This window comes from Fervidibacillus halotolerans (genome assembly GCF_026547205.1).
GTDB classification, from domain to species: domain Bacteria; phylum Bacillota; class Bacilli; order Bacillales; family Caldibacillaceae; genus Fervidibacillus; species Fervidibacillus halotolerans.
On the sequence record NZ_CP106877.1, the window covers coordinates 738,356 to 796,026 of the forward strand.

The 57,671-nt window shown below is 37.7% G+C and carries 52 protein-coding genes and 1 pseudogene (2 of these 53 running past the window's edge); 40 read left to right on the top strand and 13 right to left on the bottom strand.

The features are described from left to right. From OE105_RS03485 to OE105_RS03505, 5 genes are all read left to right on the top strand, one after another. Window positions 1-1,051 carry the 3' portion of an AMP-binding protein gene (locus OE105_RS03485; protein ID WP_275421351.1) on the top strand. 950 nt of this gene lie to the left of the window's left edge, so the window shows 1,051 of its 2,001 coding nt (coding positions 951-2,001); the start codon falls outside the window, past its left edge; it ends in the stop codon at window positions 1,049-1,051. A gap of 233 nt (window positions 1,052-1,284) precedes the next feature. Beyond that, complete coding sequence (locus OE105_RS03490; protein ID WP_275421352.1) at window positions 1,285-2,850, top strand: peptide chain release factor 3; 1,566 nt, start codon at window positions 1,285-1,287, stop codon at window positions 2,848-2,850. A 382-nt stretch (window positions 2,851-3,232) separates the two neighbouring features. Continuing rightward, window positions 3,233-6,505, top strand: a complete 3,273-nt coding sequence (locus OE105_RS03495) for an efflux RND transporter permease subunit (protein WP_275422080.1) — start codon at window positions 3,233-3,235, stop codon at window positions 6,503-6,505. Window positions 6,506-6,645: 140 nt separating this feature from the next. After that, complete coding sequence (locus OE105_RS03500) at window positions 6,646-7,527, top strand: TetR/AcrR family transcriptional regulator (RefSeq protein WP_275421353.1); 882 nt, start codon at window positions 6,646-6,648, stop codon at window positions 7,525-7,527. Window positions 7,528-7,830: 303 nt separating this feature from the next. Beyond that, a complete protein-coding gene (locus OE105_RS03505) occupies window positions 7,831-8,628 on the top strand; it encodes a TerC family protein (RefSeq protein ID WP_275421354.1) in 798 nt (265 codons plus the stop codon). Window positions 8,629-8,709: 81 nt separating this feature from the next. On the opposite strand, the gene OE105_RS03510 is transcribed toward OE105_RS03505, so the two are convergent. After that, window positions 8,710-8,904 (bottom strand): alpha/beta-type small acid-soluble spore protein, encoded by a 195-nt coding sequence (locus OE105_RS03510; protein WP_275421356.1) that lies wholly within the window; start codon window positions 8,902-8,904, stop codon window positions 8,710-8,712. Between the two features lie 178 nt (window positions 8,905-9,082). Here OE105_RS03510 and OE105_RS03515 point away from each other — a divergent pair, with 178 nt between their 5' ends. Further along, entirely contained in the window at window positions 9,083-10,438 is a 1,356-nt protein-coding gene (locus OE105_RS03515; protein WP_275422081.1) for a TrkH family potassium uptake protein, read from the top strand. Window positions 10,439-10,735: 297 nt separating this feature from the next. On the opposite strand, the gene OE105_RS03520 is transcribed toward OE105_RS03515, so the two are convergent. Then, window positions 10,736-12,469, bottom strand: a complete 1,734-nt coding sequence (locus OE105_RS03520) for a B12-binding domain-containing radical SAM protein (RefSeq protein ID WP_275421357.1) — start codon at window positions 12,467-12,469, stop codon at window positions 10,736-10,738. 172 nt (window positions 12,470-12,641) lie between these two features. Between OE105_RS03520 and OE105_RS03525 the strand changes: the two genes are divergently transcribed. The 3 genes from OE105_RS03525 to OE105_RS03535 all read left to right on the top strand — a co-directional run bounded on the left by OE105_RS03525 (window position 12,642) and on the right by OE105_RS03535 (window position 15,512). After that, entirely contained in the window at window positions 12,642-14,513 is a 1,872-nt protein-coding gene (locus OE105_RS03525; RefSeq protein ID WP_275421358.1) for an ATP-binding protein, read from the top strand. 67 nt (window positions 14,514-14,580) lie between these two features. Next, window positions 14,581-15,084 (top strand): methylated-DNA--[protein]-cysteine S-methyltransferase, encoded by a 504-nt coding sequence (locus OE105_RS03530; RefSeq protein WP_275421359.1) that lies wholly within the window; start codon window positions 14,581-14,583, stop codon window positions 15,082-15,084. 236 nt (window positions 15,085-15,320) lie between these two features. Further along, window positions 15,321-15,512: an aspartyl-phosphate phosphatase Spo0E family protein gene (locus OE105_RS03535; protein WP_275422082.1), complete on the top strand. Its 192-nt coding sequence runs from the start codon at window positions 15,321-15,323 to the stop codon at window positions 15,510-15,512. 199 nt (window positions 15,513-15,711) lie between these two features. Here the strand turns inward: OE105_RS03535 and OE105_RS03540 are convergent, their stop codons facing one another. After that, on the bottom strand, window positions 15,712-17,853 hold the full coding sequence (locus OE105_RS03540; RefSeq protein WP_275421360.1) for an ATP-dependent Clp protease ATP-binding subunit: 2,142 nt from the start codon (window positions 17,851-17,853) through the stop codon (window positions 15,712-15,714). 392 nt (window positions 17,854-18,245) lie between these two features. On the opposite strand from OE105_RS03540, the gene OE105_RS03545 reads away from it, so the two are divergent. Beyond that, the gene (locus OE105_RS03545; RefSeq protein ID WP_275421361.1) at window positions 18,246-19,259 is read left to right on the top strand and encodes a YkvI family membrane protein; all 1,014 of its coding nucleotides are present in this window, start codon (window positions 18,246-18,248) and stop codon (window positions 19,257-19,259) included. 89 nt (window positions 19,260-19,348) lie between these two features. Here OE105_RS03545 and OE105_RS03550 read toward each other — a convergent pair whose 3' ends face one another. Continuing rightward, window positions 19,349-19,963: a CPBP family intramembrane glutamic endopeptidase gene (locus tag OE105_RS03550; RefSeq protein WP_275421362.1), complete on the bottom strand. Its 615-nt coding sequence runs from the start codon at window positions 19,961-19,963 to the stop codon at window positions 19,349-19,351. A gap of 238 nt (window positions 19,964-20,201) precedes the next feature. Further along, window positions 20,202-20,387, bottom strand: a complete 186-nt coding sequence (locus tag OE105_RS03555; RefSeq protein ID WP_275421363.1) for a YkvS family protein — start codon at window positions 20,385-20,387, stop codon at window positions 20,202-20,204. Between the two features lie 137 nt (window positions 20,388-20,524). Between OE105_RS03555 and OE105_RS03560 the strand changes: the two genes are divergently transcribed. From OE105_RS03560 to OE105_RS03600, 9 genes and pseudogenes are all read left to right on the top strand, one after another. After that, window positions 20,525-20,719: a hypothetical protein gene (locus OE105_RS03560; protein ID WP_275421364.1), complete on the top strand. Its 195-nt coding sequence runs from the start codon at window positions 20,525-20,527 to the stop codon at window positions 20,717-20,719. A gap of 115 nt (window positions 20,720-20,834) precedes the next feature. Further along, entirely contained in the window at window positions 20,835-21,416 is a 582-nt protein-coding gene (locus OE105_RS03565) for a cell wall hydrolase (RefSeq protein WP_420842566.1), read from the top strand. A 165-nt stretch (window positions 21,417-21,581) separates the two neighbouring features. After that, a complete protein-coding gene (locus OE105_RS03570; protein WP_275421365.1) occupies window positions 21,582-22,319 on the top strand; it encodes an SDR family NAD(P)-dependent oxidoreductase in 738 nt (245 codons plus the stop codon). Between the two features lie 297 nt (window positions 22,320-22,616). Further along, window positions 22,617-22,883: a phosphocarrier protein HPr gene (locus OE105_RS03575; RefSeq protein ID WP_275421366.1), complete on the top strand. Its 267-nt coding sequence runs from the start codon at window positions 22,617-22,619 to the stop codon at window positions 22,881-22,883. Continuing rightward, window positions 22,883-24,598 carry a phosphoenolpyruvate--protein phosphotransferase gene (ptsP, locus tag OE105_RS03580; protein ID WP_275421367.1) on the top strand — a complete coding sequence of 572 codons (1,716 nt, stop codon included), beginning with the start codon at window positions 22,883-22,885 and terminating at the stop codon, window positions 24,596-24,598. Before OE105_RS03575 ends, ptsP begins: the two co-directional genes overlap by 1 nt. Window positions 24,599-24,832: 234 nt before the next feature. Next, window positions 24,833-25,618, top strand: coding sequence for an SDR family oxidoreductase (locus tag OE105_RS03585; protein ID WP_275421368.1), 786 nt, complete (start codon window positions 24,833-24,835; stop codon window positions 25,616-25,618). A 251-nt stretch (window positions 25,619-25,869) separates the two neighbouring features. Further along, window positions 25,870-26,763 (top strand): NAD(P)-dependent oxidoreductase, encoded by an 894-nt coding sequence (locus OE105_RS03590; RefSeq protein WP_275421369.1) that lies wholly within the window; start codon window positions 25,870-25,872, stop codon window positions 26,761-26,763. A 51-nt stretch (window positions 26,764-26,814) separates the two neighbouring features. After that, window positions 26,815-27,963 carry an MFS transporter gene (locus OE105_RS03595; RefSeq protein ID WP_275421370.1) on the top strand — a complete coding sequence of 383 codons (1,149 nt, stop codon included), beginning with the start codon at window positions 26,815-26,817 and terminating at the stop codon, window positions 27,961-27,963. Window positions 27,964-28,086: 123 nt separating this feature from the next. Further along, window positions 28,087-29,034 (top strand): annotated as a pseudogene (locus OE105_RS03600) (aldo/keto reductase family protein). Between the two features lie 82 nt (window positions 29,035-29,116). Here the strand turns inward: OE105_RS03600 and OE105_RS03605 are convergent. Beyond that, on the bottom strand, window positions 29,117-30,274 hold the full coding sequence (locus OE105_RS03605; RefSeq protein WP_275421371.1) for an aminotransferase A: 1,158 nt from the start codon (window positions 30,272-30,274) through the stop codon (window positions 29,117-29,119). Window positions 30,275-30,477: 203 nt separating this feature from the next. Here OE105_RS03605 and OE105_RS03610 point away from each other — a divergent pair, with 203 nt between their 5' ends. Next, the gene (locus OE105_RS03610; protein WP_275421372.1) at window positions 30,478-30,930 is read left to right on the top strand and encodes a chemotaxis protein CheW; all 453 of its coding nucleotides are present in this window, start codon (window positions 30,478-30,480) and stop codon (window positions 30,928-30,930) included. A gap of 25 nt (window positions 30,931-30,955) precedes the next feature. On the opposite strand, the gene OE105_RS03615 is transcribed toward OE105_RS03610, so the two are convergent. Beyond that, window positions 30,956-31,405: a YkyB family protein gene (locus OE105_RS03615; protein WP_275421374.1), complete on the bottom strand. Its 450-nt coding sequence runs from the start codon at window positions 31,403-31,405 to the stop codon at window positions 30,956-30,958. 1 nt (window position 31,406) lies between these two features. Beyond that, window positions 31,407-32,258 (bottom strand): metallophosphoesterase, encoded by an 852-nt coding sequence (locus OE105_RS03620; protein ID WP_275421375.1) that lies wholly within the window; start codon window positions 32,256-32,258, stop codon window positions 31,407-31,409. 232 nt (window positions 32,259-32,490) lie between these two features. Between OE105_RS03620 and OE105_RS03625 the strand changes: the two genes are divergently transcribed. The 9 genes from OE105_RS03625 (at window position 32,491) to OE105_RS03665 (ending at window position 41,827) form a co-directional block, all read left to right on the top strand. Then, window positions 32,491-32,694: a hypothetical protein gene (locus tag OE105_RS03625; RefSeq protein WP_275421376.1), complete on the top strand. Its 204-nt coding sequence runs from the start codon at window positions 32,491-32,493 to the stop codon at window positions 32,692-32,694. Window positions 32,695-33,025: 331 nt separating this feature from the next. Continuing rightward, window positions 33,026-33,259, top strand: a complete 234-nt coding sequence (locus OE105_RS03630) for a DUF1797 family protein (RefSeq protein WP_275421377.1) — start codon at window positions 33,026-33,028, stop codon at window positions 33,257-33,259. A 108-nt stretch (window positions 33,260-33,367) separates the two neighbouring features. Continuing rightward, a complete protein-coding gene (gene cbpB / locus OE105_RS03635; protein WP_275421378.1) occupies window positions 33,368-33,823 on the top strand; it encodes a cyclic-di-AMP-binding protein CbpB in 456 nt (151 codons plus the stop codon). A 287-nt stretch (window positions 33,824-34,110) separates the two neighbouring features. Continuing rightward, window positions 34,111-35,004 (top strand): transcriptional regulator CcpC, encoded by an 894-nt coding sequence (locus tag OE105_RS03640; RefSeq protein ID WP_275421379.1) that lies wholly within the window; start codon window positions 34,111-34,113, stop codon window positions 35,002-35,004. A gap of 21 nt (window positions 35,005-35,025) precedes the next feature. Then, window positions 35,026-35,736, top strand: coding sequence for a 2,3,4,5-tetrahydropyridine-2,6-dicarboxylate N-acetyltransferase (dapD, locus tag OE105_RS03645; RefSeq protein WP_275421380.1), 711 nt, complete (start codon window positions 35,026-35,028; stop codon window positions 35,734-35,736). 102 nt (window positions 35,737-35,838) lie between these two features. Next, a complete protein-coding gene (locus tag OE105_RS03650) occupies window positions 35,839-36,963 on the top strand; it encodes an N-acetyldiaminopimelate deacetylase (RefSeq protein ID WP_420842567.1) in 1,125 nt (374 codons plus the stop codon). 462 nt (window positions 36,964-37,425) lie between these two features. Then, on the top strand, window positions 37,426-39,171 hold the full coding sequence (locus OE105_RS03655; protein WP_275421381.1) for an ABC transporter ATP-binding protein: 1,746 nt from the start codon (window positions 37,426-37,428) through the stop codon (window positions 39,169-39,171). 16 nt (window positions 39,172-39,187) lie between these two features. Next, window positions 39,188-41,026: an ABC transporter ATP-binding protein gene (locus OE105_RS03660; RefSeq protein ID WP_275421382.1), complete on the top strand. Its 1,839-nt coding sequence runs from the start codon at window positions 39,188-39,190 to the stop codon at window positions 41,024-41,026. 138 nt (window positions 41,027-41,164) lie between these two features. Then, window positions 41,165-41,827 (top strand): potassium channel family protein, encoded by a 663-nt coding sequence (locus OE105_RS03665; protein ID WP_275421383.1) that lies wholly within the window; start codon window positions 41,165-41,167, stop codon window positions 41,825-41,827. Window positions 41,828-41,964: 137 nt separating this feature from the next. On the opposite strand, the gene rnjA is transcribed toward OE105_RS03665, so the two are convergent. Then, window positions 41,965-43,632 (bottom strand): ribonuclease J1, encoded by a 1,668-nt coding sequence (gene rnjA / locus OE105_RS03670; RefSeq protein ID WP_275421384.1) that lies wholly within the window; start codon window positions 43,630-43,632, stop codon window positions 41,965-41,967. Window position 43,633: 1 nt separating this feature from the next. Further along, complete coding sequence (locus tag OE105_RS03675) at window positions 43,634-43,843, bottom strand: DNA-dependent RNA polymerase subunit epsilon (RefSeq protein WP_275421385.1); 210 nt, start codon at window positions 43,841-43,843, stop codon at window positions 43,634-43,636. A gap of 784 nt (window positions 43,844-44,627) precedes the next feature. On the opposite strand from OE105_RS03675, the gene OE105_RS03680 reads away from it, so the two are divergent. Then, window positions 44,628-45,398, top strand: coding sequence for a Cof-type HAD-IIB family hydrolase (locus OE105_RS03680; protein WP_275421386.1), 771 nt, complete (start codon window positions 44,628-44,630; stop codon window positions 45,396-45,398). Between the two features lie 142 nt (window positions 45,399-45,540). On the opposite strand, the gene def is transcribed toward OE105_RS03680, so the two are convergent. Next, window positions 45,541-46,095, bottom strand: a complete 555-nt coding sequence (gene def / locus OE105_RS03685) for a peptide deformylase (protein ID WP_275421387.1) — start codon at window positions 46,093-46,095, stop codon at window positions 45,541-45,543. A gap of 242 nt (window positions 46,096-46,337) precedes the next feature. On the opposite strand from def, the gene OE105_RS03690 reads away from it, so the two are divergent. From OE105_RS03690 to OE105_RS03725, 8 genes are all read left to right on the top strand, one after another. Further along, a complete protein-coding gene (locus OE105_RS03690) occupies window positions 46,338-46,994 on the top strand; it encodes a YkyA family protein (protein ID WP_275422085.1) in 657 nt (218 codons plus the stop codon). A 530-nt stretch (window positions 46,995-47,524) separates the two neighbouring features. After that, on the top strand, window positions 47,525-48,637 hold the full coding sequence (pdhA, locus tag OE105_RS03695) for a pyruvate dehydrogenase (acetyl-transferring) E1 component subunit alpha (protein ID WP_275421388.1): 1,113 nt from the start codon (window positions 47,525-47,527) through the stop codon (window positions 48,635-48,637). A gap of 3 nt (window positions 48,638-48,640) precedes the next feature. Continuing rightward, entirely contained in the window at window positions 48,641-49,618 is a 978-nt protein-coding gene (locus OE105_RS03700; protein WP_275421389.1) for an alpha-ketoacid dehydrogenase subunit beta, read from the top strand. Between the two features lie 91 nt (window positions 49,619-49,709). Then, entirely contained in the window at window positions 49,710-51,332 is a 1,623-nt protein-coding gene (locus tag OE105_RS03705) for a dihydrolipoyllysine-residue acetyltransferase (protein ID WP_275421390.1), read from the top strand. A gap of 4 nt (window positions 51,333-51,336) precedes the next feature. Next, window positions 51,337-52,746, top strand: a complete 1,410-nt coding sequence (gene lpdA / locus OE105_RS03710; RefSeq protein ID WP_275421391.1) for a dihydrolipoyl dehydrogenase — start codon at window positions 51,337-51,339, stop codon at window positions 52,744-52,746. Between the two features lie 257 nt (window positions 52,747-53,003). After that, on the top strand, window positions 53,004-53,123 hold the full coding sequence (locus tag OE105_RS03715; protein WP_275421392.1) for a GapA-binding peptide SR1P: 120 nt from the start codon (window positions 53,004-53,006) through the stop codon (window positions 53,121-53,123). Window positions 53,124-53,314: 191 nt separating this feature from the next. Then, entirely contained in the window at window positions 53,315-54,274 is a 960-nt protein-coding gene (locus OE105_RS03720) for an NAD(P)H-dependent flavin oxidoreductase (protein WP_275421393.1), read from the top strand. Window positions 54,275-54,283: 9 nt separating this feature from the next. Continuing rightward, window positions 54,284-54,571, top strand: a complete 288-nt coding sequence (locus OE105_RS03725) for a UPF0223 family protein (RefSeq protein ID WP_275421394.1) — start codon at window positions 54,284-54,286, stop codon at window positions 54,569-54,571. A gap of 106 nt (window positions 54,572-54,677) precedes the next feature. On the opposite strand, the gene OE105_RS03730 is transcribed toward OE105_RS03725, so the two are convergent. Further along, window positions 54,678-55,307 (bottom strand): YktB family protein, encoded by a 630-nt coding sequence (locus OE105_RS03730; protein WP_275421395.1) that lies wholly within the window; start codon window positions 55,305-55,307, stop codon window positions 54,678-54,680. A gap of 130 nt (window positions 55,308-55,437) precedes the next feature. Between OE105_RS03730 and OE105_RS03735 the strand changes: the two genes are divergently transcribed. Beyond that, entirely contained in the window at window positions 55,438-56,241 is an 804-nt protein-coding gene (locus tag OE105_RS03735) for an inositol monophosphatase family protein (protein WP_275421396.1), read from the top strand. An 87-nt stretch (window positions 56,242-56,328) separates the two neighbouring features. On the opposite strand, the gene OE105_RS03740 is transcribed toward OE105_RS03735, so the two are convergent. Beyond that, window positions 56,329-56,514, bottom strand: coding sequence for a YlaF family protein (locus OE105_RS03740; protein WP_275421397.1), 186 nt, complete (start codon window positions 56,512-56,514; stop codon window positions 56,329-56,331). A gap of 135 nt (window positions 56,515-56,649) precedes the next feature. Between OE105_RS03740 and typA the strand changes: the two genes are divergently transcribed. After that, a protein-coding gene (gene typA / locus OE105_RS03745; protein ID WP_275421398.1) for a translational GTPase TypA crosses the window boundary here: on the top strand, window positions 56,650-57,671 show its 5' portion. Its footprint extends 826 nt past the window's final position; 1,022 of the gene's 1,848 nt are visible here — the first part of the coding sequence; the start codon lies at window positions 56,650-56,652; its stop codon lies beyond the right edge, outside the window.

A 57,671-nucleotide genomic window follows, 5' to 3' on the forward strand; every position in this document is an offset into this window, starting at 1 on the left:
AAAACAAAAGGATCGAATCTTCTGGTTAACGGATATCGGGTGGATGATGGGACCGTGGCTTATTTATGGGACGGCGATTTTAGGGGCAACGGCGGTGATTTATGAAGGAAGCCCGGATTATCCGAATGAAAATCGACTGTGGGAACTCGTGGAAAAACATAAAATTACAATTTTTGGTATTGCTCCGACTGTAATTCGCTCCTTGATGAAATTCGGTGGCAACGTGCGGGAAAAATATGATTTATCAACCTTACGAATATTAGGCTCGACGGGAGAAGCGTGGAATCCGAAACCGTGGCTTTGGTATTTTGAAAACGTAGGGGGTGGGAAATGCCCGATTATTAATTACTCTGGAGGGACCGAAATTTCCGGAGGGATTTTAGGTTGTGTACCAATTAAACCGCAGAAACCTTGTTCTTTTAACGGTCCTTTACCAGGTATGGCTGTTGCAATTGTGGATCCGTCGGGAACACCGGTTAAAGGGGAGGAAGTAGGTGACCTTGTAATTACCCAACCTTTCCTCGGCATGACCTATTCCTTTTGGAAAGATCATGAGCGCTATTTAAACAGTTATTGGCGGCGTTGGAACGGTTTATGGTATCACGGGGATTTTGCCCAAAAGGATGAGGACGGTTTCTGGTTTATTCTCGGTCGTTCGGATGATACGATGAACATCGCAGGAAAAAGAATCGGTCCAGCAGATTTAGAATCGGTCGTCACCGCTCATCCGAAAGTAAGGGAATCGGCAGCAATCCCGATTCCTGATGAAGTGAAAGGGGAAGTTCCGGTTATTTTCATCGTACCTTATGAAAAAATCGAAGGGAAAGAAACGTTGGAAAAAGAAATAAAGGAGTTAATTGCTGATAAGCTTGGGAAAGCCTTTTTACCAAAGGGAGTGTATCTTGTCGATCAATTACCTCGAACTCAAAGTGGGAAAATCGCCCGGCGCATTCTCCGTTCAGCCTATCTCGGACAGTCGTTAGGGGATACGTCCACATTACAAAATCCGGATATGATTAAACAAATATCTTTACAGAAACATTCCAATTAAGTTCTTTTAAACCTGTATAAAATTACGACTGTTTATTTTATTCAACGGAATCTTTGATGAAAATTTAAAGGTTCGACCGATGATTATATAAAAAATGATTTGTTCGAATTTGATGTTTTCCATAGAAAATCGTTGCATTCTCTCCCGATGACGAGTAATATTTTTCATGTGTGTAAAAGGAATATAGGTTTAGAACGATGTTTAGGAAGATTACAGGTTAGGATGGTTCATTTATGAAAACATATACAGAAGAAGTAAAATCTCGTCGGACCTTTGCGATTATTTCCCACCCGGATGCGGGAAAAACGACTTTGACGGAACAACTGTTACTATTTGGTGGAGCAATTCGGGCAGCGGGTACGGTGAAAGGGAAAAAGTCGGGGAAGTTTGCAACGAGCGATTGGATGGAGATTGAAAAGCAACGGGGAATTTCGGTCACATCCAGTGTGATGCAATTTGACTACAACGGTTATCGGGTGAATATTTTAGATACCCCTGGTCACGAAGATTTTAGCGAAGATACGTACCGAACATTGACCGCTGTCGATAGCGCGGTCATGGTGATCGATTCAGCAAAAGGAATCGAGCCTCAAACAATTAAATTATTTAAAGTTTGTCGTATGCGTGGGATTCCGATTTTTACATTTATGAATAAATTGGATCGGGTAGGGAAAGCACCCCTTGAATTGATTGCAGAATTGGAAGAAGTTCTCGGAATCGAAGCGTATCCGATGAATTGGCCAATTGGTATGGGAAAAGAATTTCTCGGTATTTACGATCGTTTTTATCATCGAATTGAAACTTTCCGTGCTGAAGAAGGAGACCGATTTTTGCCATTGGATGATCGGGGAGAATTAGCCGTTAATCACCCGATGAAAGAATCCGCTTTATATACTCAAGTTTTAGAAGAAGTGGAACTACTAAATGAGGCAGGGAATGAATTTTCCGAAGAAAAAATTCGCAATGGATTACTTACCCCAGTATTTTTTGGTAGTGCATTAACGAACTTCGGTGTACAAACATTTTTAGAAACGTTTTTACAATTTGCCCCCGAACCTCAACCGAGACATTCCGATCAAGGAGACATTGACCCATTGGATGAACAATTCTCTGGATTCATATTTAAAATTCAAGCGAATATGAATCCGAAACATCGGGATCGGATTGCATTCGTTCGCGTATGTTCGGGTAAATTTGAACGGGGAATGTCGGTTACGCTCGCACGAACGGGAAAGACGAGTAAGTTAAGCCAATCGACCCAATTTCTCGCCGATGATCGAAGTACTGTTGAAGAAGCGGTAAGTGGAGATATTATCGGATTGTACGATACGGGTACGTACCAAATTGGTGATACGATTGTCGATGGAAAAAAAGTGTTCCAATACGATCCATTGCCTGTTTTTACACCGGAATTATTCGCACGGGTTACTGCGAAAAACGTTATGAAGCAAAAACAATTTCACAAAGGCATTCATCAACTTGTTCAAGAAGGGGCAGTCCAATTATTTAAAACAAAATATGAAGATTACATCCTTGGGGCTGTCGGTCAACTCCAATTTGACGTTTTTGTAAACCGGATGAAAAATGAATACAATGTGGATGTCGTAATGGAACATATCGGTTCAAAAATTGCCCGATGGATTGAAGATGATAGTGTGGATGAAAGGTTGAATAGTTCACGAAATATGCTCGTACGGGATCGTAACGATCGGAATGTCTTTTTATTTGAAAATAATTTCGCCCTACGTTGGTTTCAAGAAAAACATCCAAATATTAAGCTGTACAACCCGATGGATTAACAGATAGGACGATAATTTTCGAAAAATCGATGGGACTTCCTATGTAACAAAAGGGATGGTTAGGAAGTCCTTTCATTTTTTTACAGATTCATTGTTAAACTGACGTATTCAATCGACATTGAAATTAGTTTTTGTTGAATCGTTAATAGAACTCTCCGTTTCATTTGGAAATTTTATATTTACATTTATCCACTCGTACAAGAAACGCTCCATTTCCCAATACGTTGGGAAAAAGGTTCGAAATTCGTATTATCATTCGGGACTTTGCATTTTCTATGTAATTTTTTTATAATTAAGTGAAAATATATTGTTTGTACATATGACTGACCAGTCAGTCAAACGGCTTATTGAAATTGAACAACAGAAAAAAGGAGTGAATCAATTGAAAATTAGTAATTTCTCCATAAAGAGACCCGTCTTTACCCTCGTAACGATGTTATTGGTTATTATTTTAGGAGTCGTGTCCTTTACTCGAATTCCATTAAAGCTTATTCCCGAAATCAATCCCCCGGTGGCTGTTGTTGTAACAAGTTATCCTGGGGCAGGGCCTCAAGAAGTTCTCGACAAAGTTTCCAAGCCTTTAGAGCAAAATTTATCTACTGTCCCCGGTTTAAATAATATTACATCCACCTCTCAAGAGGGTGCTAGTTTAATTTTGATGGAATTTTCTTGGGATACAGATGTGGATGAAATTCAAACGGATGTGATGCAACGAATCGACCAAACGTCACTACCTGATGATGCGGGTAATCCCCGATATTTGAAATTTGATCCTTCTCAATTTCCCATCATTCAATTGAGTTTAAGAGGGGAAGAGGATGAAGACGAATTACAAAAATTGGCATCTGATTTGGAAACGGAATTGTCAAGGGTTGAAGGTATTGCTAGTGTGTCCGTTTACGGTTCTCCGATTAAAGATGTGTTCGTCAGCCTCGATCAAGAGAAATTAAAGGAATATCGTCTCACCCAAGATGATATCGTCAATGTTATAGCTGCAAATGATATCTCCTTACCTGGTGAAACGGTGATATCCGGTGAAAAGCAACTGACGACTCGAGTAATCAGTACAATTGATTCAATCGATACGTTAAAAGCACTCGTCATCACGAAAAATCCGATGAGCGGGGAAGATATTACGATTGCCGATGTGGCAGATGTCCAAATCGAAAAACGGGATCAACAAACGATAACGAGAACAAATGAAACTCCTTCTGTCATTTTAAGCATTTTACAAAAATCCGATTCCAATACTGTTCAAGTGTCCAATGCTTTTAAAAATACGTTAGATGATTTGTTAAATCAAGATAAATACAAAAATATAACGGCTGATATTATCCTTGATCAAGGGGAATATATCCAAACGGTAATCGATAATATTCTTCAGTCCCTAGTTCTTGGTGGAATCTTCGCTATGCTCGTTCTGTTCTTTTTCTTAAGAGGATTGCGGAGCCCGATTATTATTGCGGTTGCGATTCCTTATTCCGTAATCGTATCATTCGTCTTGATTTATTTTGCAGATTTTACGTTAAATATTATGACCCTCGGTGGATTAGCCCTTGGAATAGGGATGCTTGTGGATAACTCCATCGTTGTTATCGAAAATATTTATCGACACCTTTCGATGGGCAAAGATCCGAAACAAGCCTCCCGTGATGCAACTAAGGAAGTAGGAAGTGCGATTATTGCATCCACTTTGACGACAATTGCGGTCTTTTTCCCCGTCGTGTTTATCGAAGGGTTGATCGGTGATTTATTTAAGGAATTCTCCTTTACCATCGCCTTTAGTTTGTTGGCATCCTTATTTGTCGCGCTAACGGTTGTACCGATGATGGCAAGTAGAATGTTGAAAACACCGAAGGAAAATATAGAAGAAAAAAGACAACGTTCACGCTTTTTAACGAGTGTTGAACGATTAGTGAAGTGGAGTCTTGCCCACCGATTGGCTGTGTTAACTATTGCATTCCTATTTGTCGTCGGTAGTTTATTCGGATTAACGAAGGTTGGAACCCAATTTCTTCCGAATAGTGACGAAGGCTATTTTACGATACAAGTACAATTAGAAAATGGAACATCCCTTGCCGAGACAGAATCGGTTGTTGAAGCAATTGAAAAGGAGCTGAAAGATGAGGATGCTGTCGATGTATACGTCAGTATGATCGGTTCCACTCAAATGCAAGCTGCACAAGGGACGACGACAGCGAATACGGCCGAAATTTATGTGAAGATGAAGGATTTATCGGAACGGGATGTATCTGTATTCGAGTTTACGGAAGAAAAACAAAAGGATTTTGAACGGGCTGCACAAAAGGAAAATTCGTCTGCTGAATTAACAATGGGTATGCAGTCATCTACCGGTTTGGATCCGAATACGCTATCTTTCACCGTAACTGATTCCAATCCAAGTCGATTAGAAGAATCCGCTGAATTAATTTACGAAGAGTTAAAGGATATGAAACATGTTACAGAAATTACTACGGATTTAACGGAAACAGTGGAAGAAATCCAAATTTCGATCGATCGGGAAAAAGCATTCGAAAACGGATTTGTACCTTCCCAAATCGCCATGATTGTCAACAATGTTACAAGGGGAGTTACGGCAACGAACATGGTGGATGACCAATCAGATATTTTTGAAGTAAAGGTTGAATATGATGAAGAAATTACCCGTGATATCGACCAATTGAAAAATTTACTAATCAGAAAAAATGATGGTACCTTTGTGAAACTTTCGGATTTAGCGGAAATCAAAATTGGGGAAAGTCCGGTCAACATCCAAAGAATGAATCAACAAAGTGTGGTTTCCTTTACGTTAAAATATAGTACAGACGTGAGCCTTGGAAAAATTTCTAAAGAAGTGGATGGAAAAATTGCTGATCTCGATCTGCCGGATGAAACGCAAATATCCTATTCCGGAGAACGGGAATATCTCGATTCCGCTTTAAACGATTTGTTTTTAGCCTTAGCTTTGGCCATTTTATTCGTGTATATCGTTATGGCTGCCCAATTTGAATCCTTCAAATATCCTTTTGTGATTATGTTTACGGTACCGTTAATGGTCGTAGGTGTTGCCATCGCCTTAATCATCACGAATACACCGGTAAGTATTATGGCATTTGTCGGTATAATCGTTTTAGCTGGAATCGTCGTCAACAATGCGATTGTTATTGTCGACTACATTAATAAATTAAAACAACGGGGAATGAAATCGTACGATGCAATCGTCCAAGCAGTAAAAGACCGATTACGACCCGTACTTATGACCGCATTGACCACGATTTTAGGATTAATTCCTTTATCCCTTGGACTTGGAGAAGGTACGGAAATGACCCAACCGCTCGGAATTGCGGTTATCGGAGGTTTATTAAGTAGTACGTTATTAACCCTAGTGGTTATCCCTGTCATTTATAGTCTATTCGATAAAGAAACGAGGCATTTAAATCGTAAATATCGAATGCCTGACGGACAAATTATCCCTGCCTATTTGTTAGAAGATCGGGTCGTTAAAGAAGAGGAAGAGAAACATACAGAATCGAATCTTGCTGTAAAGAAAAATGTACAAAAAGAAGATTTAATTTTCATGTTAGAACACTTAGCGAACTTGTTAAAAGATGAAAATCAAAAAAAGGATGAGGATGGAGAAGAAAATAGACAATAGGTGTTTATGGATCCAAAAAAGTCCGTTTTGTACCCGTACGTGTAATCAAATAGAAAATAAGGATAATCTATGCTTAGAAAAAAAGGTGGGAGGATAAAAGCCAGATCTTTGGCTTTTTCCTTCCAATAGGTGGTGATGATATGCAAGAGAAAAAAGATTTGATTTTACGTACCGCCTTAACGTTATTTGCACAAAAAGGTCATCATTCAACTTCGATGCAGGAAATCGCAGAAGCTTCCGGAGTGGCTAAGGGGACATTGTATACGTATTTTCAATCCAAGGATGATTTGTTGTTTACTATTTTTAAAACATATTACCAATATTTTAGTGATAAAATTCAATCGATTGAAAAACGGTCCGATCTTTCCGAGAAGGAAAAATTTTATAAGCAAATATATACATTATTGTCTGAAATGATGGACCTTCGAGAGTTTATTATCGTCTATTTTCGAGAACAATTTCTCCCGAATGAAAGCAATTTTCAACAGTTTTACATGCAATCCTTTCAAGAAAGTTTTACATGGTTGAGGGAAAAAATGGTTAAAGTATATGGGGAAAAAGTTCGTTCCCATGCGTCGGACTTGGCTATTTTTTTCAAAGCGGTTGTTCAACACTTTTTCTTTTATCCGTTATGCTTATCCCGTTCGGTTACGGTAAAGGATGTATGTGATTTTGCCTTTCATCGATTGGAAGATGCCATCGATGGTTCGATCCTTCAGGAAAAGCCGTTAACAACCGATTCTCTACATTTTCATACGATCGACCATATATTTACGAAATCGGAAAATAAAATATACACCTTGGTTCAAAAATTGAAGGTAAAACTGTTCAAAACGAATGTATCACCTGAAAAAAGAGATGTTCTTTTCCAAACGGTGGATGCGATTTTCCATGAATGGAAAAAAATAGATCCAGATACGATCATTCTTTCTGGATTGTTTCTCTATTTAAAACAACAATGTCCGGATTCGATCAAAAAAGAAGTGGAAGCACTGGAACAATTTGTTCGCTCCAATATGTAAAATAGAAAAAAAAACGTTTTCCTGTTGTCAATATGTAAATAAACATATATAATTAGAATTGTTCAAATAAAATATAAGCGACCTGTAAAGGGGAGTAGCGTCAGGAATCATTCCTGAAGCAAAGTCGTCACTTCGTGGTCGTACCACCGGCTTTGTTGGCATAAACGAATGCTACGCAAGACCTTTGCCTTTTTGGTGAAGGTCTTTTTTATGTGCACTTTTTTGTTCGATGGCTTTAGGGAATGTGTTTTTCCTGTGAAAATTTGCGCATAAAAAGATAAATCTATTTCGGGAGGGGTCATATTGGATTTTTCCATAATGATTGAGTACGCTTGGGTTTTACTCGTTTTAATTGGATTGGAAGGAATTTTAGCTGCAGACAATGCCGTTGTGATGGCAGTGATGGTGAAACATTTGCCAAAGCATCAACAGAAAAGGGCATTGTTTTATGGCTTGCTTGGGGCATTTATCTTTCGATTTGGTACGTTATTTATGATTTCATTTTTAGTCGATGTATGGTATGTTCAAGCGATTGGTGCGGCCTATTTATTATATATAGCCGTTAATCATATATTGAAAAAAAATCATTACTTTGATCATCAAAGAAAAAAAGGAAAAAAACTGGTTGGCTCTTCCTTTTGGATGACGGTGATTAAGGTGGAAATTGCCGATATTGCATTTGCCGTCGACTCCATGTTAGCGGCGGTAGCTTTAGCGGTAACTCTTCCAAAAATGGGTAGTTTTACGATTGGTGGCTTGGATGGGGGACAATTCATCGTAATGTTTTTAGGTGGGTTCATCGGCATTGTTATTATTCGTTTTGCTGCCACCTGGTTTGTTAAATTATTGAACGACTATCCTTCTTTAGAGTCCGCGGCCTTTTTAATCGTTGGTTGGGTAGGGGTCAAGTTGGCCATCTATACATTGTCCCATCCGAGTGTTTCTGTTTTGAATGAACATTTTCCAGAATCGGCTCCTTGGAAAGTAACCTTTTGGCTCGTTTTATTAGGGATCGCCTTTGGTGGGTATTGGAGCTCGAAAAGAGAAAACAAAAGGACCGTCATTGAAAGTAAAGAAAGAAGGGTGGAGAAGCAATCATAACATCGAGTAGCTATATGGGGGATTCTACATGTAGAAGGGTGCACAGGAATGATGTATGTACACCCTAAGTAGTAAACCGTGTCAATTTTTATTTGAAAGTTGCGATTGGGCTTGTCGAATGAGTCGTTTTGTCATTTCTCCTCCGACGGAACCGTTCTCTCTCGATTTTGTATTCCCATTCAAATGTACCCCGAATTCTTGGGCAATTTCATATTTGTATTCATTTAAAAATTTTTCTACACCTGGTACAATTAAAGAATTGGCTCGCTTTGCCACGGTTTCCACCTCCTTTAGTAAGGATTATTCTTTTGATAGTATGGTTAAAAAGGTCCTGTTTCAAGATGGAAAGTTTTTTCATTGAAACCCGTAACAATTTTTGAATGCATCTTTCCAATTGTTATCTTTTCTACTATGATAATTATTGTATACCATTGGGAAAGGATTTATTTTGACGATGTGGGAAAAAATAAAGGAAAAAACGAACAAATTAACTCCAGCCCAAGTAATTGTCGGATATTATTTTATAGCTGTTACCATTTCCGCCATGTTACTTAGCCTGCCTATTTCGAGGAAATCGGACGCGCCTTGGTCGCTGATTGATGCGATTTTTACAGCAGTAAGTGCAGTAAGCGTCACTGGTTTAAGTACAGTGAACATTTCTGAAACATTTACGACATTCGGTATTTTTATCCTTATTCTTGTTTTACAAGTGGGCGGAATCGGTATTATGACGATCGGTACGTTTTTTTGGCTAATATTTCGGAAACGGATCGGGTTTCGCGAACGAAGATTAATTATGATAGACCAAAACCAAATTAATTTTGCTGGGCTCGTCAAGTTACTCAAACAATTAGTCGTTATATTTATTGGTATCGAAATCTTCGGATCTTTAATTCTCGGTACATATTTTTTACATTATTATTCCGATTGGAAGGATGCGTACTTACAAGGTATTTTTGCTGCGGTCAGTGCGATGACGAATGCTGGGTTTGATATCACAGGTGCCTCGATGAAACCTTTTGCCACGGATTATTTTGTTCAATTTATTATAATGATGTTAATCATTTTAGGTGCAATTGGATTTCCCGTTTTAGTCGAGGTGAAAAATTTTCTGTTTCATCGAGGAAGTACAGAACGGCCAAGTTTTTCCTTATTTACGAAAATCACGACGTTTATGTATTTCATTCTTGTTGTCGTAGGCGTGTTCCTTTTTTTACTATTTGAATGGAACGGTATTGTGAAGGAACATGTTTGGCACGAGTCTTTCTTATATTCTTTATTTCAATCGGTATCTGCAAGAAGCGCTGGACTTGTAACGATCGATATTACCGAATTGTCCGAGGCAACCCAATTTTTATTGGCTAGTCTTATGTTTATTGGTGCTTCTCCGTCCTCAGTGGGAGGAGGGATTCGAACAACGACCCTCGCATTAAATATTTTGTTTTTATACAATTTTGCCAAGGGAAATCCATCCATAAAATTATTTCATCGGGAAATATATGAGCAAGACGTTCGAAAAGCATTGCTAGTTTTCGTTTTCGCGACGATGATTTGTTCCACATCGATCCTTTTTCTAACTTTTACAGAGGAGCACTCGTTAATGGCAATTATTTTCGAAGTGATGTCCGCCTTTGGTACTTCGGGGATGTCGATGGGCATTACAGGGGATTTATCCGTTTTTGGGAAAATTGTTATCATGTTGTTAATGTTTATCGGTCGTGTCGGTATTTTATCCTTCGTGTTTATGATCGGAGGAAAGGAGAAAAAAGAAAACTACCATTTTCCAAAGGAAAGAATTATTATTGGATAAAAAACTCGAAAAAAGGGAATTCACCCCAAAGTTTAGATAAAACATCTAACGTTTGGGGTGTTTTTATATAGTGAAGTTTAACTGTATGAAAACGTTTCTGCTTGTGAAGGAAGATTTGAAAAGTCTCTTAGGGAGATGTTTATAGGCACATAGTAAAACATGGATAATTATGTAAAATCAAAAAAATAGTGGAAGTGATTCATTTCAGGAAAGGATGCTTCACGAAGAGGGAGTGGTCAAGGCGTAAAAAAATCAAGATCCGATTGAAATACGTACTTTTTAAAAGGTAAACGGGGGTTAGTGTCCCCCGTTAATTTGTACATATTCGCAGTTTCCTTTTCCATCAAAATAAAACAGGATATAATGATCTTTCCAGATGATGTTTTTCGTTCGTAAATAATAATATAAATCAAATGGTGTCCTGATTGCATACCCTTTTTTCATCCAGTCCCGTTCTGTTAAATTCTTAAACGGTTCTTGTAAATCCCATCGACGGAACTGTTCATAAATCGTAACCCGTTCCTCCTTCGTCGTTCCATCTTCCCACCATATTTTACGGGGTTTTAGTTTTAATCGGGATAAATAATCGAACTTCATTAGGGAAAGGGCAATGGGATGGTGTTCTTTTTTATCCTTTTGTAAAAATTGGGCGAGTCTCGTAAATAAATCTTCTAATTGATGGCCAATTTTCGACCACCCTTTGGATTCCCAAAATGTCCCAAACTGTTGAAAAAAGTCAAAAGGTGTCTCAAATACTTGGGTCACTAAATATTCGATGGTTGCATCCATCCGATGTTGATTCCAATATTTATCCAGCACATCTTCCACTTGTTTAATTCGGATGATTTCGTCAAAGGTCATAACGTTGTTTTGTAAAATTTCATAAGGCGCATCATCTCGATATACATAGTCCCATTTTTTTGCATCATTTCTTAATCCAGTGCCACGGAGCATTTTTAAAAATCCAAGTTGCAGCTCCTCTGGTCGTAAAGCGAATACATCATTGAACGTTTTACGGAAAGATTTATAGTCTTCTTCAGGAAGTCCTGCGATTAAATCGAGATGTTGAACGATTTTTCCACCGGATTTTATTAATGTAACCGTACGAGATAATTTCTCAAAATCCTGTTTCCGCTTGACTAATTCGTTTGTCCATTCATTCGTCGATTGTACGCCAATTTCAAAACGGATGAGACCAGGGGGAGCGTTTTTATTTAAAAAATCGATTACTTCCGGTCGCATAATATCCGCTGTAATCTCAAATTGGAAAACTGTTCCTGGTGTATGTTCATCGATGATAAATTGGAATAGATCCATTGCATATTTTCGACTAATGTTAAATGTCCGGTCGACAAACTTAATATTTTTGGCTCCCTTTGCCATTATGTATCGTAAATCATTTTTAATTTTTTCCCTATCAAAAAACCGGACGCCTACTTCGATTGATGAAAGGCAAAATTGGCACTGAAAGGGACATCCTCGACTCGTTTCAATATAGACGGTTCGATTCGGAAATTGGTCAATATCTTCTTTAAAACGGAAGGGGGAAGGATGATCCTTCAATTTTAAATACGGTCTTGGAGGATTGATTTTTATCGATCCGTCTTTTCGATAGGCGATCCCTTGAATTTGATCAATCGGCTCATGATTATGGAAGGCAAACAGCAAATCTTTAAAAGTTCCTTCCCCTTCACCGCGTACAATGACATCCACTTCTTTTAATCGTTGAAGCCAATAGGTGGATTCATAGGAAACTTCCGGTCCACCGAGAACAATTTTTACGTTGGGCTTTACTTTTTTCAACATTTGAATGACTTTGATCGTTTCTTCTATATTCCAAATGTAACAGCTAAAACCGATGACATCTGGGTTTCGTTGGTAAAGATTGATGACGACGTTTTCAATCGGATCCTTAATCGTAAACTCTACCATCTCTACAGAAAATTCCGGTTCCGCATATGCTTTCAAATAGCGGAGAGCCAAATTCATATGAATATATTTCGCATTTAATGTTGTAACGATAGTTTTCATTGATTGTTTCGGCTCCTTAGTTTAATGGTGTCTTTGACAACATTGTACCTATTAAAGAAGATTTTTCAAGTTTTCCCAGTAATCCTATTTCGAATTAATGAAAACGGATAAAGGAATTTTATGATTTTTGTCGAACTTTTCTTTGAGAGGTTAATGGGGGGGAGAAAAATAATTGAATCAAGATTTAAAAGTTTTACGAAAAAAAATCGCGGATTTGGAAGAAGAGAACAAACGATTAAAAAGCGATTTGAATGTTTTTAAAACCATTTATTTTCGTGCGCCGGAACCGATGATTATGCTAAACAGCCAAAAACGTTTCGTCCATGCGAATCTTGCTGCACGTGAATTTTTCGAAATGGATTTATCAAATTTATATGGAAAAACCTTTGATGATTTTTTATACATGTCTCCCTATCAAGTGCTAGAACAACAAGATGAAAAATATATGAGTGGAGGATTTTTCAAAGAAGAACGATTCATCGAATTAAAAAATGGGAAAATCAAACAGGTAGAGTTATATTTTTTTAAAGACATATTCCCAAATACCAGTATCGTTATTTTGAAAAATGTGACCTCTCATAAACTATTGGAATGCGAACGATCGATGCATTTGGAATTATTTAATAAAATATTCAACCAAATTATTGACGGGTTACTATTATTTGACGAAAAAGGATCCATAGTTAATGCCAATCCGTCCTTCTGCAAACTTATGGGAATTACCCAAGAAAAACTGGTCGGCTTATCCTTTCGTCAATTATTTTCGCAAGAGGACCAGGGAGATTATCGACATTTCTGGAAAAAATTATTCGAGACTGGATCTTTTTTTGGAGAAGTTCATTTGGCATGGAAAAACATTCGTAAATCCTTTGAAATGTCGACGAGTTCCAATGTTTTTAACGGCTTATACATGTCTATTTTACGGGATATTACCGAAAAATCGAATATGGAACGGGAAAAAAAGAAAAGCGATGAAAAGTTTCGAAAAGTGTTCCACGGTACTTTGGATGGGATGTTGCTATGGAAAGAAGAGGAGACAAAAGAGGATGGACAGAAGAAACAAATATCTATCGTGGATATGAATGATACCGGCCTTTCAATATTAAATATAAAAAGTTGTACCGATTTGCAAAATGGAAATGTTCGACTTTACGTGTACGATCAAGACGGAAAGCATGATTTTTTATCGTATATACAAAACCATTTACTTAAATCCGAGGAAGAAACGATCGTTCGAATCGAAATGGATAATCAAATCAAGAATATTGAATTTTATTCGAAAAAAAACATTTTTCAAGATGTCCATTTAACGATTTTTCGGGATGTGACGGAAAGGTTGAAGATGGAAGATCAGTTGCGCAAATCGGATATGTTGAATGTTATCGGAGAACTGGCGGCTGGCATCGCCCATGAGATTCGAAATCCGATGACGTCACTAAAGGGTTTTATCCAACTGTTAAAGGGTAGTATCGATGGATATTCGATGTATTTTAATATCATAATGGCTGAATTAGAACGAATCGAATCGATCGTCAATGAATTTCTCGTTTTATCAAAACCGCAAGTGGTTCATTTTAAAATGTTTAATGTTGTTCAAATTATGAAAGAAACGATTGAATTACTCCATGCTCAAGCAATGATGGATAATATTCAATTCCGAACCAATTACGAAGAAAAAGATATTCCGATATATTGTGAACCGAATCAAATTAAACAAGTATTTATTAATATTATAAAAAATGCCATCGAAGTAATGCCAAAGGGAAAATTTATAACAATTACCATTGCAAAAGATAATTCGCAGTTTGTCAAAGTTTCCATAAAGGATGAGGGAACGGGGATTCCGAAAGAAAAATTGAAAAAACTAGGCCAACCCTTTTATACGACGAAAGAACGGGGAACTGGATTAGGGTTAATGATCAGTTATAAAATTATTAAAGAACATGGTGGGAAAATCGAAGTAGAAAGTGAATTGGGGAAAGGAACGGTATTTCATGTCATTCTTCCGATCGACAAGCGAAAGTCCAACAACATAAATCAATGAATGATTATACAGGCAGATGATAGGATATTTGAATGAAAGGTAGAAATCTTTGCAAAGGAGTACGCATATGTCATATGAATATATTTCATTCCAAACAATGGTTGGGAATTTATTTCTAGTCGCCGAAAAAAATACAGTGAGGCGATTATTTTTCTGTAAAAAACAAATGTTCGACTGGGTTGGAAGAGAGCAAATGAGTGAAAATCCGAATCACCCAATTTTAAGTCTTGGAAAAAAGCAGTTGGAAGAATATATGGACGGGAAACGAAGGGAATTTCAACTTCCCTTTACAATTAACGAGGGGACAAGCTTCCAAGGAACTGTTTGGCGTTCCTTAATGAACATTCCCTATGGCGAAACGGTGAGTTATCAGCAGATTGCCCAATCAATTGGTAATGAAAAGGCAGTTAGAGCCGTTGGACAGGCAAATCGAAAAAACCCTTTACCAATTATTATTCCTTGTCATCGAGTGATTGGAAAGGACGGTTCGTTGACGGGGTATGCAGGAAATCGACTGGAAATAAAGAAAAGATTGCTTTTATTGGAAAAAAGAGTAGTAAAAAATAACTAGTTGAAAACTAAACTGAGAAAACTGTCGAAAAACGATAATTTATCACAATCCCCCTCAATTTTTTAAATATTTTGTCTACTTTTATCGATTCTATTTACAATAGAATCGTTCTTTGTCATAATGACTTGCGTAAGCGGTATAAATCTAGTATTTGATTTCAAAGTAGGGGGATTGAAGTGAAAAGGGAAAAATACCGGAAAAATATGGAAATTAAAATTAAGAAAAAAAGGGAGGAAATGATTGAATGTGCTAGAAATTTTGGGTTCACAGCGGAAGAGACGTTGCGGCAAAGTCGTGAGTTAGATGAATTGATGAACGAATATATACGACTTTTTCTTAGACCCAGGAAAAAAATCAACATTTTAATTCCGATCTTTTTTTTGTTTAAATCTCTGTTTAGTCGCATACTAATTACACATCATACATAGTCCAAAATACATGAATCGATCGATTTCATAACAACGTTAGTATAGCGCGTAGCTAATTGGAATAAGGTGATCGAAGGTGGAATTTTACCCGTTACAAAGATCCGATATGAAAGGTTGCCGCTTGGAAAGAAGGAAAACTAGGCGGCAACCATAAATTAATTTTTATTAAAAGGGAGACTTGCAACTTTTTCAAAAGGGTTTAGGCTGAAATTGAGATTTTATCGTCCACTAATGTTGCCTTCAACTGTTTTGTTTCAGGATGATCGAGAATATAGTCGGCGATTCGATCTTCCAACTGTTCTTGGATCGTTCTACGAAGGGGACGAGCTCCAAAATCCCGATTATATCCGATTTCCACAAGTTTTTCTTTAACATTGTCATCTACAGTAAGTTCGATGTGTTCTTCATTCAAATGCATTTTTACTTCATTTAACATCAAGTCGACAATTTGTAGTAAATGTTCCTTATCTAAATGATGGAAGCGAATGATGTCATCAAAACGATTCAAAAATTCGGGTTTAAAGTATTGGCGTAATTGTTCCATCAACGAGGTTTTATCATGATCCTCTCGTTTATCAAAGCCTACTTGTATTAGTTTTCTTTCAGTACCCGCATTGCTTGTCATAATAATAACCGTGTCCTTAAAGCTAACCGTTCGACCTTGGCTGTCGGTCAATCGTCCGTCATCTAAGATTTGTAAGAACATATGCATAACATCTGGATGAGCCTTTTCGATTTCGTCTAACAAGATTAAACTGTATGGATTTCGGCGAACCTTTTCCGTCAATTGTCCGGCTTCTTCATGACCGACATATCCTGGCGGTGAACCGATTAATTTCGAAACGCTATGTTTTTCCATATATTCGCTCATATCAAGACGAATTAACGAATCACGCGTTCCATACAATTCCTCCGCTAATGTTTTTGCTAATTCGGTTTTTCCCACACCTGTAGGACCGACGAAAAGGAAGGATCCGATCGGTCGGTTTTTCGCTTTTAATCCAGCTCGACCACGACGAATGGCCTTTGCCACGGCGCGAACTGCATCGCTTTGGCCGATTACTTTTTTCGCCAAATTTTGTTCTAAATTTTTTAGTTTTTGTTGTTCATCTGCTTGAATTTTACCGACAGGGATTCCTGTTTTTTCTTCTAAAATATCATGGATGACTTGAATATCCACAACGGGTAAGTCATTTCCTGCATCATTTTTCCTACGGTTTTTCAATTCATTTTCTTCATCCCGTAGTTTTGCAGCCCATTCGTAATTTTCCTCTTGTAACGCCTTTTTCTTTTCTACAGTGATTTGTTGCAAACGTTCTTCCACTTGTTTGCTAGTGAAGTTCGGTGATTTTAAATTTACCTTTGAGCCAGCTTCATCCATCAAATCGATCGCTTTGTCAGGTAAAAACCGATCCTGGATATAACGATGGGATAAGTTGACACAAGCACGGATCGCTTCATCGGTATATTTCACTTGATGGTATTTTTCGTATCGCTCTTTTAACCCCATTAAAATATGGATAGATGCATCGATCGATGGTTCTTGGATGAGAACCGGTTGGAAACGGCGTTCTAACGCAGCGTCTTTTTCAATTTGACGATATTCTTTTATCGTTGTTGCTCCGATTATTTGGATATCTCCACGAGCCAAGGCAGGCTTTAATATATTTCCCGCATCCATCGATCCTTCTGCGGAACCAGCTCCGACAATTAAATGAATTTCGTCGATAAACAAGATCACGTCTTGGCGATTTTGTAATTCATGAATTAATTGTTTCATCCGTTCCTCAAATTGTCCCCGAATCCCTGTATTTGCCACGAGGGATGCGACATCCAAAACATACACTTCTTTGTTCCGAAGTTTCATCGGGACGTTCCCTGATACAATTTTTAATGCTAAGCCTTCTACAACAGCGGTTTTCCCAACCCCAGGTTCCCCGATTAAAACCGGATTATTTTTATTGCGACGATTCAAGATTTCCATTACCTTTTGAATTTCATCATCCCGTCCGATTACTGGATCGATTTTTCCACGTCGAGCCTCATCGGTTACATTTTTTCCAAAATGGTCGAGGAAGCCATTTCGCTTACCTCCAGTTGTTTGTACCTTTTGGGTAACATTCGATCCGAATGGTTCAGAACTAAAAGACCCGTTTGAAAAGTTGTTAAAGAATTGTTCAAAGGGACTTCCGGAAGAAAAGAAAGCTTGAAATTCAGAAGAAAACGATTCTTGTTGTTGACGATAACATTGTTGGCATAAATGGTATGTGGTTTGTTCACCGTTTATTTCATAACGAAGGTGGACCGTTGCTTCATTTTGTTGACATTTTTGACAAAGCATCACAATGAACCTCCTTTTTACAAATCCTTTTAACTAATTTGACTTTAACTTTCTTTGACCAATAAGATGGAATTCATCTTACTTCTATGTTGAAAAATCATTAACAAGATTACTTTGACTTTGACTATCTTTGATTATTTGATCTAGTTTTATTATACTTTGACCTTTTTTGACTTTCAAGGGTTTTGCTTCATCATACCATTTTTAAATTTACATTTTACGACGGTTTTGTCGTTCTTAATCCGAATTTTACTCATAAATATGTCATTGAGGGGACAAGGAGTTGAGGAAAGGTCCGATGAGGTCCGAGTTCAGGGATGCGTGGAATCGTAACAATTTTAGAACCGATAGAATGAGTCGCTGACATCATGGAAAGGTGGTAAAACATTGTCATGGATTGGAAAAGAGCTTTCCAATTAGCTTTTATTTATGTTGGAACAGTCGTTGGAGCCGGATTTGCAACAGGGAGGGAGATTGTCGAATTTTTTTCAAAGTTCGGTAGTTTAGGGATTGTTGGGATTGCTATTTCAGGACTTTGTTTTATATATTTTGGAAGTAAAATGATGTTGTTGACGTTAAAGATTCGGGCAAAAAGTTATTATCAACTGAACCAGTATGTATTTGGACCCGTTTTTGCCCCTTTTGTGAATGTGATTATGTCCATCATGTTAGTCGGTGTAACGGGAGTCATGTTATCTGGAGCGGGGAGTCTGTTTGAAGAACAATTACAATTATCGAAGCTTCTTGGAATTTTTTTGACCATTTTTTTCGGTTTAATTGTCCTTAGAGTTGGAACGAAAGGACTCGTCTTTGTAAATATGCTAGTCGTTCCCATATTAATTATTTGTAGTTTACTATTGTCCATCCATTCCAGTCAGTTTCCAGATTTTGTCGAAAGGATCAAATGGATGGATTCATTCAATTGGCAATTTATTATTTCCGCTTTGGCCTATGCTGGGTTCAATGTAACGATGGTTCAAGCGGTTTTAGTCCCAGCAGCATTAGAAATCGATGATGAAAAAATCGTGAAGCTAGGCGGTGTCATCGGTGGGTTTATTTTAATGCTCGTCTTGTTATCAAGCCATTTTACTCTTGTGCAATTGGATGATATGGTAACGTTCCATATTCCGATGGCGGTAATCGTGAATAAGTTCGCTCCTTCTTTCTTTTTTCTATTTATCGTTATGGTTTACGGAGAAATCTTTAGTTCGATTATCGGAAATATTTTCGGACTCGGGCGTTTTATCGAAAGGTCGATCAACATTCATCCCTTTTGGATTGGTTTTATGATTTTTTTCATTACTTTTTTTATTAGTCAAATCGATTACAGTGTTCTATTAAGTGCATTGTATCCTGCCTTTGGCTATGTAAGCCTCTTTTTTCTTTTATTACTGTTCATCAAGTAATCTCACATAAATTTGTATAAAGAAAAAGCATCCGAACGGTTTTGGATGCTTTGAATAATCAAATCCTTTTCGAATAAAGGGCGATTTGCTTAAATCAGTGGAAGGAATACAAACAATAATAAATCAAAGGTTAAATGGGAAATGATCACAAGGGGAATACTTCTTTTCCAAACATACAGAAGACCCCAGATCAAGCCAGATATGACAGCTGCTAAAACTAATACAAAATAGCCGGAATAAATATATACTGAAGCATATAAGACGCTAGATAACAGAATGCTCGTCCAATTTGCCATATATTTCGAAAGCCGCTTTAAAATAAATCCCCGCCAAAAAATTTCTTCTCCGGGAATGATTACGAGAACTAAAACAATATAGTGCCAGATGGAATCGGGAGAGAATTTTTCGTACAATGATACAACTTGATTTTGTAACGATGACCAATTTAACAAATCGAACAAACTATTGCCAGCCCAAAATAGGCTGTACAAAAACAAACCGGAAATAAATCCGAAAAATAAATAAGAAAGAACGGACAGTTGATCATCAAGGTCTTCATTCATTATCGTATAAGAAATTAAGAATAAAGTGGTTCCTGTAAGTATATACCAAAAAACTTTGGATTGATCAAATGTGAAAAACAAAAGTATATGTGCAATAATAATGCCGATGATTATTTTCCAATCAAGTTGAACTTTTTTCATATAACAAACTCCTTTCAAAACCAGTTACATTGTAGCATACCAAAGAAAGGGAAAAAAGTTAAAAAAACAATCCGAAATTTATGCAATAGACAAATCATTTGTATTCATATATAATATAGGGAAAATTTTGAGGGTTTGGAGAAAGAAATACCTTTATATGGAGAAGGGGAAAAGGGTGTACAAGTGACACCCTATATTTTTGTGTAGATCGATAATTGGAGGAAGTGGAAGGAATTGACTATTCGTTTTCATCGATAATTCGATAATTTTTATGGTTAACGACGGTTTTTTCTTCCAATTCTAATTCTCGATAATTTTCCATATATGTTAAATCAACGATGACGGAGTTTTCATAAACTTTCTCGACAATACCTTTTAATCCATCTTTGAATTCGATTACATTTCCAACTTCTGCCTTTTTCAAACCACATCGCCCCTTTATGACATTTAATTATATTTAGTTTGCAATAAAATGTTCGAATTGTAAAGATTATTTTTAACTTTTTTATAGGTCTTTTTTATTATTTTTCCATCAATTTCCTAATTGACGGAGGGATTTATATGGATGAAAAAACTGCACGTGAATGGATTGAAAAGTTGGCTTCTGGACAATGGAGCGAATGTCGAGTAGAAAAAAACGATTTTCTAGTTTTCCGAAGTGTATTGACGAAAAGGGCGGATTTTAAACATTTCCACGGTTCAGCTCAAAGGGGAGGAGCAGTCATTTTTACGTATTTAAAAGAACCAAGAAATTAGTATTCTATTAATGGAAGAGTTGGAAAAGCTATACTTAGAATCCAACTCTCTACTAATGAAAGAATGTTCATCACCTGATAGCCTAGTAGTGTACTAATTTTGGAGGTGCAGGTGAATGATTTGGAAGAAATTAATAATCGCAGCAATCATGATGTTCTTTGGAACAGGGTTAGCCGTCGATGCAGCAACCATTTATACCGTAAAATCTGGAGATTCACTTTATAAAATTGGAAAAACATACGGAGTTTCTGTTCAAGCCATTCAATCGGCAAACCAGATCTATACTTCATTGATTTATCCAGGACAACAGCTAACGATTCCGACTGCTATTACTACATCAGATAAAGATCTTCTTGCTAGACTCGTCTACGCCGAAGCGAAGGGTGAGCCGTATGCAGGAAAGGTAGCTGTAGCACTTGTTGTATTAAATCGAGTAGACCATCCACAATTTCCAAATACGATTCAAGATGTCATCTATTCGATGGACGGCGGGTATTACGCTTTTACGCCGGTTGCAAATGGTCAGATTAATATACCAGCTGATAGTGAGGCGAAACGGGCTGTTGAAGAGGCTTTGGCCTTTCGAGGACAAGGGTCCGGTTCATTATATTTTTACAATCCGGCTAAAACGACGAGTAAGTGGATATTATCGAGACCGGTTACGATTACGATCGGAAACCATGTTTTTGCAAAATAATGAGAGGTGTTAGGCAGATTGGGAAAAGGATCTGCCTTTTTCAATTTTGTCATTTTTTGAATTTGGTATGGTGAAGGAAATCTTATATAATGGGTTTGAAATAGCAAATTTTGCTTAAAAATGGCATTTCCATTGAAATGGGATTAGGAAACAAGGGGATTGGTCATGTTTACGAATCGAACGATTATCGTCACAGGTGGAGCCAATGGAATCGGGAAAGAAATTGCCATTCAATTTGCCAATCACGGAGGAAATGTGGTAATCGCCGATCGAGATACCATGAATGGAAAAAAACTTGAAGCGGATTTAGCGAACTCTGGGAAAAAATGTTTATTTGTAGAAACAGATGTAAAAAAAGAAAGGGATATCATACGGCTTGTGGAAACCACCCTTCAAGTTTATGGGACCATCGATGTGCTTGTAAATAATGCCGGTATTTCCAAATTCCATTCCTTTTTTGATTTGTCTGTAGCCGAATGGGATGAGGTTATTCAAACGAATTTACGAAGTGTGTTCCTCTGTTCCCGAGAAGCAGCGAAAAGAATGAAATCAAAAGGTGGGTGTATTATTAATATTGCATCTACCCGCGCCTTTATGTCAGAAGCGAATACAGAAGGTTACTCTGCTTCAAAGGGAGGAATTCTTTCCCTTACCCATGCGATGGCCGCAAGTCTCCATCCGTATAGGATTCGGGTAAATTCTGTAAGTCCCGGTTGGATTCATACGGGAAACTCCGAGGAGTTATCGGAACAAGACCATTTACAACATTGGTCGGGTCGCGTCGGTAAACCGGAAGATATCGCCCGAGCATGTCTTTTTTTAGCTGATTCGAAAAATGACTTTATCACCGGCCAAAATATAACGATCGATGGTGGAATGACAAGGAAAATGATTTACGAGTAACTATTTTTCGATGAAATATTGAAAAAAGCTTTTCATTGGCATGCCAATTTTGTAAAAATAAAAAGTCATTTTTAATTCATTTTTTCAAATTACGTGCCAATTTTTCGAATTAAAAAATTAACTTTTTCCTTAAGATAATCATTGTATGTTGCCAGTAAAAATGGTATCTTAAAGATTATGAAGAGATTGTTTCTACTTTAACAAACTTTGATCGAATGACGATTAAATTGCTTTTTTTAACCATGAATAAAGTAGAAACAACAATAGAAAAACAAAGGTAAAAAGGAGAGTTGGAAGATGTTAGAAAAATCATACAAAGTTATCGCAGATACAGGAATTCATGCTCGACCTGCAACCCTTCTCGTTCAAACGGCAGGGAAATTCGATTCGGAAATTCAACTGGAGTATAAAGATAAAAAGGTAAATTTAAAATCGATCATGGGTGTCATGTCCCTCGGAATCGGAAAAGATGCGGAGATTAAAATTATTGCTGAAGGTTCCGATGAAGAAAGTGCAATGAAAGCCATTGCCGATTTAATGGAAAAAGAAGGTTTGGCTGAATAATGGCAACGATGATAAAAGGAATAGCCGCCTCGAGTGGGATATCGATTGCAAAGGCTTATCGGCTGGTGGAACCGGATTTGTCGTTTGAAAAGAAAACGATTGAGAATGAATCCGAAGAGATAAAAAGACTTCATCGTGCGTTGGATGAGGCAAAATCCCAGTTGCAAACGATTCGGGAGCATGCCGAAAAAAATCTCGGCTCGGATAAAGCAGCCATTTTTGACGCCCATTTACTCGTTTTAAATGATCCGGAATTAATTCAGCCAATTGAAGAAAAAATAAAAACGGAGAAAGTGAATGCGGAATTTGCTTTGAAAGAAACGACGGATATGTTTATATCCATTTTCGAGCAAATGGATAATGAATATATGCGGGAAAGGGCTGCAGATATTCGGGATGTGAGAAAGCGCATTTTAGCTGGACTGTTAAATGTAACAATCCCAAATCCGAGTACCATTTCAGAAGAAGTCATCGTCGTTGCTGAAGACTTGACTCCATCGGATACGGCGCAACTAAACCGTACGTTTGTTAAAGGTTTCACGACGGATATTGGTGGAAGAACATCCCATTCTGCAATCATGGCTCGTTCTTTGGAAATCCCTGCTGTCGTTGGGACGAAAACCGCAACGAAAGATATCCAAAATGGCGATTTATTAATTTTGGATGGGTTGACAGGGGAAGTGCATATTAATCCATCTGAAGAGCTTTTAGAAACGTACAGAAAAAAACAACAAGAATATGAAGCGCAGCTTGCTGAATGGGCGAAGCTCGTCAATGAACCGTCTGTCACGAAAGATGGTAAGCAAGTAGAACTCGTAGCGAATATCGGAACTCCGAAAGACGTGGAAGGTGCTTTGAAAAATGGTGCCGAAGGGGTCGGACTTTTCCGAACGGAATTTTTATACATGGATCGGGACGAACTTCCAAGCGAAGAATTCCAATTTGAAGCATATAAAACCGTTTTGGAAAAAATGGAAGGAAGGCCTGTTGTTGTTCGTACTCTAGATATCGGAGGAGATAAGAAGCTTTCCTACTTACCTTTACCTGAGGAATTGAATCCTTTCCTCGGTTTCAGGGCCATTCGCTTATGTTTAGAAAGAACGGATATTTTACGTACCCAATTGCGTGCGCTTCTTCGGGCAAGTACTTATGGGAATTTAAAAATTATGTTCCCAATGATTGCCACCCTCGATGAATTTCGACAAGCCAAGGCGATCTTTTTGGAAGAAAAGGAAAAATTGGCGAAAGAAGGAATTCCAACTTCCGATTCCATTGAGCTTGGAATTATGGTTGAGATCCCTTCAACGGCTGTTCTTGCTGATCAGTTTGCAAAGGAAGTCGATTTCTTTAGTATCGGTACAAATGATTTAATTCAATATACGATGGCAGCTGATCGAATGAACGAGCAGGTTTCTTATTTGTATCAACCGTACAATCCATCCATTTTACGTTTAGTAAAAATGGTCATCGACGCTTCCCATAAAGAGGGGAAATGGACAGGTATGTGTGGAGAAATGGCCGGGGATGAAACGGCGATTCCGCTCCTACTCGGTCTTGGTCTCGATGAATTTTCCATGAGTGCCACATCCATTTTAAAGGCTCGCTCATTGATTTCGAAACTATCTCAAGAAGAAATGAACGAGTTAGCAGAGAAAGCATTGAATATGCGTACCGTCGATGAAGTAATAGAACTTGTAAAAAAAGCTGTTAATTAATTATAAAACCACCGATCGATCTTTCGTCGGTGGTTTTATAACTCTTCGAGGAAAATGAATGGGATTTTTGTTCATCGATTTTCGAAAAAACATCTTTTAGTTAGAAGTAATTTAAAAAAACATGATGTCTACGAAAAGAGGATGTTGTATTTTCGATGGGAAATCAAATAAATATTCCCACTTTTTTTATTGTTTAGTATAATAGTTAAAAAATGAAAAAGGAGGGGATTTTGGATGGAATGGGATTTTTCTGGAAAAACAGCCTTAGTGGCAGCATCGAGTCAAGGTTTAGGTAAAGCCATTGCCGAACAACTAGCGAAACTCGGGGCTAATGTTATGATTTCCAGTCGAAATGAAGAAAAATTGAAGAAGGTACAGACTGAATTAAATCGTATGAACAAAGGAAGGGTAGAATATTGTGTCACTGATTTGACGAAGAAAAGCGATATTGACAACCTTATCCAACGAACACTAGATACATTTGGTACGATCGATCTTTTAGTGAACAATTCGGGGGGACCACCAGCCGGATCATTCGAAGATTTTCATGATGAAGATTGGCAGGCAGCCTTTGAATTGAACTTATTATCCTATATTCGACTCATTCGAGGGGCGCTTCCTGCTTTAAAAAAGAAAGGTGGAAAGATTTTAAATATCGCATCCTCCTCGGTAAAAGAACCGATTCCAGGTCTAATTTTATCCAATACGTTTCGAACGGGTATAACGGGTTTATCGAAAACTTTAGCAAAAGAATTGGCACCTTATCAAATTTTAATCAATACCCTTTGTCCAGGTCGAATTGAAACGGATCGAATTAAAGAGCTGGATGAAGTGAATGCTCAAAAATTAGGTATTACTACTGAGGAATTTAGTCGAGAAATGAAAAAGACGATTCCACTGAATCGATACGGAACACCGGAGGAATTCGCTAAAGTTGCGGTATTTTTACTTTCGGATTTGAATACATATATGACAGGCTCCACCCTTTTTGTAGACGGAGGGGCTTTGAAGTCGATTTAATAATTTATTAAACATGGTTAAATCCCGGCATTTTTTAGTCGGGATTTTTTCATCTTCAAAAAAAGGATGTATTTTTTCCGTTAAAGGATTTATTCGTATGAACATAAGAAAAATCGAATTGGTCATACGTAAGGCAAAATAGGTAAAATAGTGGAAACAAATTTGTGAAATAATGAATGAATTTAAGACCGATCGTTCCTTTGATATGGTACAATCTTTTTGAAAAAGTTTTTTTAGGAGGGAGTGAAAATATGAGTTTAGATAAGCAAAATATTGGATTTATTGGTCTCGGTGTAATGGGGAAAAGTATGACTAGACATCTGTTGAAAGCAGGTTATCCCTTGTTTGTTTATACACGAACGAAGAATAAGGCGGAAGAGCTGCTTCGTGAAGGGGCGACATGGGTTGATTCTCCGAAGGAAATCGCAGAAAAGGCCGATGTTGTTTTTACCATCGTAGGTTTCCCTACGGATGTGAAGGAAATTTATCTTGGAGAAAAAGGACTTATTCCAAATGGCAAACGAGGTTCTATATATATTGATATGACGACCTCGTCTCCAAGTCTTGCGAAACTATTGTATGATAAAGGGAAAGAAAAAGGGATCTCCATCCTTGATGCCCCTGTCTCTGGTGGGGATATCGGTGCAAAAGAGGGCCGTTTAGCTATGATGGTTGGTGGAGATAAAGAGGTCTTTGAACAAGTGCTTCCTTTACTTCAACTTATGGGAACTAATATATCATACATGGGTGATGCGGGAAGTGGGCAACATACGAAAATGGCGAATCAAATTGCCATCGCATCGAATATGATCGGTGTATGTGAAGCCCTCATCTATGCGAAAAAATCTGGGCTGGATCAACAACAGGTAGTAAAGGCCATATCTACTGGGGCAGCATCGAGTTTTTCTTTAACAAATTTAGCGCCAAGGATATTGAAAGAAGACTATTCTCCTGGATTTTTCATAAAACATTTTATCAAGGATATGAATATTGCATTAACTGAAGCGGAAAAAATGGGACTGGAACTTCCAGGGTTGACTTTAGCTAAACATCTGTATGAGAAATTGGCAGAAAAGGGAGAGAAAAATAGCGGTACGCAAGCATTATACAAATATTGGGAACAGGAAGATTCATCCCATTCATAATCTGTTGAATGGTTTACACAAACAGGAAAACGACAATAGAAAGGGACAGCTATGTTATCACTTTCATTATTTAATTTAATTTCATATTTTGCCATGTCTGTAGTCGTGGCATTTTTTCCAATCTATTTTCAATACAAAGGGTTAAATCCTGCTGAAATCGGTTGGCTACTTGCAGTCGGTACATTTATATCCGTATTCAGTCAGCCGATTTGGGGACTAATTGCCGATAAAAAACAGACGATTAAACGAATTGTTTTATTATTACTTGTATTTTCATTATTGACTAGTTCATTCATCTTTTTCGCCGATTCATTTTCTTACCTTTTTTTTGCGATGGCTTTGTTCTTTTTCTTTTTTTCTCCTGTTCAGCCGTTAGTAGATAGCTTAGCGACAGCTTATACCATTGAGCGGGGGAAAAACTATGGAGCAGTTAGAATGTGGGGGTCGATCGGTTTCGCTACTTCTTCCCTTGTGACCGGTATCGTAATCGAATGGATTGGTATCGAAAATATCGGGTTTATTTTGGGAACTTTTATCATCCTAACTTTCCTTATTTCCACGAGGTTAATGGATCGATCGACAAAGATGGCATCGATTTCAACATCACTCGTTGTCCAAACGTTAAAAAATAAAGAATACGTATTTTTTTTATTTGCAGTATTTCTCATTACTTTTCCACATCGTATGAACGATAGCATATTAGGATTGTATTTGTCGAAATTAGGAGCAACGGAGGGAGAAATCGGAGCTGCTTGGACGATTGCAGCGGCAAGTGAAGCACCATTTATTTTCATCATGGCTCTATTTTTGAAAAAATTTCACCATCTTCAATTGATGGCGTTCGCAGGAGGCATTTATTTTATCCGTTGGTTTTTATACGGTATGACCGATCACGTTTGGACGATTATTTCTTTACAAGCATTGCATAGTATAACATTTGCGGTGTTTCTCGTCGCATCCCTTCAATATGTTGCAGTATTAGTTCCCCGGGAAATGTTGGCCACAGGACAGACGATTTTCTTCGCAGTCCAAAGCGGATTAGGTGGTATATTCGGTAGTCTAATCGGAGGATACATGATGAAAGAGTTGGGAGCACCGTTTACGTATCAAGTGGGCTCTTTATTTGCCCTTGCCGGTTCGTTGTTAAGCTTTGTGATGTATTTATCCAGAAAAAAGCGGGTTCTCCAAGCTTCTGAATAAGTGGATTTTTTGATCATTCAAAATGGTATACGCTAATCAGGCTATGGACATACATTTTCCTTTCTCAATTTTTATTTTCATTATACAATATGGTTAATAATGGAATCATTAGGAGGCGAGGAAATGAAGTATCGAAAGTTAGGAAGAACCGGTTTGAAAGTAAGCGAAATTAGTCTTGGTAGTTGGCTTACATACGGTAACACGACCGATACACAACAAGCTGAAGAAATCATCGATCGAGCCTATGAATTAGGAATTAATTCCTTCGATACAGCGAATGTCTACGCCTATGGAGAAGCGGAGAAAATCGTCGGAAAAGCGTTAAGTAAATATCCAAGGGAATCTTATGTTTTAGCAACGAAAGTTTTTTGGCCGATGGGTGATGGTCCGAATGATCGGGGGCTTTCAAGAAAGCATGTATTTGAACAACTGCATGCGAGTTTATAACGGTTACAAAAAGATTATGTAGACATATATTACTGCCATCGTTATGATGAAAACACTCCTGTGGAGGAAACGTTACGGACGATTGATGACCTCGTAAGACAAGGTAAAGTGTTGTACGTAGGCGTTAGTGAATGGACGGCTCAACAAATTCAAGAAGCGTTACAAACGGCAGACCGCTATTTATTAGATCGTATTGTCGTTAATCAACCTCAATACAATATGCTCAATCGGTATATTGAAAAAGAAGTGATTCCCGTCAGTAGAAAAAATGGGATTGGCCAAATTGTCTTTTCTCCTTTAGCCCAAGGGGTTTTAACCGGGAAATATAAAAGGGGACAATCGATTCCAAAGGATAGCCGTGCAGCCCATCCGAAAACGAGTGGGGCAATCAAAAATCTCATGACGGAAGAAAATTTATTAAAAGTAGAAAAATTGAAAGCAGTGGCACAAGAACTCGGTATTACCTTATCTCAACTCGCTTTAGCTTGGATATTGAAAAATCCGAACGTAACCAGTGCTATTATCGGTGCTACGAAACCAGAACAAGTAGAAGAAAATGTGAAAGCGGTCGATGTGGAATTAAATGATGAACTAATGGAAAGAATCGAGTCGATTTTAAGCTAAATGCCTATTGTCTAGGGAAGAAATATTAGATAACAAAAGGGGTACCATCACGATGTGTGTGACGGTACCTTTTTCATTTCATTTAAAAGGATGAATACTTCATCGAGCGTTCCAATCGATCTAACCCTTCCGCCAGCTGTTCCATCGATTGGGCGAAAGATAAGCGGAAATATCCTTCTCCATATTTTGAAAAGGTACTTCCTGGAACGACAGAAACCCGATATTTCTTCACAAGCATCAAGCAATAATCAAGGGAAGACATTTGGAATGATTCAGGAATTTTTACAAAGAAATAAAAGGCTCCATCAGGCATGATCGTTTCAAATCCCATATTGACTAATCGTTTGTAAACATAATCCCTTCTTTTACGATATTCCATTCGCATGTCGACGGGATCATCCATTCCCACGGTTAGTGCTTCTAACGCAGCCATTTGGGAAACGGAACTGGCACAGGTGACGTTATATTGATGGACTTTCAACATTTCTTTAGCGAGCCATTCACGTGCAAAGGCAAAACCGATTCGCCAACCGGTCATGGAATGGGATTTGGAAAGCCCATTGATTACGATCGTTTGTTCAGGAAGAAAGTTTGCGATGGACGTATGATTTGCTTCGTACGTTAACTCGCTATATATTTCATCAGCGAGAACAAAAATGTTTTTTCTCCGAAGGACTTCCGCAAGTTTTTTCAATTCTTCTTTTGAATAACTTACACCCGTTGGATTGGATGGATAAGTAAGGATTAGGCAACGGGTTTGCTCGGTAACATGTTTTTCAATCATTTCCGCAGTTACTTTAAAATATGTACGTCTTGTATCCATATAGACCGGTACGCCCCCTGCCAATCGGACGAGCGGTTCATAGCCGGGATAGATGGGTCCGGGAAGTAGCACTTCATCACCGCTATGTAAAATGGTCCGTAGGGCAAGATCGATTCCTTGCGTTGCTCCAATTGTCACGATGACTTCCGATTCTGGCTGATAATGAATCCCATACTTTTGGGAAAGGAAATTAGCCGCCGCCTTTCGTAAGGGAAACATCCCAGCATTTTCCGTATACGCAGTTACATTTTGATCGATTGCTCGTTTTGCCGCTTCTTTTATATGTTTTGGTGTTGGAAAATCAGGTTGGCCAATCGTTAAGGAAATAAGATCCTTTTCCGATTGAATCATTTGAAAAAATTGGCGAATGCCAGAAATTTGAATAGATTTTACATTATCATTCAAAAACTGTTCCATATTCCTTCCTCGCAGACTTTTCTTTCATCATATCATACCGCTAAAAATGGGGACAGAAAAATTGATATTCGAAGGTATGAAAAATGGAGTTCCAGTGACGGATCAGCTGTAGCACCATATGGGGCTGGTGACAGTTTTGTCCATATTTGGTAAAATAACGGTAATGATATTTTGTGAAAAGATTTGGAGAAAGGATGAGGATTTTGGAAAAGAATGAGGAACGAATCGATTACTTCACGGATGATAAAATTATTGAATTTATGTTAGGGGATAAATGTTTCGGTATTCCCGTTTTAAATGTTCGGGAAATTATTCGCCCATCGAATATAACTCCCGTACCCCGCTCCCATCCTTTCATTGAAGGAATTACGGAAATTCGGGGGGAAGTTCTTCCGGTTATAAATTTGGCAAAAGCTCTTTCCATAGATCATCATCACCCGGGACGAGAAGAGCGGTTTATTATCGGTGAATTTTGTGAACAACGGGTCACATTCCATGTGGATGGGGTTCGTCAAATTGTTACGTCTAAAAATCAAGAACAGCCGGACGATTTGTACGGTGGTAAAGAAGCCTTCGTCAAGTCAGTGATTAAAACGGAGAAACAAATGATTATCATATTGGATTATGAAAAAATATTGGAGGAAATCCGTACATAAAAAGCAGCAGAACTTTCCGTTACTCTCATTCCCCAAGCCGTTTGAATACCGGCTTTGTATAGCGCCTATGGAAGGATTTCGTTTTTTCTCGTTTTTTTAATCCTGTATATCGTTCTAAAATGCGCTTCGCTTCCTTTAAAGAAAGGATTGTTTTCGGGTTACGGACCGAGTCATCGAGTTTTCCTAAATTTTTCAACTGCTGAATATCATCTTTCGTCGGAGGAATATGAAAATAATAATTCCCACAAGAGATAAGTACATCTAATTGCTGTTGGCTAAATCGAGGATTTCGAGAAAAGTGGAGACCAATTTTTTTTGCTTTTCCTTCCGATAACATTTTTTTAATTGCTGCATGTTTTAATTGATACAAATATTTGGAATCGGGTGCGGTTTTTGCGTGTCGATTGACGATAAATAAGGCTTTGGATAACAGATCGACGGGAAAGGTTTGCTCGTCATCTTGTGTCGATTGCACATTAATCCTCCTTCCAATTGTTAACACTTTTGAATGTGAAAGTGGTAATTTCTGGTCTTGCAAACAAGCGATACGGTAATCTTGTTGTTCCCAATCCCCTATTCACATAAACAGAAAAAGATTTTGTGACCGAATACAATCCTTCATAATATTTTCGTCCATACGGTGGTGTGATGACAGGACCGATAAAAGGAAACTGTACTTGTCCACCGTGACTATGTCCACTCAATTGATAATGAACGGGATATGAGGCCGCTTCATCTGCTAAATCAGGAGCATGGGAAATAAGAATTGTAAAGGTCTTTTCTGGATGATTGGAAAATGTTTTCTTAAAATCTGGTTTTCCGAGCATCGCATCATCGATTCCAGCCAAAATAAATTGGTCTCCTGCTTCGTTTTTTATGGATACCGCTTCGTTTTGTAAAATCGTAAATCCGGAAGATTCCATTATCTGTTTATATTTATTTGAACCCCATCCACCGTGATCGTGGTTTCCATAAACAGCGAACTTTCCCATCGGTGCAGAAAGCAGACGAAGGATTTGAATCGTTTGTTCCCATTCAAAAAAAGACAAAAGGTTGTCCACTAAATCTCCGGAAAAAACGATCAAATCCGGGTCTTCATTGGAAATAATTTCAACAACCCTTTCCATTTGTGTTAAATCGAATTGAAATCCTAAGTGTGTATCGCTAAATAGAACAATTTTAAAATGGTCAAATGAATTGGGTATTAACGGATGGGTAAGATCGATCTTAACGGTTTCAATCCATTTTGGCTCGATATTTTTCATATATAAATGGGTAGAAATACTCCCAATGAGTAAAGCAGCTACGGATGTTGCGGCTTTTTTCAAAAAACTTCTTCTGGTAATTTTTTCATTCTTCATGTTATCCTTAACCTATACTTTTCAATTCTCTCTTTATATTATCAAAATATTAATTCATTTGCACTTTTTTTGCAGATTTTCCAAATCCAGTACTTAAATTTACCATTTCAATTTCTTTACGATGAATAGATATTTTTATATGATAATGTTATGTAAAGATCTATCTTTTGAATATGACGGATGTGGAGAAGGAGATCGAATGAAAAAATATGAAATGATAATTTTACCCAACCGTTCAGGTATCGTTAAAGTATACATTTACAATTTCCTTCAGTCGAAAGGGCGAGTGAAGGTGTATGCGTCCCTTAATGAAAAGGTCGTTTCATGTACAGGATACAATAAAAAACGGACGATTATAAAAGCGTTAAGTAAATTGTATAAACGAACGGTTAATCAAGAATAAGATGACCGTCATCAAAATTAGTTATACTTAGATGTCCAACTTGGATATCTAAGTTTTTTTGTTCGTATAGATTGGAAAATACTAGAAAAAATGTCAATGATTCATCTTTTCGTTCCTTTGCATAGGAAGATAAAAACGTGGAATTGTAACAGTAAAACGAAAAATCGTTTTCCATATAGATATGGAATCATTTTAATTTTAATTCTTGACAAACAACGTACTTTTTCTGTTTAATTACATATTGTGTACTAGCTTTTGGAAGGATTCAATCCATCATTTAAACAGGACACTCGATGCAATTTTTGCCATTCTTTGATTTAGGAGGAAAAAAATGTCGTTATTAGAAGGAATTTTAACCCGATTAAAAAATATGCAAGAAAATGCTATGGAACAAGAGCGTTATTTTGAACAAAATGGTGAAATAAAATGTAAAGTGTTATATTCACCGAAAACCGATATGTTTGAATTGGAAATTTTCGATAAAGATGGAAAATCAGATACGTTCCAATTTGATAATATCGATATGGCCACGATTGAAATATTTGAGCTATTACAAAACGAATAAAATATAATCACTGAAAAATCTTCCCGTCTCATATAATGATAAAGGATTTGAAAATCATTTTATGTTAAAATGAAAATGTATGAAAAATCGAATCGGGGAGATTTGAATATGATCGATCTTCAAAAGGACGTTTTAATGGAAAAACGGATTGGCGATCTTTTAGTTCCATCGGAAAGAGTCGCCCATGTGCAAATTGGAAATAACTTAGAACATGCACTACTCGTATTGACGAAATCAGGATATACAGCAATACCGGTATTAGATCCGAAGTATAAATTGCACGGTTTAATCAGTAGTCCGCTCATTTTAGATTCCATTTTAGGAATTGAGCGGATTGAGTTTGAAAAATTGGAAAATATACCGGTTGAACAAGTGATGAAAAAGGATATACCCAAATTGCATGTAAATGATTCCTTAAATAAAGGTTTGAAATTACTGATTAACCATCCCTTTATTTGCGCTGTCGACAAAGACGGATATTTTGAAGGAATTCTGACAAGGCGAATTGTATTGAAGCAATTAAGCGGTCTACTGCATCGATTGGATATACAGTTTCTTGATTAGGTAAGCTCCCAATCTTGGGAGTTTTTTTAAAAATCTCAAACATCATATATTCTGTTGCTTCCTAAATTTTCCCACGATCTTCCTCATGAAGTTCTTTGAAAATTTAACGCCCTCTAAACAAACAATTGACAAAGATGGATGTCCCATTCTAAATAGCGATTCCCATAAAACGTTCAAAGCATATAGAAAAAAATTATACATACATTGTTTTTTATTTTCTCATCAATTGATTGATGATATAATGGGTATGCGAAATTAAAGATAAGTATAACTTATAGGTGTTTATCATGAATCTTTCCGAATACAAACTACTATCCGTGTTAGCTCAAGAAAAGAATATGCGCAAAGCAGCTGAACGACTATTTGTTTCTCAACCGGCTTTGTCTCAACGATTACAATCGATTGAAAAAGAATGGGGCGCTAAACTTTTTGTCCGTTCCCATAAAGGGTTGACGTTAACGCCAGCAGGAGAGTTAGTCATTCAGTTCGCCAATGAAGTGTTGATGAAACAAGAACAAGTGAAAGAAAAGATCCATGCGTTGGAATCGGAAATTCATGGCACTTTGAAAATCGCTTGCGCTACAATTGTGGGTCAAAATTGGCTACCGAAAGTGTTGAAACGATTTGTAAAAAAATATCCCCATGCACAAATTTCTTTAATTACCGGTTGGAGTAGTGAAATATTAAAGGCTGTGTATGAAGATCAAGTCCATATTGGCATCATTCGTGGGACACCGGATTGGAAAGGGAAAAAAATGCATTTATTCAAGGACCATCTATATTTAGTGGGCAAGGAAATGTTCGATTTAAAGGATGTATTAAAGACAAATCGCCCCTTTATCCAGTTTAAAAGTGATTCTAATTATTTTCAGGAAATTCAAGAATGGTGGCATCGACAATTTCAAACTCCTGCAAAACGGGTAATTGTTGTCGATCAAATCGAGACTTGCAAGCAAATGGTGTTAAATGGAATTGGGTATGCCATCTTACCAGGAATTACCTTGCATGGGATTCAGGGTGAAGTTCAAACGATTCCTTTAATCGATGAAAATGGAAATCCCCTCGGTCGGGATACATGGCTTCTCGGGTATCAATCAGCCTTTGAACTACGCCAAGTACAAGCGTTTTTAGACATTGTTCGGGAATTTTTACAAAATGAAAATCAAGAAATGGAAAAATAAAAAAGAAAAGGGGTAATGTTCATGAATATGATGGATGCAAATGAAATCATCGCCTTTATTCAAAATAGTAAAAAAGTTACACCGGTAAAAGTGTATATAAAAGGGGATTTGGAAGCTATTTCCTTTGACGAGGGAATCCAAACATTTATCAACGGAAATACAGGGATTATTTTTGGAGAATGGACTGTCGTTGAAAAGCTTTTAAATCAGTACAAAGACCAAATTACCGATTATGTTATTGAAAACGATCGGAGAAATTCTGCAATTCCTATGTTGGATGTAAAAAAGGTAAATGCACGAATTGAACCTGGAGCAATTATTCGTGATCAAGTGTCTATCGGTGATCGGTCGGTCATTATGATGGGAGCAGTGATTAATATCGGAGCGGTTATTGGAGAAGGAACGATGATCGATATGAATGCAGTTCTCGGAGGAAGGGCAACGGTTGGGAAAAATTGCCATATTGGAGCTGGTGCGGTATTGGCGGGGGTTATTGAACCACCATCGGCTAAACCTGTCATCGTAGAAGATGATGTGGTAATCGGTGCCAATGCCGTTATTTTAGAAGGCGTAACCGTTGGAGCTGGTGCGGTTGTTGCTGCTGGAGCTGTTGTAATCGATGATGTTCCACCCTTTACAGTCGTTGCGGGAACCCCCGCGAAAGTTATTAAACAGATCGATGATAATACGAAGGCAAAGACAGAAATTAAGAAGGAATTGCGCCAATTATAATGAAGACAATTATATCGTTTTTCCAATAGGATACTTACAATGATTCGCCTATAGTGAGCAGTTGACACCTTGAATTTTTTAATCTTCGAAAGGGGTGGGATTGTGGGTTGGAATTGGCTTCAAATACGTAGGGATCTACATCAAATTCCCGAACTCGGTTTCCAAGAATGGAAGACCCAGGCCTATTTGTTGGAAAAAATCGATCAATTACCTAGTGATCGTATAGAAATCAATAGATGGAAAACGGGTATTTTCGTAAAAGTAAAGGGAACGTCCCCGAAAAAAACGATCGCCTATCGTACTGATATCGACGGATTGCCCATCGAAGAAGAAACGGGACTCAGTTACCGATCGCTACATCCTGGCCAAATGCACGCTTGTGGCCACGATATTCATATGACGATCGCCCTTGCTGCTTTATATGATATCGTTTATGAACCGGTTACAGATGACGTGGTATTTATTTTCCAACCAGCTGAAGAAGGACCTGGGGGAGCAAAACCGATGTTATCGTCTTCGATATTCCAAAAATGGCGTCCGGATCTTATATTCGCTTTACATATTGCTCCTGAGTATCCAGTGGGAACAGTTGCAGTAAAAGAAGGGCTTCTTTTTGCAAATACATCCGAGCTTTTTATAGATTTAATCGGTAAGGGAGGGCATGCAGCTTATCCCCATCTGTCGAATGATATGGTGATCGCTTTAAGCCAACTTGTGACCCAACTACATACGATCGTATCTCGAAATATCGATCCCCTCGATCATGCTGTCGTCTCCATCGGAAAAATCAATGCTGGAAGTGTACAAAACAGTATTGCTGAAAGGGCAAGATTAGAGGGAACAATCCGAACCCTTTCGCCTGAATCGATGGAGCGAATAAAAGAAAGGATCGAGTCGATTGTAAAAGGAATCGAGTACGGATTTCGTTGCCAAGCGAAAATTGATTATGGTGCCCAATATTATCAAGTGTATAATCATGAAACGTTAACAAAGGAATTTATCGATTTTACTGAAAAATTAGATGATGTGAATGTTCAAGTTTGTAAAGAAGCGATGACGGGGGAAGATTTCGGGTATTTTTTAAAGGAAATACCAGGATTTATGTTTTGGCTTGGGGTGGATAGTCAATACGGACTCCATCATGGGAAATTAAATCCTGATGAACGAAGTATCGAAACAGGAATCGAGGTTGTGACGAACTATATTCGAAAAAAATCGAGTGAGTAACTCATCCTTGAGGAGACACTTTTCATTTGTACGTTAAAAGACGATGGTTGCAGGACTAAATGAAAAACAATGATTCGATTTCTTATTAAGAACTGCCAATATTTTAATTGGCAGTTTTTTTGGGTTCTTTGTCAAATCGTGTTGGTGAATAATTTCGTGACTTTTTTCAGTACAATGTAATCGGATCAGGTTGTCCATTCATCCGAAATCGGTTTGAAGTGATTCGTTCCATTGGCGGACGCGCATCCAGTGGCACGGCCCGAGCCTCCTCGTTACAACGTTTTCGCGGGGTCTCAAAGCTCGTGCTACATAGAGACTTTTTTTGAATTCTTCATCATTTCATTCATACTCCGATAAATGGGAAGAAAAAAATTTATAGGAAAATTTTATAAAAAGGGTGGAAAAATATTTCGAAACCCGATATATTTAATAATACATATTTTCATCAGAGGAGTGAACCGGATGAAGACGTTCAAAAAATTAAAGGAATTTTACTTACCTTATAAAAAATATTTATTAATTTCCATTTTTTTTATGATTCTTGTGATTGCAACAACCTTGGTCTACCCGATAATATTGCAAGTGATTATTGATGACGTCATTATTTCCGGAAAATACGATTTAATTCCTATGTTGGTCGTATTATACATGATCATTATGCTCGTCAAAGGTGTTTCTACTTTTATTCAGCAATATACAGGGGATTTATTTGGCATTAAATCTGTATATAAACTGCGAAATAGTTTGTATGAAAAACTCCAATATTTACCCTTCCGTTTTTATGATAATGCGAAAACAGGAGACTTGATGTCCCGATTAACTGCAGACGTGGAAGGATTTCGATTTTTTTTGTCTTTTGGAATTGCAGAGTTTGTTCGTTTCATTTTATTTGTTGGAATTAGTGTTGTTGTGATGCTTACCTATTCCATCCCATTGACATTAGTCACGATTATAGCTTTACCTTTTTTAATCGTTGTCGTGAATAAATTCGACAAAAAGGTACATCCGGCTTTTCGCGAAGTACGCCGTTCCTTCGGGCGGTTAAACACGAAAGTACAGGAAAACATAAGTGGAATCAATACGGTAAAATCCTTATCAAGGGAAGATTTTGAAATAGAACAATTCAACGATTTTAATTTCGATTTTCGAAATCGAAATTTATATAATGCAGGTCTTTGGGCAAAATATTTTCCTTTGATGGAATTTATCGGGAATTTAAGTGTGATTTTATTACTTTCCTACGGAGGATATTTAGTTATTTATGGGGATCTAAAGCCCGGGGAGTTGGTCGCCTTTTATAGTTTAGTTGGGTATATTATTCAACCGATTATGTTTTTAGGATTTATCATCAATATGTTTTCTCAAGCAAAAGCATCCGGTGAGCGTCTGTTAGAAATTTTGGAAGAACCGATAGAAATTACTGAAAATGAAACATCTGTGAAGGAAAAACGAATTATTGGTGATGTGGAGTTTCAAAATGTTACACTCACTTATCCTAATGATGAAAATGCCGCATTGAAAAATATTACTTTCCACGCAAAGGCGGGAAGTACGATCGGATTAATTGGATCGACTGGTTCGGGAAAAACGAGTATTACCCAATTGTTGACAAGATTTTACGAACCGGTGAAAGGTCGGGTACTGATCGATGGCATCGATGTGAAGGACTATTCCATAAAAACATTACGGTCCCAAATCGGTTTTGTTATGCAGGAAACCTTTTTATTTTCCTCCACAATTAAAGCGAATATTTCTTACGGTCGACCGGATGCGACGATGGAAGAAATAATCGATGCGGCAAAACGAGCGCAAGCCCATGATTTTATTATGGAGTTGCCCGATGGATATGATACGATACTCGGTGAAAGGGGATTAGGACTTTCAGGGGGGCAAAAGCAACGGATAGCCATCGCTCGAGCTATTTGTTTGAATCCGAGCATTTTGATTCTCGATGATGCGACAAGTGCCGTTGATATGGAAACGGAATTTGCTATCCAAAAAGCGATGGAGGAAGTTATGGCCAATCGAACGACATTTATTATTGCCCATCGGATATCGTCTTTAAAACATGCTGATCAAATCTTTGTGTTGGAAAATGGAGAAATTGTCGAGCAAGGTGTTCATGAGGAATTAATTCAAAAACAAGGAATTTACCGCCGTATCTACGACATCCAATATAAAGATCGGGAAGCGATTCTCAAGTCATAAATGGGGTGAATAAAGCATGAAAAAACAGCAGTCAGAGTCAGAAAGGAAAGTCCATCCAAATGTATTAGATCGATTTCATTATTCACAAGATCGGGTGATTGAAAAACCATTCAATTGGGAACAACTCCTTCGTCTTTTAAGTTATATGAAGCCATATGCGAAAAATCTTCTTCCTTTATCACTAGTTTCCGTATTCATTACGATGATTATTCGATTAGTGATCCCAATTTTAATCGGTGTATATATTTTAGAAAAAGCTATCGTGGAAAAAAATGGAGAATTGCTCACTTGGCTGATTGTTGCCGTTGGAATTTTATATTTACTTTCATATTTGTCGAATTATTTTCGGATTCGTTGGACAAATCAGCTTGGACAAAACATTATATACGATTTACGAAAACATCTTTTTACCCATGTGGAACGATTATCCCACAGATTTTTTGATTCAAGATCGGCAGGATCAATTCTCGTACGGATTATGAATGACACGAATTCTTTGCAAGAGTTATTTACAAACGGAGTTATTAATTTGTTAATGGATGCAATTATGCTCGTTGGGATTATTATTATTTTGTTTTCGTTAAGTCCCCAACTTGCTTTGGCTGTAATGGTGATTTTGCCCATTATGTTTTTAATAACTACGAAATTAAGACGAAATATTCGCAAATCCTGGCAAATTGTACGACTAAAACAATCGAAAATGAATTCCCATTTAAATGAAAGTATACAAGGGATACGAATCACCCAATCGTTTACACAAGAGCGGGAGAATATGGCGTTTTTTGATGGGATTAATACGGAAAACTATGAAAGCTGGAGAAATGCGACGAAAAGAAATGCGATGTTTCGCCCATTTGTAGAAATGACGAACGCTGTTGGAACGATTATTTTAATTTTGTACGGTTCCCATTTATTGCAATCGAACATGATTACTTTAGGTGTTTTTGTGTCCTTCGTTTTCTATTTAGGTATGTTTTGGGAACCGATTAGCAGACTCGGTCAAATTTATAATCAATTATTAATGGCTATGGCTTCATCGGAACGAATTTTTGAGTTTTTGGATGAAAAACCGATCGTATCTGATCGAGAAAATGCGATCGAACTCGATGAAGTGAAAGGACATATCCAATTCGAAAATGTTTATTTTTCCTATGATCAGAAACGTTCAGCGTTAAATGGAATCAATTTGGAAATTCGCCCTGGTCAAAGGGTTGCACTTGTCGGCCATACCGGGAGTGGGAAAACGACGATTGCCAATTTAGTTGCTCGGTTTTACGATGCGACCGATGGTGTAGTGAAAATCGATGGATATAATATAAAAGATATTTCACTCCAAAGTTTACGGAAAAATATTAGCATCGTACTTCAAGAGACGTTTATTTTTTCCGGAACGATAATGGAAAATATTCGCTTTGGAAGACCGGATGCGACGGATGAGGAAGTTGTGGAAGCTGCAAAGGCAATCGGAGCCCATGATTTTATCGTCAAACTTCCAAATGGGTACGATACAGAAGTGGAAGAAAGGGGAAATATTTTATCCGTCGGTGAACGACAATTGCTTTCCTTTGCCCGGGCGCTATTAGCTGATCCGAAAATTTTAATATTGGATGAAGCGACAGCAAGTATCGATACAGAATCGGAAGTACGGATTCAAACGGCATTGCAAAGATTGTTAAAAGGTCGCACATCGATCATAATCGCCCATCGATTATCAACAATTCGAGATGCGGATAAAATATTTGTATTGGACCACGGAAATCTGATCGAACAGGGGAATCATGAACAGTTGATGGAAAAACGTGGAGAATATTATAAGCTCGTTTCGGCTCAGTTTAAAATGTTAGGAGCAGGCTAAATTAGACAAAATGAGAAAAGGGGGAAGGGAGACGAACTTTTCCCCCTTTCGTAGAAATTGTCTATGGAAAACAACCCTTTTTGCGAAGATTTATGATAAAATAACTTCATAGTTTTTGAACTAAATGGAGGATTACGAATGAAAAAAGAATTCGTTGTGATCGGTTTAGGACGTTTTGGCGGTAGTATTTGTGAAGAGTTGACGAAGTTGGGAATGGATGTTTTGGCGATCGATAAAGATGAAGATCTCGTAAATGATTATTCCAACATCGTGACCCACGCGGTCGTTGGTGATGCAACCGATGAAACAGTTTTGAAAAGTCTAGGTATCCGAAATTTCGATCACGTAATCGTTGCGATTGGGAACGATATCCAATCAAGTATTTTAACGACCTTAATTTTAAAAGATTTAGGGGTAAAAAAAGTTACGACAAAGGCGATTAATGACTATCATGAAAAAGTATTGATCAAAATTGGTGCTGATCAAGTGGTACATCCGGAACGGGATATGGGGAGAAGACTTGCCCATAACTTAGTATCCACAAATATACTCGATTATTTGGAACTGTCAGATGAACATAGTATTGTTGAAGTAAGTGCAAATGAAGAGATTCATGGACAGTCAATCATCGATTTAGATATTCGTGCCCGTTATGGCGTCAATATTGTTGCAATCAAACGGGGAAAGGATATCATCGTTTCTCCTCAGGCATCGGAGGTTATTTTGGAAGGGGATATTTTAATCGTAATCGGTGCGGATGATGATATTCACCGATTTGAGAAAAAATTATTGCAAGGCTAATCGAAAAAGGCGAGTGAAGAATTTCAAATTTCTTCACTCGCCTATTTGTTTTTCCTTCGTTCAGCCATTTTTCTTTAATATTTCACTTTTTCAAAGTAAACAGGAAATCAAAGTCATCATTGAAGGGAAGATTGGGATCACACTTCCATTATGATGGGCAAAATCATCGGTTTCCTTTTCGTCCGCTCATATAAAAACGGTCCAAGGATTTCTGTAATTTCATTTTTAATTTCTGACCATTGAGTAGTTTTTCTTTCCATTATTTTCGTTAAATGTTTGGATATTAACAGTTGGGCTTCATTGATTAAGTCCTCTGATTCCCGCATATAAACGAATCCTCGAGAAATAATATCCGGTCCTGCCGCAATTTTAAATTCGCGCATATTGATGCTAACGACGACGATCACAAGACCTTCTTCAGATAAAATGCGACGATCCCGTAATACGATATTTCCGATATCCCCGATTCCACTTCCGTCAATATAGATGGAACCGGACGGTACCTTTCCAGAAATGTTTGCTCCTTTTTTTCCTAAAGCTAAAACATCTCCATTATCCATAATAAAACAATTTTCTTCCGGAATTCCACAATCATTTGCCAACTTCGCATGGGTGATGAGCATTCGATATTCTCCATGGATTGGCATGAAGTATTTCGGATTCATTAAGCGGAGCATCAATTTTTGTTCTTCTTGCCCACCGTGTCCAGAAGTATGAATATTATTAAGCGAACCGTAGATTACATCTGCACCGGCGCGATATAACATGTTAATCGTTCGATTAATGCTCGCAGTATTTCCTGGAATTGGCGATGAGGAGAAGACGACTGTATCACCAGGCATTATTTGAATTTGGCGATGGGTTCCGTTAGCAATTCGAGATAAAGCGGCCATCGGTTCTCCTTGACTTCCAGTACATAAGATGATGACTTTATTTGCTGGCATTCGGTTAATTTGTTGTCCGTCGACAAATGTATCTTTTGGAGCTTTGATATAACCTAACTCTTGTCCGATTTGGATCGATGCTTCCATACTTCTACCGAATACAGCGATTTTTCTGCCACTTTTTACAGCTGCTTCCGTTACTTGTTGCAATCGATAAATATTTGATGCAAAGGTGGCAAAAATGATTCGACCATCCACTTTACGGAAAATATCGTGAATACTTTCGCCAACCTTCCTTTCCGACATTGTAAATTCAGGAATCTCACTATTTGTACTATCGGAAAGTAAACAAAGAACCCCTTCTTTTCCAATTTCAGCCATTTTAGTTAAATTCGCAGGTTCTCCAACAGGGGTAAAATCGAATTTAAAGTCTCCAGTATGGACGATATTCCCATTTGGCGTTTTCACAACTATTCCATAAGAGTCCGGTATACTGTGGGTTGTTCGAAAAAAACTAACCTGTGTTTTTCGGAATTTGATAACGTCCTCTTCCTTAATTTCATACAGTTTCGTTGAACGGAGTAAACCGTGTTCTTCTAACTTGTTCCTTATTAATCCGAGGGCTAGTTTTCCTCCGTAAATCGGGATATTTACTTCCCGTAATAAATATGGGATTCCACCGATATGGTCTTCATGACCATGGGTGATAAACAATCCTTTAATTTTATCTGCATTTTTTACTAAATAGGTGTAATCAGGAATCACGTAATCAATTCCGAGTAGCTCATCTTCAGGAAATTTAATCCCCGCATCGATAATAATAATCTCGTCTTGATATTGAACGACATACGTATTTTTACCGATTTCCCCCAAACCCCCGAGGGCGAAAACGGCAGTCTGATCATTGTTTACAATTTTCATGTCATAACTCCATTATTTCAAAATTTTCGTCTTGTTTTTCGTATTCCAGATGAGCATCCGTTAAAGGTTGGATATATTCGATCAAATAGGGGGTATTTTTTAGTTTTTTTCGAATATCCCGTTCAGATTCAGCTTCGATAAATAAAGCCTTCGTCCGTTCTCTTAATGGAATTTCGTCCTTCGATTGTTGCACAAATACTTTAAAAATCATACGTTTCAATCTCTCCTTAACCGAAAATGATATGAATAGATGGGTACATACCCACTTTATCCATGTGTAATAATAGGTATAGAAAAACGGCCGAACATTTTCCTGTTATTAATAAGACTATCATAAAACATCTTTTTTTAAAAATATCCATATATTTATTTGTTAAGTTTTTTTCTTTCAATTTGAAAACAATTGAAATAGGGAGAAGGAAATGGGGAATATAGTTTACCATAAAATAGCAATTAATCACAAACAAGTAAAGGTTTCATTGGAAAATCCTTTACCTTATTTTTGAATAGATGATGAAATAAATAGGATGAAAATGAATGATTTTTTTCTTCCTCCACTTTCAAATCAAATGAACGGTAATTTTAATGGTTAAAAATTATCGATTGAGTCTGCCGTTTCATCTTTTCATCGTAAAATAGCTTATGTATAATAGGAACGTACGATTTTTATGAAAAACGAAATTATTTTCTTAGGAAAATTTTTTCACGGTTTATCATAAATTTTCAAAAAAAAAAAGGCGTCTATACAGAAATGAGAGACGTCTCCAGTTTAAGCGATTAATTTTTTTCGAAGCAATTCTTTCCAACGGTTGGCAAGTTTTTTCTTGAGCCTTTTCAGCATGTGAATCACTCCTTACTTTTATTTTAACGCATTCAGCTTACTTGTAAAGATGTGTAGACAAGACCTTTTGCATTTCATATTATGTAACATTTTTATGAATCATTTCATGGGGATTTATGGAATTTGGAACATGCAAGTAAAGGGAGGAAAATAGATGAGAAAAATCGTTTTTTTAGATATAGATGGGACGATTTTAAACACGAAAAAACAAATTCCCCAGTTGACAAAATTGGGCATTCAACAATTGAAAGATCAAGGTGTTTATGTGGCAATTGCAACGGGAAGAGGGCCCTTTATGTTTGGGGATATTCGGAAAGAACTAGGAATTGACACGTATGTTAGCTTTAATGGACAATACGTTACGTTAGCGGGTAAACCGATACATCACTTCTCCTACTCGATTGAACAAATCGAACGGTTCCTTTCGACAGTGAAGGAAATGAACCATTCGGTCGTTTTTCAATCAGTTGACGGTATGGCTTCATCGGTCAATTATGATCCTTATATTGATAAGAGTTTCTCAACCTTATATTTCGACCATCCTAAATACGATTTACAATTTTATCAAAAAAAACCAATTTCACAAATCGTTTTATTTTGTAAAGAAGGGGAGGAAAAACCGTATATAGAACAATTTCTTGATTTCCAATTCGTTCGTTGGCATGAGATGGCCGTCGATGTACTACCAAAAAATCAGTCGAAAGCAACGGGTATGCAATTGATTATTGAACGATTAGGATTCGATAACAAGACTGCTTATGCCTTTGGTGATGGACTAAACGACATCGAAATGTTACAAACGGTCGAAAATGGAATTGCTATGGGAAATTCCCATCCTGAATTGAAAAGAAGGGTTCGTTTTTCTACGAAGCATGTGGATGAAGATGGTTTATATTATGGATTTAAACAATTTGGTTTATTGTAAAATCGATGGATAATCCATTGGATCTTTTCGCTTTGCATAAATATTGTGAAAAATTGATCAATATAAGAAATAAAGGGTCGTTTCACCGCATGAAAAAATCGAAAAAAGGGTGGTCGCATCTTTTCAGTGCACCACCCTTCGATTAAACTTCTAAAGGAAAGGAATTTTCAACGGGTTTAAAAGGATCCTCTTTATTAATATGATCGTAAAACATAATCCCATTTAAATGGTCGATTTCATGCTGAATTGCAATGGATGGGAGTCCCTTTAATCGAAGCTTCAATTCATTTCCGTCGATATCATATGCTTTCACCGTTACCCTTGCATAACGAGGGACTATGCCTGGAATGACTTCGTCGACGGAGAGGCAACCTTCGCCACCAGGCAAATACGTTTTTTCGACGGAATGACTAACAATTTTCGGATTGAATAAAGCATAACTATGCAGTTTTCCTTTTTCATCTTCAAGATGAATGGCAATCATCCGTTTGGAAATATTGATTTGCGGAGCTGCTAAGCCAATTCCTGGACGCAAATTGTATTTTTTAGCAATTTCTTCGTCTTGGCTGTTTATAATAAACTCCAACATGGATTTCAAGATCGCCCGATCTTCTTCGGTGGGTGGAAGTTCGACTTCTTTTGCTACTTTCCGTAATGTCGGATGACCATCCCGAATGATGTCTTTCATTGTAATCATTTGTTTCACTCCTAATCAAGATGGTTTATTTGATTTATCTTAAGTCTATCAAAGGATTGGAAAAAAGTTAATTTATTCGTTTTTTTTCGCATGTTTATAAAAGCGATGAATACGTATAAAATGAAGACAAGTATACCATGAAATATTTTGACGGAAGAATGATATAAACATTGAAAAATATGGATTCTATAAGTATAGTAAAAATATGTAATACAGAAATGGAGGAGTAATCGTTGGAATTGGTGAAAAAATTAAGGTTTCTCATTCCCTTTACCATTGTACTTTTGTTATCAGGTTGCAGTCAATCGACAGAAGAAAAAATATATGATATTTTGGAAAAAGTAGTGGAAGAAGAAGCAACCTTTCAAGAACAGCAGCAACCGTTAGTTGAACTGGAAAAGAAAGAAAACGAATTGTATGGGGAAATTATCGATCTCGGTTTGAAAGAAAAGGAGCAAGTACGTCAGCTATCCGACGAGGCTTTGGACGTATTGGATCAGCAAAAGGAACGGATTTTGAAGGAAAAGGAAAGTTTGGAAAAGGGAAAGAAAACCTTTCTTCAAGTGGAAAAACTTATTGAAAAACTAGAAAAAGAAGATTTGAAAGCAGACGGAGAAAAGTTGTATACGACGATGAATGAGAGGTACGATGTATACGAACAATTACACGAACAGTATCTTCAAAAAATAGAGTATAGTAAAGAACTATACAATTTATTTAAGCAAGAAGACGAAATGTCATTGGATACGGTCGAATCCCAAATTAACAAAATTAATGAGACATTAAAATCGTTACAACAATTAAACGAACGTTTTAACGGATTAACCGAACAATATAATAAAGATAAGGTAGAATTTTACCGAAATTCCGGATTGAATATCAATATTAAAGACGAATAATTCGATTCAGACAAAATGCAACCGACTTTTTTGTCGGTTTTTTTATGCTCAAACGGATGCTAACCATGTTCAACAAAGGAAATGGATTGAAAATAAAATAGTTTGAACATATTTGGATATATTATGACTTGAATTTGAAATTCTCAATCGCTGAAAAACCGAATTTATTTTTGCTCAATAATTTTATTAATGGAATGGTTATTACATGATATATATCACAATAAGAGGAGATGGGAGAAATAATACAGATATTACAAAAATAATAGTACAGAAATAAGAAAGGGCTTTCAAAAAATAGTTTTTTGAAATAGAAAATAAAATTGATGCTTATTATGCAAAGTGATTGACGAATATCGATTGGCTAGTGTAAACTAAATACATGCAAAAAAAGTTGTATTAGTCTTTTTATTGCAAATGAATAATACAGATTTTATGGATTGTCAAATCGGATTAAGAAATTCGACTGATGGTAAAGAATTTTAGTCCGAGGAATAGACGAAAATTTATAAATGAGAAAGGAAGGAAAGGAAATGGCTTCAAAAGCAAAGTACCGTTTTGATGTATCCGCACAGTTGGATACGATCGAAAAAGAATTTCAAACGTTCCAAATTTTGAATGAAGATGGGGAAATTGTAAACGAACAGGCAGTACCTGATTTAACAGATGAACAGCTCCAAGAATTGATGCGTCGTATGGTTTATACTCGCATTCTTGATCAACGGAGTATTTCTTTAAATCGTCAAGGTCGTTTAGGTTTTTATGCCCCAACGGCTGGACAAGAGGCTTCTCAAATCGGTTCCCATTTTGCTTTGGAAAAGGAAGACTTCCTGTTGCCTGGATATCGGGATGTACCACAAATTATTTGGCATGGCCTTCCGTTATATAAAGCTTTCCTTTGGTCGAGAGGTCATTATCAAGGAATTCAAGTTTCCAAAGATTTAAATATTTTCCCGCCACAAATTATCATCGGTGCACAATATGTACAAACGGCTGGAATTGCATTAGGATTAAAGAAAAATGGGAAAAAGGCAGTTGCCGTTACATATACGGGTGATGGTGGAACATCTCAAGGGGATTTCTATGAAGGAATCAACTTTGCAGGAGCCTTTAAAGTACCGGCAATTTTCATCGTTCAAAATAACGGATTTGCCATTTCTACTCCTCGAGAAAAACAAACTGCGGCAAAAACCCTAGCCCAAAAAGCGGTTGCAGCTGGTATTTACGGCGTTCAAGTGGACGGGATGGATCCGTTAGCCGTCTATGTTGCTGTTCGAGAAGCGAGGGAACGGGCGATTAATGGTGAAGGACCGACGTTGATTGAAACGTTATGTTACCGGTACGGTCCACATACGATGAGTGGTGATGATCCGACCCGTTATCGTTCAAAAGAATTAGACAATGAATGGGAGAAAAAAGACCCGCTTGTTCGCTTCCGTAAATATTTGGAAAGCAAAGGAATCTGGAACGAAGAGATGGAAGAACAGGTGATTGAACAAGCGAAGGAAGAGATCCAACAAGCTGTAAAACAAGCAGATGCTGCACCAAAACAAAAAGTTACTGATTTAATCGAAATTATGAATGAAGAATTACCAAGTAACTTAAAGGAACAATATGAAATCTATAAAGAAAAGGAGTCGAAGTAAACGATGGCTCAAATGACGATGATTCAAGCGATTACGGATGCATTACGTACGGAATTAAAAAACGATGAAAAAGTACTCGTTTTCGGTGAAGACGTAGGCGTAAACGGTGGTGTCTTCCGTGCGACCGAAAACTTACAAAAAGAATTTGGGGAAGATCGGGTATTTGACACTCCGTTAGCAGAGTCCGGAATTGGTGGTCTTGCAATTGGATTGGCTGCACAAGGTTTCCGACCAGTTCCAGAAATTCAATTCTTTGGATTCGTCTATGAAGTGATGGATTCCATTAGTGGACAAATGGCACGGATGCGTTTCCGTACAGGTGGAACCTATAATATGCCGATTACCGTTCGTTCACCATTCGGAGGCGGTGTGCATACGCCAGAATTGCACGCGGATAGTTTGGAAGGATTAATGGCTCAAACACCGGGAATCAAAGTTGTAATTCCTTCCACCCCTTACGATGCCAAAGGGCTATTAATTTCATCCATTCGTTCCAATGATCCGGTTATTTTCCTTGAGCATATGAAATTATACCGTTCATTCCGTCAAGAAGTACCGGAAGGAGAATATACGATTCCACTTGGTAAAGCAGACGTGAAACGGGAAGGAAAAGATCTTTCGATTATCGCCTATGGTGCGATGGTTCATGAAGCATTGAAAGCAGCAGATGAACTACAAAAAGACGGATATTCCGCAGAAGTCATCGATTTACGAACCGTTAGTCCATTAGATATTGATACGATTATTGCTTCTGTTGAAAAAACAAATCGGGCCATCGTTGTTCAAGAAGCCCAAAAACAAGCGGGCATTGCAGCGAATGTGGTTGCAGAAATTAACGATCGGGCAATTTTAAGTTTGGAAGCTCCCGTATTACGAGTAACGGCTCCTGATACCGTTTATCCGTTTTCTCAAGCAGAGTCTGTATGGCTTCCGAATTATAAAGATATTATTGAAACGGCAAAAAAAGTATTAACGTTCTAAAAATTGCATAATAGAAGTGGGACGACGAAAATCGTCCGCTTCTTCTTTTTTCCAAAAGTAACGAAGAATACACCAATTAGGAGGGATATCCGTGGCATTTGAATTTAAATTGCCGGACATCGGAGAAGGTATACATGAAGGTGAAATTGTCAAATGGTTAGTCCAACCTGGCGATGAAGTAAATGAAGATGATGTTCTTTGTGAAGTTCAAAACGATAAAGCTGTAGTTGAAATTCCATCTCCCGTTAAAGGAAAAGTACTCGAATTGAAAGTGGCTGAAGGAGAAGTAGCCGTTGTTGGGGATGTGCTGATCACTTTTGATGCTCCCGGTTACGAAAATATGCAATTTAAAGGAGATCAAGGAGAAACGGAACAAAAAGCCGAAACAAAGGAGGCGGTTCCTGTGAAAGAAGAAACATCCACCTCAAGCGTTTTCCAATTTAAACTTCCTGATATCGGAGAAGGAATCCATGAAGGTGAAATTGTTAAATGGCTTGTAAAAGAAGGGGATACTGTTAATGAAGATGATGTCCTTTGCGAAGTTCAAAATGATAAAGCAGTAGTTGAAATTCCATCCCCTGTTAAAGGAAAAGTATTAGAAATTAAAGTTCCAGAAGGACAAGTTGCTGTTGTCGGTGATGTGCTTGTTACTTTCGATGCCCCTGGATACGAAAATATGAAGTTTAAAGGGGAAGAAGGAACGGAAGAAAAACAAGAAGAACCTGCAAAAGAACAAAACGTACAGTCGGCAGAAAAGGTGGAAGTAGATTCGAATCGAAGAGTAATCGCTATGCCGAGCGTAAGAAAATATGCCCGAGAAAAAGGTGTAGATATTCGACTAGTAAGTGGAACAGGTAAAAACGGTAGGGTTTTAAAATCAGATATCGATGCATATTTGAAAGGTGAACAAACGGTTGAAAAACTACAACCGGCAGAAGATAAACAAGATGCTGTAAAAGTTGAAAAAGTGGCTACAACCGTTGAACGAACAGAAATACCGACAGATGTTCAATATCCAGAAACACGTGAAAAAATGAGTCCGATCCGTAAAGCAATCGCAAAGGCAATGGTGAATGCTAAACATACGGCACCGCACGTTACGCTATTGGATGAAGTCGATGTGACGAAACTCGTTAATCACCGTAAGAAATTTAAAGAAGTGGCAGCAAATAAAGGAATTAAGCTTACGTATCTACCATACGTCGTAAAAGCTTTAGTCAGTACGTTAAGGGAATATCCAGATTTAAATACGTCCATTGATGATGAAACTGAAGAAATTATTCGTAAACATTACTACAATATAGGGATTGCTGCCGATACGGAACGGGGCTTGCTCGTACCTGTAATTAAAGATGCAGATCGGAAATCTCTCTTTGCCATTTCTGCAGAAATTAACGAATTGGCAAACAAGGCTCGAGAAGGAAAATTAGCACCGAATGAAATGAAGGGAGCCTCATGTTCGATAACAAATATCGGTTCTGCTGGCGGTCAATGGTTTACTCCCGTGATTAATTATCCAGAAGTTGCTATACTAGGTATAGGTCGTATAGCAGAAAAACCAATCATACGGGATGGAGAAATTGTAGCTGCACCGGTGCTTGCTTTATCCTTAAGTTTTGATCACCGTATGATTGACGGGGCAACCGCACAAAATGCCTTGAATCACATCAAACGATTGCTAAACGATCCAGAACTTTTACTAATGGAGGCGTAAGGAAATGGTAGTAGGAGATTTTCCAATCGAAACAGATACAATTGTAATTGGAGCAGGTCCAGGAGGTTACGTAGCAGCTATTCGCGCTGCCCAACTAGGTCAAAAAGTGACCGTAGTAGAAAAGGGAGAACTCGGCGGAGTATGTTTGAATGTAGGATGTATTCCTTCGAAAGCTCTTATTAATGCAGCTCATAAATACGAAAATGCAAAACATTCCGATGAGATCGGAATCACAGCCGAAAATGTTACCGTCGATTTTTCTAAAGTTCAAGCTTGGAAACAAAGTGTTGTTAAAAAATTAACCGGTGGAGTGGCAGGCCTTTTAAAAGGTAATAAAGTGGAAGTTGTAAAAGGTGAAGCATATTTCGTCGATGCAAATACGATTCGGGTCATGGATGAAAAATCTGCCCAAACGTATACTTTCAAAAATATTATTATCGCAACAGGTTCAAGACCAATTGAACTTCCAACATTTAAATTTTCTAAACGGGTTCTTGACTCAACGGGTGCGTTAAATTTACCTGAAATTCCGAAAAAATTAATCGTTATCGGTGGCGGTTATATCGGTTCTGAGCTCGGTACAGCTTATGCGAATTTCGGAACTGAAGTAACAATTTTGGAAGGTGCAGATGACATTTTATCCGGATTTGAAAAACAAATGACGGCACTCGTTAAGAAAAGTTTGAAAAAGAAAGGTGCTAAAATCGTTACGAAAGCGATGGCCAAAGGTGTCGAAGAAAAAGAAGACGGAGTAGTTGTCACTTATGAAGTAAATGGTAAAGAAGAAAAAGTTGAGGCTGATTACGTACTCGTTACGGTAGGTCGTCGTCCAAATACCGATGAAATTGGTTTGGAACAAGTCGGTGTAGAATTAACCGAACGTGGACTCATTAAAGTGGATAAGCAATGCCGAACCAATATTCCAAATATCTATGCAATCGGTGATGTCGTTGAAGGACCACCGTTAGCACATAAGGCATCCTATGAAGGAAAAATCGCAGCTGAAGCCATCAGTGGTCTACCTTCAGAAGTCGATTATTTAGCTATACCAGCTGTTTGCTTTACAGATCCTGAATTGGCTACGGTCGGTTATACAGAAGAACAAGCGAAAGCGGAAGGAATCGAAGTAACTGTTGGTAAATTCCCATTTGCAGCAAACGGTCGCTCTTTAGCTTTAAACAATTCGGACGGCTTCTTGAAACTCATTACGAGAAAAGAAGATGGACTCGTGATCGGGGGACAAATCGCTGGACCTGGTGCATCGGATATGATTGCTGAAATTGGACTAGCGATTGAAGCTGGAGTAACTGCTGAAGATATTGCAATGACGATTCATGCTCATCCGACATTAGGCGAAATTACGATGGAAGCTGCAGAAGTTGCTTTAGGTTCTCCTATTCACATTATTAAATAATTGAATCTCTTTGAACAAAAAGCCTAGGAAGAAAAACGAACGGTTTTCTTCCTAGGTTTTTTTATCCCCATGACTAGAAAAGACTTATTCCTACTATTTACGGAAAAAATATTTTATAAGGAAAAAGGGATATATGTTATATTTTTTAAAAGTAAAAATACAATATTATTGACATATACTCCAAAAAAGAATATCATAATTAACAAAAAGTATGTCATTAATAAGATAGGAATGAAACATGGGAAGGGAGAGAGAGGATGGGTACACTTGTTTGTCAAGTTTGCCAATCGACAATCGACTACTTTGAACATGAAAAAGTAACGGTCTTGTATGGTACATGTTCCAGCTGTAAAACGAAAAAAAGTGAAAAAACGTAAATGGATGGGGGCGCGAAACAAATTCGCGTCTTTTTTTGTAGAAATTGAAGAAAATTCCCGTTAAATGTACTCGATTTATCACAAAATTGGGATAAAAGGTTAATGATATAATGGAATTTTCTTATTTTCTTTCTAAAAAACTGCTATACTGTAAATTGGTAATTCATTTCCTTTAAAAGGGGGAGGCATTGATGAACTGGTCAACAAGGGTTACGGAATTATTAAATATACGATATCCGATCATTCAAGGGGGACTTGCACATTTAGCCTACCACGAGTTGGCTGCTGCTGTTTCAAATGCTGGAGGATTAGGTCAAATTACCGCAATGTCATTGAAGGCCCCTGAATTATTAAGGGAAGAAATTCGAAAGGTTCGAGAAAAAACCGATCGTCCTTTTGGTGTGAATTTTGCCATCGGTCAACACGGAAGAAGTTATCATGAATTTTTAGATGTTGCCATCGAAGAAAAGGTTCCCATTGTTTCCGTTACTGGGGGAAATCCCGCTCCTTTTTTTGAATATTTAAAAGGAGTGGATGTAAAAAAACTCGTTCTTGTGGCGGCAGTGAGGCAAGCGAAAAAAGCGGAAGAACTAGGGGCTGATGCCGTAATGGTCGTCGGACAAGAAGGAGGTGGACATATCGGTCGTGAAGATTTGTCAACCTTCGTATTGGTCCCTCAAGTTGTTGATGCGGTGAAGATCCCTGTAATTGCATCTGGTGGTATCGGTGACGGCAGGGGATTGATGGCAGCATTAAGTCTTGGTGCGGAAGGAATAGAAATGGGTACCCGCTTTATTGCCACAAAGGAATGTGTCCATGCCCATGAAGCATATAAAAGAGCGATCGTTGAAGGAGACGCAACTAGTACGGTTGTGATTAAACGATCTTTAGGTGCACCTGGAAGAGCATTAAAAAATCGATGGACATCGCGTATTCTTGAATTGGAAAAAGCGAATGCTACATATGAATTGTTAAAGGATTATATTTCTGGAGAGGCGAATAAACGATTTGCCAATGAAGGAAATGTGGAAGAAGGATTTGCTTGGGCCGGTCAAGTCGTAGGATTAATAAAAGATATTCCAACGGTAAAGGAATTAATCGACCGGATGATTAAAGAGGGTGAAAACATAAGAAAACGTTGGCAATCATAGGAGGGGCATATGAAGGAATATACTTACCCAATTTCCATGGATTGGACGACACAAGAAATTATCGATGTCGTACAATTTTTTGAATCGGTCGAGAAAGTTTATGAACAAGGAATGGAAAGGAAACGATTGATGGAGCGATATCGGAAGTTTAAAAAAGTCGTCCCATCCATTGGCGAAGAGAGGAAAATCTTTCGTGAGTTTGAAGAAGTGAGTGGTCTATCTGCTTATCATGTAGTGAAAAAAATGAAAGAGTTAAAAGAAGGGCAAATGATTCGTTTATCATCGAATTTTGATTGAAAAACGTTTTACGGTTAATCTTTGTTCTGTACTTTGGCACCTGAAACAAATATTCGTGTTCCAGGTGCCACGGAATCGATTTCGTATAGTTTTTGAATCCTATACTTTATGTGTGAACTTTTGCAAAGGTGCCATTATAGATTGGTATTAACCCTTTGATCGTTGCGAAAATTAATTCAGTCAGGGCTTTTCCGTCGCGAAGGATCGGATTTGTACTAGGAATATGTTTCCCGATGAGTAACTCTGCTTTTTTCACTTGTTTCAACCGGATGAGGGCTTTCTCCAATTCATCCTTTTTGACTGGCAAAGCATCTTTTTTCATATGGTCGGTAGAAAGAACAAAATCATTCGGTAATAAATCGATAATGGAATCGAGATGTTTCAAAAAATTTTCCGCAAGTTCTTTTTTATTCGGAAACTCATAAATATAGGCGAGCCAAATGAAAAGATGATCATCAAACAATCCGACTTGAAAATGAGGATGGGATTTATAGCCCCGTTTATTCGGACTGATTGCCAACCACGTATCGTTCGGTGGGTTGACTTTCCGCCGAGCGTGTTTTGCGACATGTAAATACATCTCATTTCCCACCTCTACCGAAACCATGTCGGTTAGGACGGAACCCAGTTCGTGAAATTTCGGTTGAATTTGTTTCCGAATTGCTTCCATTCTTTCTTCAAAGCCTTCGATTTTGAAAACGGAAAAATCAGATTCAGAAAAACCTTGGAAACCCATTTTGCTCCTCCTAATCGATTGAAGTACAAACATTTTACCATAAAGTTCTTTTTTCGCCAAAAATATCGTTTGATAGTTTCCAATTATTGTTTTTGTAATAAGAAATCAATTATTTTGGAGGAGGACCGAAATGATCAATTGGACGGAAATCGATCAATTTACAAAGGAATGGATTAAAGAAGCTGGAAAACGGATTCGTCAATCTCTTTCGGAACAGCTACATATTTCGACAAAGGCAAATCCTAATGATTTAGTGACAAATATCGATAAAGACACGGAACGTTTTTTTATTGAACGGATTCGAAAAACGTTCCCTAATCATAAAATACTCGGTGAAGAAGGTTTTGGTGATGAATTAAAAAGTACAGAGGGAGTCATATGGGTTATTGATCCGATTGATGGAACGATGAATTTAGTGCATATGCAACGAAATTTTACTATTTCCATCGGAATCTTTGAAAACGGAAAAGGGAAATTGGCGTATATTTATGATGTCATGAACGATGAACTGTATCATGCGATGAACGGTTCCGGTGCATTTTTCAATGGAAAACGTCTTCCAAAATTATTAGATAAACCGTTATCGGAATGTATTATTGGCCTCAATTCCATTTGGTTAACTGAAAATCGGAGAATCGATCATCGCATGTTAACACCACTTGTAAAAGGTGCCAGAGGTACCCGATCCATCGGTTCTGCAGCTTTAGAAATGGGATATATTGCAACGGGTTGGATGGATGTATATATCAGTTTACGTCTATCTCCTTGGGATTTTGCAGCAGGGATGATTATCATTGAAGAGCTTGGAGGAAAAGCGACAAAATTAACGGGTGAACCCCTTTCGATCCTGGAGAAAAGTTCGGTATTTTTTGCAGGACCAGCCGTTCATGAACAAATTTTAAAGCAATATTTATCCGAATATGTAGAAAAATAAAAGGGAATCGTATTGAATAAAATCATTTAAAAAAAATAAAGGGGGTGTCGTAAAGCCGCTCGGTGGCTTAAAGACATCCCCTCGCTTCTACAACTTCCCTGCTTCTCGATATTTTTTCTTCGTTAGAAAACCGATTCCCATAATGAAAATAAGTATAAGGGTAAATAAGACAATCAAATACGGATTTCGAAGTCCTACGGAAACTCCGATGGCCACCATTGATAAAACGGCCAAAATCGCGTATAACAAAAAAATCCATTTTCCTTGTTTCATTCGTCTCATCCTTTGTTCATTGAATTGGTGTTCCCACTATTTATTTTACTACCTACCATTCATTTTTATCTACACATTTGAATGGGTATGTTATAATTGGTGAGTTGATTTTATTAAGGAAAGCAGGAGAAAAAGATGAACAAACGTAATGACATACGTAATATCGCCATTATTGCCCACGTTGACCACGGGAAAACGACCCTAGTCGATCAATTGTTAAAACAATCGGGTATTTTTCGTGCCAATGAACATGTGGAAGAACGGGCGATGGACTCCAATGATTTGGAGCGGGAAAGAGGAATAACAATTTTGGCAAAAAACACCGCCGTTCAATATAAGGATGTGAAAATTAACATTTTAGACACGCCAGGACATGCCGATTTTAGTGGAGAAGTGGAACGTATTATGAAACTCGTTGATGGTGTGCTTCTCGTCGTCGATGCTTTCGAAGGTTGCATGCCCCAAACCCGATTCGTTTTAAAAAAAGCCTTGGAACAAAATTTAACACCGATCGTCGTCGTCAATAAGATTGATCGGGAATTTGCAAGACCAGAGGAAGTTGTCGATGAAGTGTTAGAATTATTTATTGAATTGGATGCTTCAGACGAGCAGCTGGAATTTCCAGTGATTTATACATCGGCGGTAAATGGAACGGCAAGTACAACTCCGGATCGCCAAGATGAGACGATGGAGGTTTTATTTGAAACGATTATCGATACAATTCCCGCTCCAATTGATAATCGAGAAGAGCCGTTACAAATGCAAGTTTCTCTCCTCGATTACAATGAATATGTCGGCAGGATCGGTATTGGCCGCGTATTTCGGGGTACGATGAGAACGGGAGATCAAGTGGTTTTAATGAAGTTAGACGGGACTGTAAAACCGTTCCGCGTGACGAAAATGTTCGGCTTTCTTGGATTAAAACGGGTGGAAATAACGGAAGCCTTCGCAGGAGATCTCGTTGCAATTTCAGGAATGGAAGAAATTGATGTGGGAGAAACGATTTGCCCACCGGAACATCCGGAGGCTCTTCCTGCATTACACATCGATGAACCGACGTTAAAAATGACCTTTTTAGTGAATAACAGCCCGTTTGCCGGTAGAGAAGGAAAATATATCACTGCGAGGAAGATTGAAGAAAGATTAAAAACCCAATT

Excerpts from the sequence above, each read along its gene's own strand:
- OE105_RS03535 (WP_275422082.1), top strand. The coding sequence starts at position 15,321 with ATGATTGAATGTGCTAGAAATTTTGGGTTCACAGCGGAAGAGACGTTG.
- OE105_RS03575 (WP_275421366.1), top strand. The coding sequence starts at position 22,617 with ATGTTAGAAAAATCATACAAAGTTATCGCAGATACAGGAATTCATGCT.
- OE105_RS03565 (WP_420842566.1), top strand. The coding sequence starts at position 20,835 with ATGATTTGGAAGAAATTAATAATCGCAGCAATCATGATGTTCTTTGGA.
- rnjA (WP_275421384.1), bottom strand. The coding sequence starts at position 43,632 with ATGAAAATTGTAAACAATGATCAGACTGCCGTTTTCGCCCTCGGGGGT.
- OE105_RS03570 (WP_275421365.1), top strand. The coding sequence starts at position 21,582 with ATGTTTACGAATCGAACGATTATCGTCACAGGTGGAGCCAATGGAATC.
- OE105_RS03585 (WP_275421368.1), top strand. The coding sequence starts at position 24,833 with ATGGAATGGGATTTTTCTGGAAAAACAGCCTTAGTGGCAGCATCGAGT.
- OE105_RS03700 (WP_275421389.1), top strand. The coding sequence starts at position 48,641 with ATGGCTCAAATGACGATGATTCAAGCGATTACGGATGCATTACGTACG.
- OE105_RS03640 (WP_275421379.1), top strand. The coding sequence starts at position 34,111 with ATGAATCTTTCCGAATACAAACTACTATCCGTGTTAGCTCAAGAAAAG.
- OE105_RS03500 (WP_275421353.1), top strand. The coding sequence starts at position 6,646 with ATGCAAGAGAAAAAAGATTTGATTTTACGTACCGCCTTAACGTTATTT.
- OE105_RS03560 (WP_275421364.1), top strand. The coding sequence starts at position 20,525 with ATGGATGAAAAAACTGCACGTGAATGGATTGAAAAGTTGGCTTCTGGA.
- OE105_RS03590 (WP_275421369.1), top strand. The coding sequence starts at position 25,870 with ATGAGTTTAGATAAGCAAAATATTGGATTTATTGGTCTCGGTGTAATG.
- pdhA (WP_275421388.1), top strand. The coding sequence starts at position 47,525 with ATGGCTTCAAAAGCAAAGTACCGTTTTGATGTATCCGCACAGTTGGAT.
- OE105_RS03630 (WP_275421377.1), top strand. The coding sequence starts at position 33,026 with ATGTCGTTATTAGAAGGAATTTTAACCCGATTAAAAAATATGCAAGAA.
- ptsP (WP_275421367.1), top strand. The coding sequence starts at position 22,883 with ATGGCAACGATGATAAAAGGAATAGCCGCCTCGAGTGGGATATCGATT.
- OE105_RS03520 (WP_275421357.1), bottom strand. The coding sequence starts at position 12,469 with ATGAAAACTATCGTTACAACATTAAATGCGAAATATATTCATATGAAT.
- OE105_RS03605 (WP_275421371.1), bottom strand. The coding sequence starts at position 30,274 with ATGGAACAGTTTTTGAATGATAATGTAAAATCTATTCAAATTTCTGGC.
- OE105_RS03530 (WP_275421359.1), top strand. The coding sequence starts at position 14,581 with ATGTCATATGAATATATTTCATTCCAAACAATGGTTGGGAATTTATTT.
- OE105_RS03665 (WP_275421383.1), top strand. The coding sequence starts at position 41,165 with ATGAAAAAAGAATTCGTTGTGATCGGTTTAGGACGTTTTGGCGGTAGT.
- OE105_RS03540 (WP_275421360.1), bottom strand. The coding sequence starts at position 17,853 with ATGCTTTGTCAAAAATGTCAACAAAATGAAGCAACGGTCCACCTTCGT.
- lpdA (WP_275421391.1), top strand. The coding sequence starts at position 51,337 with ATGGTAGTAGGAGATTTTCCAATCGAAACAGATACAATTGTAATTGGA.
- OE105_RS03680 (WP_275421386.1), top strand. The coding sequence starts at position 44,628 with ATGAGAAAAATCGTTTTTTTAGATATAGATGGGACGATTTTAAACACG.
- OE105_RS03675 (WP_275421385.1), bottom strand. The coding sequence starts at position 43,843 with ATGATTTTTAAAGTATTTGTGCAACAATCGAAGGACGAAATTCCATTA.
- OE105_RS03545 (WP_275421361.1), top strand. The coding sequence starts at position 18,246 with ATGGATTGGAAAAGAGCTTTCCAATTAGCTTTTATTTATGTTGGAACA.
- OE105_RS03595 (WP_275421370.1), top strand. The coding sequence starts at position 26,815 with ATGTTATCACTTTCATTATTTAATTTAATTTCATATTTTGCCATGTCT.
- OE105_RS03660 (WP_275421382.1), top strand. The coding sequence starts at position 39,188 with ATGAAAAAACAGCAGTCAGAGTCAGAAAGGAAAGTCCATCCAAATGTA.
- OE105_RS03720 (WP_275421393.1), top strand. The coding sequence starts at position 53,315 with ATGAACTGGTCAACAAGGGTTACGGAATTATTAAATATACGATATCCG.
- OE105_RS03735 (WP_275421396.1), top strand. The coding sequence starts at position 55,438 with ATGATCAATTGGACGGAAATCGATCAATTTACAAAGGAATGGATTAAA.
- OE105_RS03725 (WP_275421394.1), top strand. The coding sequence starts at position 54,284 with ATGAAGGAATATACTTACCCAATTTCCATGGATTGGACGACACAAGAA.
- OE105_RS03515 (WP_275422081.1), top strand. The coding sequence starts at position 9,083 with ATGTGGGAAAAAATAAAGGAAAAAACGAACAAATTAACTCCAGCCCAA.
- OE105_RS03730 (WP_275421395.1), bottom strand. The coding sequence starts at position 55,307 with ATGGGTTTCCAAGGTTTTTCTGAATCTGATTTTTCCGTTTTCAAAATC.
- dapD (WP_275421380.1), top strand. The coding sequence starts at position 35,026 with ATGAATATGATGGATGCAAATGAAATCATCGCCTTTATTCAAAATAGT.
- OE105_RS03740 (WP_275421397.1), bottom strand. The coding sequence starts at position 56,514 with ATGAAACAAGGAAAATGGATTTTTTTGTTATACGCGATTTTGGCCGTT.
- OE105_RS03625 (WP_275421376.1), top strand. The coding sequence starts at position 32,491 with ATGAAAAAATATGAAATGATAATTTTACCCAACCGTTCAGGTATCGTT.
- OE105_RS03715 (WP_275421392.1), top strand. The coding sequence starts at position 53,004 with ATGGGTACACTTGTTTGTCAAGTTTGCCAATCGACAATCGACTACTTT.
- def (WP_275421387.1), bottom strand. The coding sequence starts at position 46,095 with ATGATTACAATGAAAGACATCATTCGGGATGGTCATCCGACATTACGG.
- cbpB (WP_275421378.1), top strand. The coding sequence starts at position 33,368 with ATGATCGATCTTCAAAAGGACGTTTTAATGGAAAAACGGATTGGCGAT.
- OE105_RS03550 (WP_275421362.1), bottom strand. The coding sequence starts at position 19,963 with ATGAAAAAAGTTCAACTTGATTGGAAAATAATCATCGGCATTATTATT.
- OE105_RS03655 (WP_275421381.1), top strand. The coding sequence starts at position 37,426 with ATGAAGACGTTCAAAAAATTAAAGGAATTTTACTTACCTTATAAAAAA.
- OE105_RS03490 (WP_275421352.1), top strand. The coding sequence starts at position 1,285 with ATGAAAACATATACAGAAGAAGTAAAATCTCGTCGGACCTTTGCGATT.